This window comes from Zooshikella harenae (genome assembly GCF_018837975.1).
GTDB lineage: Bacteria > Pseudomonadota > Gammaproteobacteria > Pseudomonadales > Zooshikellaceae > Zooshikella > Zooshikella harenae.
Window position 1 is genome coordinate 1 of sequence record NZ_JAGSOY010000024.1, and the last position, 57671, is coordinate 57671.

Annotated in this window: 46 protein-coding genes (1 of these 46 running past the window's edge); 22 read left to right on the plus strand and 24 right to left on the minus strand. The window is 39.5% G+C overall.

Annotation, left to right across the window (positions count from 1 at the left end):
* Nucleotides 1–763 (plus strand): hypothetical protein (locus KCG35_RS11665; RefSeq protein ID WP_215819877.1); only part of this gene is annotated, 763 nt, incomplete at its 5' end.
* Nucleotides 764–946: 183 nt separating this feature from the next.
* On the opposite strand, the gene KCG35_RS11670 is transcribed toward KCG35_RS11665, so the two are convergent.
* From KCG35_RS11670 to KCG35_RS11715, 10 genes are all read right to left on the minus strand, one after another.
* Nucleotides 947–2203: a glycosyltransferase gene (locus KCG35_RS11670; RefSeq protein ID WP_215819878.1), complete on the minus strand. Its 1257-nt coding sequence runs from the start codon at nt 2201–2203 to the stop codon at nt 947–949.
* The gene (locus KCG35_RS11675) at nt 2200–4602 is read right to left on the minus strand and encodes a polysaccharide pyruvyl transferase family protein (RefSeq protein WP_215819879.1); all 2403 of its coding nucleotides are present in this window, start codon (nt 4600–4602) and stop codon (nt 2200–2202) included. Before KCG35_RS11675 ends, KCG35_RS11670 begins: the two co-directional genes overlap by 4 nt.
* A 36-nt stretch (nt 4603–4638) precedes the next feature.
* Nucleotides 4639–5433, minus strand: coding sequence for a phytanoyl-CoA dioxygenase family protein (locus tag KCG35_RS11680; RefSeq protein ID WP_215819880.1), 795 nt, complete (start codon nt 5431–5433; stop codon nt 4639–4641).
* Nucleotides 5434–5445: 12 nt separating this feature from the next.
* On the minus strand, nt 5446–6258 hold the full coding sequence (locus tag KCG35_RS11685; protein WP_215819881.1) for a glycosyltransferase family 2 protein: 813 nt from the start codon (nt 6256–6258) through the stop codon (nt 5446–5448).
* A gap of 4 nt (nt 6259–6262) precedes the next feature.
* Complete coding sequence (locus tag KCG35_RS11690; RefSeq protein ID WP_215819882.1) at nt 6263–7585, minus strand: flippase; 1323 nt, start codon at nt 7583–7585, stop codon at nt 6263–6265.
* A complete protein-coding gene (locus KCG35_RS11695) occupies nt 7551–8555 on the minus strand; it encodes a GDP-L-fucose synthase family protein (protein WP_230409157.1) in 1005 nt (334 codons plus the stop codon). Before KCG35_RS11695 ends, KCG35_RS11690 begins: the two co-directional genes overlap by 35 nt.
* Complete coding sequence (gene gmd / locus KCG35_RS11700) at nt 8521–9603, minus strand: GDP-mannose 4,6-dehydratase (protein WP_215819884.1); 1083 nt, start codon at nt 9601–9603, stop codon at nt 8521–8523. The genes KCG35_RS11695 and gmd overlap by 35 nt, the downstream gene beginning before the upstream one ends.
* Before the next feature lie 397 nt (nt 9604–10000).
* A complete protein-coding gene (galE, locus tag KCG35_RS11705; RefSeq protein WP_215819885.1) occupies nt 10001–11020 on the minus strand; it encodes a UDP-glucose 4-epimerase GalE in 1020 nt (339 codons plus the stop codon).
* A gap of 313 nt (nt 11021–11333) precedes the next feature.
* On the minus strand, nt 11334–12173 hold the full coding sequence (gene nadC / locus KCG35_RS11710; protein WP_215819886.1) for a carboxylating nicotinate-nucleotide diphosphorylase: 840 nt from the start codon (nt 12171–12173) through the stop codon (nt 11334–11336).
* Between the two features lie 72 nt (nt 12174–12245).
* Nucleotides 12246–12764 (minus strand): retropepsin-like aspartic protease family protein, encoded by a 519-nt coding sequence (locus KCG35_RS11715; RefSeq protein ID WP_215819887.1) that lies wholly within the window; start codon nt 12762–12764, stop codon nt 12246–12248.
* A gap of 699 nt (nt 12765–13463) precedes the next feature.
* Here KCG35_RS11715 and KCG35_RS11720 point away from each other — a divergent pair.
* The 3 genes from KCG35_RS11720 (at nt 13464) to KCG35_RS11730 (ending at nt 17486) form a co-directional block, all read left to right on the plus strand.
* A complete protein-coding gene (locus KCG35_RS11720) occupies nt 13464–15872 on the plus strand; it encodes a DUF1631 domain-containing protein (RefSeq protein WP_215819888.1) in 2409 nt (802 codons plus the stop codon).
* Between the two features lie 122 nt (nt 15873–15994).
* Entirely contained in the window at nt 15995–16555 is a 561-nt protein-coding gene (gene ampD, locus KCG35_RS11725) for a 1,6-anhydro-N-acetylmuramyl-L-alanine amidase AmpD (protein ID WP_309227362.1), read from the plus strand.
* 16 nt (nt 16556–16571) lie between these two features.
* A complete protein-coding gene (locus KCG35_RS11730) occupies nt 16572–17486 on the plus strand; it encodes a hypothetical protein (protein WP_215819890.1) in 915 nt (304 codons plus the stop codon).
* Nucleotides 17487–17536: 50 nt separating this feature from the next.
* Here the strand turns inward: KCG35_RS11730 and KCG35_RS11735 are convergent, their stop codons facing one another.
* The 3 genes from KCG35_RS11735 to KCG35_RS11745 all read right to left on the minus strand — a co-directional run bounded on the left by KCG35_RS11735 (nt 17537) and on the right by KCG35_RS11745 (nt 21715).
* Complete coding sequence (locus tag KCG35_RS11735; RefSeq protein ID WP_215819891.1) at nt 17537–19534, minus strand: HAMP domain-containing sensor histidine kinase; 1998 nt, start codon at nt 19532–19534, stop codon at nt 17537–17539.
* Nucleotides 19535–19748: 214 nt separating this feature from the next.
* The gene (locus tag KCG35_RS11740; protein WP_215819892.1) at nt 19749–20729 is read right to left on the minus strand and encodes a ketopantoate reductase family protein; all 981 of its coding nucleotides are present in this window, start codon (nt 20727–20729) and stop codon (nt 19749–19751) included.
* Entirely contained in the window at nt 20729–21715 is a 987-nt protein-coding gene (locus KCG35_RS11745) for a GGDEF domain-containing response regulator (RefSeq protein WP_215819893.1), read from the minus strand. Before KCG35_RS11745 ends, KCG35_RS11740 begins: the two co-directional genes overlap by 1 nt.
* 440 nt (nt 21716–22155) lie before the next feature.
* Between KCG35_RS11745 and KCG35_RS11750 the strand changes: the two genes are divergently transcribed.
* Nucleotides 22156–22638: a YajQ family cyclic di-GMP-binding protein gene (locus KCG35_RS11750; protein ID WP_215819894.1), complete on the plus strand. Its 483-nt coding sequence runs from the start codon at nt 22156–22158 to the stop codon at nt 22636–22638.
* A gap of 89 nt (nt 22639–22727) precedes the next feature.
* Here the strand turns inward: KCG35_RS11750 and KCG35_RS11755 are convergent, their stop codons facing one another.
* Both KCG35_RS11755 and KCG35_RS11760 read right to left on the minus strand, forming a co-directional pair.
* The gene (locus tag KCG35_RS11755) at nt 22728–24041 is read right to left on the minus strand and encodes an AmpG family muropeptide MFS transporter (RefSeq protein ID WP_215819895.1); all 1314 of its coding nucleotides are present in this window, start codon (nt 24039–24041) and stop codon (nt 22728–22730) included.
* Nucleotides 24042–24155: 114 nt separating this feature from the next.
* Entirely contained in the window at nt 24156–24521 is a 366-nt protein-coding gene (locus KCG35_RS11760; RefSeq protein WP_304956751.1) for an MGMT family protein, read from the minus strand.
* Between the two features lie 165 nt (nt 24522–24686).
* On the opposite strand from KCG35_RS11760, the gene KCG35_RS26340 reads away from it, so the two are divergent.
* Nucleotides 24687–25646 carry a DUF481 domain-containing protein gene (locus KCG35_RS26340; protein WP_215819896.1) on the plus strand — a complete coding sequence of 320 codons (960 nt, stop codon included), beginning with the start codon at nt 24687–24689 and terminating at the stop codon, nt 25644–25646.
* A 108-nt stretch (nt 25647–25754) separates the two neighbouring features.
* Here KCG35_RS26340 and KCG35_RS11770 read toward each other — a convergent pair whose 3' ends face one another.
* Nucleotides 25755–26516, minus strand: a complete 762-nt coding sequence (locus KCG35_RS11770; protein ID WP_215819897.1) for an SDR family oxidoreductase — start codon at nt 26514–26516, stop codon at nt 25755–25757.
* A 140-nt stretch (nt 26517–26656) separates the two neighbouring features.
* Here KCG35_RS11770 and KCG35_RS11775 point away from each other — a divergent pair, with 140 nt between their 5' ends.
* The 6 genes from KCG35_RS11775 (at nt 26657) to KCG35_RS11800 (ending at nt 30931) form a co-directional block, all read left to right on the plus strand.
* The gene (locus KCG35_RS11775) at nt 26657–27406 is read left to right on the plus strand and encodes a HugZ family pyridoxamine 5'-phosphate oxidase (RefSeq protein ID WP_215819898.1); all 750 of its coding nucleotides are present in this window, start codon (nt 26657–26659) and stop codon (nt 27404–27406) included.
* 124 nt (nt 27407–27530) lie between these two features.
* Nucleotides 27531–28007 carry an FxsA family protein gene (locus KCG35_RS11780; protein WP_215819899.1) on the plus strand — a complete coding sequence of 159 codons (477 nt, stop codon included), beginning with the start codon at nt 27531–27533 and terminating at the stop codon, nt 28005–28007.
* Nucleotides 28008–28248: 241 nt separating this feature from the next.
* Nucleotides 28249–28542 (plus strand): co-chaperone GroES, encoded by a 294-nt coding sequence (locus KCG35_RS11785; protein WP_215819900.1) that lies wholly within the window; start codon nt 28249–28251, stop codon nt 28540–28542.
* Nucleotides 28543–28624: 82 nt separating this feature from the next.
* Nucleotides 28625–30262: a chaperonin GroEL gene (gene groL / locus KCG35_RS11790; protein WP_215819901.1), complete on the plus strand. Its 1638-nt coding sequence runs from the start codon at nt 28625–28627 to the stop codon at nt 30260–30262.
* A 223-nt stretch (nt 30263–30485) separates the two neighbouring features.
* The gene (locus tag KCG35_RS11795) at nt 30486–30689 is read left to right on the plus strand and encodes a hypothetical protein (RefSeq protein WP_215819902.1); all 204 of its coding nucleotides are present in this window, start codon (nt 30486–30488) and stop codon (nt 30687–30689) included.
* Nucleotides 30690–30724: 35 nt separating this feature from the next.
* Nucleotides 30725–30931 (plus strand): hypothetical protein, encoded by a 207-nt coding sequence (locus KCG35_RS11800; protein ID WP_215819903.1) that lies wholly within the window; start codon nt 30725–30727, stop codon nt 30929–30931.
* An 80-nt stretch (nt 30932–31011) separates the two neighbouring features.
* Here KCG35_RS11800 and KCG35_RS11805 read toward each other — a convergent pair whose 3' ends face one another.
* The 5 genes from KCG35_RS11805 to KCG35_RS11825 all read right to left on the minus strand — a co-directional run bounded on the left by KCG35_RS11805 (nt 31012) and on the right by KCG35_RS11825 (nt 38234).
* Nucleotides 31012–32640 (minus strand): methyl-accepting chemotaxis protein, encoded by a 1629-nt coding sequence (locus KCG35_RS11805; RefSeq protein WP_215819904.1) that lies wholly within the window; start codon nt 32638–32640, stop codon nt 31012–31014.
* Nucleotides 32641–33233: 593 nt separating this feature from the next.
* Nucleotides 33234–34367: a DUF1513 domain-containing protein gene (locus tag KCG35_RS11810; protein WP_215819905.1), complete on the minus strand. Its 1134-nt coding sequence runs from the start codon at nt 34365–34367 to the stop codon at nt 33234–33236.
* A 2-nt stretch (nt 34368–34369) separates the two neighbouring features.
* Entirely contained in the window at nt 34370–35419 is a 1050-nt protein-coding gene (locus KCG35_RS11815; protein WP_215819906.1) for an imelysin family protein, read from the minus strand.
* A 54-nt stretch (nt 35420–35473) separates the two neighbouring features.
* Nucleotides 35474–36865, minus strand: a complete 1392-nt coding sequence (locus tag KCG35_RS11820) for a di-heme oxidoreductase family protein (protein WP_309227364.1) — start codon at nt 36863–36865, stop codon at nt 35474–35476.
* A gap of 94 nt (nt 36866–36959) precedes the next feature.
* Nucleotides 36960–38234: an imelysin family protein gene (locus tag KCG35_RS11825; RefSeq protein WP_215819907.1), complete on the minus strand. Its 1275-nt coding sequence runs from the start codon at nt 38232–38234 to the stop codon at nt 36960–36962.
* 258 nt (nt 38235–38492) lie between these two features.
* On the opposite strand from KCG35_RS11825, the gene KCG35_RS11830 reads away from it, so the two are divergent.
* Entirely contained in the window at nt 38493–39101 is a 609-nt protein-coding gene (locus KCG35_RS11830) for a hypothetical protein (RefSeq protein ID WP_215819908.1), read from the plus strand.
* A 37-nt stretch (nt 39102–39138) separates the two neighbouring features.
* Here the strand turns inward: KCG35_RS11830 and KCG35_RS11835 are convergent, their stop codons facing one another.
* The 3 genes from KCG35_RS11835 to KCG35_RS11845 form a co-directional block, all read right to left on the minus strand.
* Nucleotides 39139–40341: a type IV pilus assembly protein FimV gene (locus KCG35_RS11835; protein WP_230409162.1), complete on the minus strand. Its 1203-nt coding sequence runs from the start codon at nt 40339–40341 to the stop codon at nt 39139–39141.
* Between the two features lie 465 nt (nt 40342–40806).
* Nucleotides 40807–42852, minus strand: coding sequence for a putative bifunctional diguanylate cyclase/phosphodiesterase (locus tag KCG35_RS11840; RefSeq protein WP_230409158.1), 2046 nt, complete (start codon nt 42850–42852; stop codon nt 40807–40809).
* A gap of 678 nt (nt 42853–43530) precedes the next feature.
* On the minus strand, nt 43531–44382 hold the full coding sequence (locus KCG35_RS11845) for a 6-carboxytetrahydropterin synthase (protein ID WP_215819910.1): 852 nt from the start codon (nt 44380–44382) through the stop codon (nt 43531–43533).
* Nucleotides 44383–44634: 252 nt separating this feature from the next.
* Here KCG35_RS11845 and bioA point away from each other — a divergent pair, with 252 nt between their 5' ends.
* The 9 genes from bioA to pigC all read left to right on the plus strand — a co-directional run.
* Nucleotides 44635–45927 (plus strand): adenosylmethionine--8-amino-7-oxononanoate transaminase, encoded by a 1293-nt coding sequence (gene bioA / locus KCG35_RS11850; protein ID WP_215819911.1) that lies wholly within the window; start codon nt 44635–44637, stop codon nt 45925–45927.
* 3 nt (nt 45928–45930) lie between these two features.
* The gene (gene pepQ, locus KCG35_RS11855; protein ID WP_215819912.1) at nt 45931–47292 is read left to right on the plus strand and encodes a Xaa-Pro dipeptidase; all 1362 of its coding nucleotides are present in this window, start codon (nt 45931–45933) and stop codon (nt 47290–47292) included.
* A 283-nt stretch (nt 47293–47575) separates the two neighbouring features.
* Nucleotides 47576–48451, plus strand: coding sequence for a PEP-CTERM sorting domain-containing protein (locus KCG35_RS11860; protein WP_215819913.1), 876 nt, complete (start codon nt 47576–47578; stop codon nt 48449–48451).
* An 826-nt stretch (nt 48452–49277) separates the two neighbouring features.
* On the plus strand, nt 49278–49601 hold the full coding sequence (locus KCG35_RS11865; RefSeq protein WP_215819914.1) for a carbon storage regulator: 324 nt from the start codon (nt 49278–49280) through the stop codon (nt 49599–49601).
* Between the two features lie 350 nt (nt 49602–49951).
* A complete protein-coding gene (locus tag KCG35_RS11870; protein ID WP_215819915.1) occupies nt 49952–51265 on the plus strand; it encodes a hypothetical protein in 1314 nt (437 codons plus the stop codon).
* Between the two features lie 1016 nt (nt 51266–52281).
* A complete protein-coding gene (pigA, locus tag KCG35_RS11875) occupies nt 52282–53433 on the plus strand; it encodes a prodigiosin MBC biosynthesis dehydrogenase PigA (protein WP_215819916.1) in 1152 nt (383 codons plus the stop codon).
* Nucleotides 53434–53566: 133 nt separating this feature from the next.
* A complete protein-coding gene (locus KCG35_RS11880) occupies nt 53567–53986 on the plus strand; it encodes a DUF6041 domain-containing protein (RefSeq protein WP_215819917.1) in 420 nt (139 codons plus the stop codon).
* Between the two features lie 115 nt (nt 53987–54101).
* Entirely contained in the window at nt 54102–55766 is a 1665-nt protein-coding gene (locus tag KCG35_RS11885) for an NAD(P)-binding protein (protein WP_215819918.1), read from the plus strand.
* A 78-nt stretch (nt 55767–55844) separates the two neighbouring features.
* Nucleotides 55845–57671 carry the 5' portion of a prodigiosin ligase PigC gene (pigC, locus tag KCG35_RS11890; protein ID WP_215819919.1) on the plus strand. 894 nt of this gene lie beyond the right edge of the window, so only the first 1827 of its 2721 coding nucleotides appear in the window; the start codon lies at nt 55845–55847; the stop codon falls past the right edge of the window.

The following is a 57671-nucleotide window of genomic DNA, read 5'->3' on the forward strand; positions in this document are numbered from 1 at the left end:
TAAATGTGATTCTAATAGTGATCTATTTGAAAAGTTATTGGAACAAAGTTATGTACCTCAAGCCTTTCCAGGCTGTATTACAGATATAAAAGCTTATCTTGACTTTATTGAAGGACGTAAAAAATTTAACAAAGACATGATAAAAGGATATGGTAAACATGTCATTGAAGGGTACGGTATAACTATGCGTCTAAATAGCTATACCGATGAATTCCTGAAGGAGATTATTGCATATTTAAACTCAAATAACTTTTTAGATATATTGAAGGAAAAATTTGAAATCGATGAATTTTTAAATATAGAGACTGCAATTCAGAAAAACCTAAATAAATATGAAATTAGCCCTCATTGCGATACAAGTCGAAAAGCATTAACTTATATGGTTAATATATATACTGATAAAAGATGTGAGGACCTTTCAATTCATACTCACCTACTAAAGTTTAAAGAACAATACAGGTACCTCTCTTTGTTTTGGGAAACCAATAATGTTGACCCAGTTTGGGTGCCTTGGGATTGGTGTGAAACAGTAAAGTGCACATCGTCTAACAATAGCATTACTATTTTTAAGCCATCTCATGAAACACTACATGCTGTAAAACTTGATTATGACCATCTAGAATTTCAAAGAAATCAAATATACGGTAACCTCTGGTACGAAAAATCAAAAAAAACGGAAAATGTTCCTTGGCAAGATTTAGATATAGTGAACAGGAGAAATGTAGGTTTTATCAGGCGTGCGCTGAGTAAGCTAGGCCTATAGTTGTTTAATGCCCTTTTGTTTGGGGGCTTTTCTCCTGCAACCCAGTGATCATGGTGGTTTTAAGCAGGTAGCCACTGCTGATATTAGTAGTTAGTTATGTTACTTTCACTGCCATCTTTGCTTCCTCAACAAGGTGATAGAGATAATTAGCTCTTCACACAAAGACGCGTAGAACTCTAAAATTTATCCACCTAACACAGCATAATATTGCTGTAAGTATTGACGTGCGATCTTATTCAAATCAAATTTTTCTTCTACGCACTGTCTTGCGGCAAGCGATAAGGCATTTGGAGTACTGCTATTGAGCACCCAAGCCACGCCTTGTGCCAAATCCATTGTATCCATCGGTTTGGCAAGATATCCGTTTGTTTGGTGCTTAATAAGATCCCCCATGCCGCCAATGTCGAATGCAACACAAGGTGTTGCAGCAGCTAGTGCTTCAAGCACAGTATTTGCGAGATTTTCTTGACGAGATGGCGCAACAAAGACATCCGCTGCACTATACAATGCGTTTATAGAAACATCATCCCTCAAAGGAACGATATTAAACAATGGGAAATGGGCTGTATCCCCTTCACACTTATGCACTTTTTCAGCCCCAAAAATGACTAATGCTGTATTTGAAACATCAACCCATGTTTTCAAGTGACCCAAAGCTTTCTGTAACAAATCGTACCCTTTCCGATGATCTGCCGTACTGGAAACTGCACCAAATAAAATGAGTTGACTGTGCTGAGGCAAATTAAACATATCTCGTGCAACTGATTTTTGGATGGATTTATGGTATTTTAAATCCAATCCATTATGAATAACCTGGTGGAATTTCTCGGAAAACAAACGGCTTGACTGAGCACAAGACTTTAACCAATGACTGGGGGAAATCACGTGAATTGGTAGTGACTGCCAGTAACGCTGTTTGCGTTTATAAATCCACTGGTCCCAGTCCCACCCCGTTTCTTCTTTAGGCCGATTGTTCGAGCTATAACCTTCAATATAGCGATTAGAAGCCGGATCTTTTACATAATGCTCAGTACCACAAAAAGGCCACATGTCATGCAGGGTCCAAACTAATGGTGCATTAATCCTTGCTATTTCAGAAATACTGATCATTTCTCCATTGACCCAATGCAAATGTACAATATCTGTATCCATTTGGTTCAAGGTATGGTGTAAACCCGTTGGCACAATATTCAAGGAGCGATACCCTAAATTTTTACCATGTTGTAATCTTTGTAAAGGCATCACCCAGTGTCCTCTCGTCATTCGAATGCCCTTACTAAAAATGCCTTTTGGCCCGACCACCGTTGGATCAACGGTTAATTTTTCATTTACCACCATTTGGGAGTCTATTCCAATATGAAGCAACCCACGATGTATCCGGTAGGCTGCTTTGCTGGCCCCACCCATGCTGTCTGATACATTCACATGAACAACTTTCATAATAAGTCACCCAAGACTTCTACTAACTGATCAGGAAATGTAGGCTTGATAAGAACGCACCTTTTAACATCCAGATGGAATAAAGAATTGACTTGGGTAATGAGCTGTTCTGCTGTCAAAGACTCAAGAGAGGCACATGGTAACTGATGACTCTGAGCAAAGGCACTGAGCTTACCTTGGCCCAAGGTGTAATCTACAATAAAAGTAGGCTTCTGCAATACGGTGGAAAAAACAGCTGCATGAAATCGCATAGCAATCACCGCATCTGCCTGATTAAAATATTGCACATAAGCTCTAGGTGTTAATTCCTCTCTTAGGACAGAATAATCCAGATGCGCTGCGATTTTTGGATGGCTGGCTAACAAGTTCAGATAAAAAAAACGATCATCACCACCAAAGTGATTGGTACACATGGGCAGTGGTACAAGGGTTAAATTTTGATGGTTCTCAATCAGAGCCGCCAAAGCGTCAACCAAAATGTGCTCAAAACGACGCTTTATTTGCTCTGCTTCTTGAGGGGCAGCCTGTGGCATGTATTGATGATAAGGCCAATCACGTAAACCCAGTAAGAGGGTTTTGCCTACACCAAGTTTTGTTTTTGATGGATCAATGGCCATATTTTTTTTGGATTGTTCAAGCCTTACACTGTGCAACCAAGTGATAGCAGGATCCTCAGCAACCATATCCTTAGAATTTAAAACTCCTAGATGGGTAGCCAAATTTCTTGAGTAATCGTCACGATAAATTCGATGATCAGCCAGTTTCAATACACGAGCAATGGCGGTATTTTTTTGAGCATCCCCCAAGGGGCCTACTCCACAACCTAAAAGCAGAGACACCACCCCTTGCCTTTTTGCTTCTTCAAAGAGTACTTCCATTTCTGCAATTTCATTGATCGCCATAATGGGACCACCACCAAAAACCAACAAATCAAAACGAGGCATGTTTTGGATTGCGGTATCTATATCACAGATATCAGACCCTTCCAGTTCATCGAGTTGAGTTTTTGTCTCTTCTGAAATATAAGGATTTAGGGATGCAATACAAATGCTGAGCTCAGGATGGACTTTTCTTAAACTGGTGACAATCCCAGCCAGTATGGCTTTATCGCCTAAGGTTTCAGTCCCATACCAACCACAAATCAAAACTGTTGAAATACTCCTTTTTTGAGTGTTCAGTTCTTTTTTTCTGAGTCGTTTCCATTTTTTTCTAATGCGACTGCGGTGTGCTTGGAAACGCACTTTTTCAGAAATTACTTTGAGTGGGGTTGATAATAAGCGTTTTTTGATGGTGGTCTCATGTACCCCTAAATAACGTAAGAAATCTCTTACAATAATCCTGAACAAATCACTCCCCTCAGGTAAACCTACATAATCATGGCAACAGCTATTGCATTTTTGTTTAACAATGTTATGTAAATGGGCCTCATTTCCGAAGTAAGCAGTTGTAGTGTCCCCATCCAGTGCATTGCAAATCACCTGAGATTGAACGGCACAATACAATAGCTCCCCTCTAGAGGATAAGGTGACACCACGATGCTGCCAGTCACAGCCAGCTCTGCGCTTATGCCCAAACAGTATTTGCCCAATGAGAGATTGATAAAATAATTTTTGCTGTTCTGAAGTTTCATAATAACGGCACACACCCTGTAGAAACTCAGAAAAATGGATGACTTCGGCACGTGAAAAGCGGTAAGGATCATTAAACAACCAGGAAGTTTTACCTATTTGGTGAGCTTGAGAAGTATTGAGCGTGTATAAACGTTGGTGGGGAATGCCCAAACGAAACTTAATATAGACACCCTCTCGGATTGCATAGGCCAACAATTCATGCAAGTGAAGTACATTTTCACGAATCACAGTACACCCAATTCTGACCTGGTCCACTTTGGGGTGATTCACGACTTCTTTAAGTACCTGTGTTGCACTGACAAAATTGCCTGGTCGACCACGAACCCGATCATGTACTTCACCCACACCATCTAATGAAACCATCACATCAAAACAGCCACCACGTTGTTTAACGACAGCACCTATTTCATCAATACACTGAAGAACACGATCCGATTTTAAAGCATTGGTAATTAAGCTGATGGTTTGTAGTTTGGGTAGCCTATCAAACAGAACTGCAACCAAGTCTGCAGCATCTTTTCTCAGAGTAGGTTCACCTCCATTGATCCCGACAAATCGTATTTCAGAAAATAAATCTGCTCTCAAAAGTTCAGTCAGTTGTGGTGGTGTGATTTGTTGGTCCAACTTCATCTGCCAAATATGACACATCTGGCAACGAGCATCACAAATATCATTGATTGGAAACTGCATCACAATGGGCTTTTCAATTGGCCAAGGTTTTTTTTTAAATACCTTCAAAAATGTTGATACAGCATGTGCAGTATTCATAATAAAGCCTAATATCGAGTTAAAATACGCCCCAACCTACTTGATCGCTTGAGCAAACCAAGATTTCTGTGGTAAATCAACTTGCTGCTTTGAATAACGAGACTGCAGTGAGCTTGGGTTTCCACCACGCATCATCAATGGCGACCCCCTGGGTGTGTAAATAGAAGCAATCCCCTGGTAAGAAACCCGATAAGCACGTCGGTTGGTCACAACGTTCACTTCATCGCTGGAGTGACAAAGCATGGCATCAAAAATCAGTACATCTCCAGCTTTTAACTCCACATACTTTGCTGCAGACTCATCAATATAACGAGTGTCTAAACGATCATGATGGGTTTCCCCTTTTACACGGTGCCAAGGTAGATAACCTTTCTGATGTGATACTGGAATGACTTTCAGTGCATCATTCGAAACTTGAACATCATCTAATGCCATCCATACCACATATTTTTTAGGTTCGTGGGGGCGTGAAATAAAATCCTGATGCCAGGGCACTGCATTCACTTTATTTTTTGGCTTATAGACCAAGCTATTCTCGTAGAGGAAAATATCTGGTCCAAGCACACCTTCTAGCACATCAAGTACTCTGTGTTGCTTTGCCAGCGACTGGAACTCTGGGTGACGCTGGTAAAGATCGTATAGGACTCCCTGATCATACCGATGCCTTAAATAATAGGACGAAAATGGATCTTCTAAGCCCATTTCGGCATGATGATGAATTTGATCAACCAACTGAGGTATGGGGGGTAATATTGCTGGATCGATGACTTGGCACAGTACGCTATAACCTTGTTTTTTAAGTGCCAAAACAGATTGTTTTCTTGACTCCATCAGAGCGGACCCTCAGCTCGGCTGAGCTGCTAATTTATTTTTAATGGCCAAAAAAAATAACCGATACTTTGGATAAATTAACCACCAAACAAGATAAATATAATGCCACAGGCTATTGCAACAATTTTTTTCATGCACTTTCTTTTCTTCTGTGAACCGGTTCAGTAAGCTTTGTTGGTCTGTTTTGGAGCTTATGCCTGTGTCCCGCATGACTGTTAAAACTAAATAAGTTTTTTTTAGACTGGCTTTTTTAAGATAAGCACGTAAAAACCAATCATAATCCATGGCGATTTTAAAATGAGTATCAAATAAACCGATGGTATCAAACAATGTTTTTTTACACAAAGCACCTTGATGAAATATACCTGTTTTTATATTGATCCAGGCATTAAATCCCCTAGGTTTTTGTAAAGAAAGATTGGGATTAGATCCATATAAAATATTGCATGCATATACATCATAGCCTGGTTTTTTTTTCATAAAATCAGCCACGACACTCAAGCTGTTTGACGTATGAAAGTAATCATCGGCATGTAAAAAAAGAATATAGGCACCTTGCGCATGGCCAAGCCCTTTATTCATGGCGTCTGCTATGCCTTGGTCTGGCTCCGTTTGCCAGTAATCAATGATATCTTGATGTTTTTGAATCACTTCCAAAGTGCCATCACTAGAACCACCGTCAATGACAATATATTCATAATCTTGAAAGTTTTGTTCTTTAATGCTAATAAAAGTACTTTCAATAAAGTCGACCGCGTTATAACAGACTGTAATGATACTGATCAAAGGCTTAGATGTTCTGTGGATCTGCTTAAAATTCTTCATAAGATTAAGCCATAAATCCCTTAATATAGGTAGGTAATCCCTTCAGCCACAAGGCACGAGTTTTCATGAAAAACAGTGACCGCATGGCTGGATGGAAAAGATCAAATAAATAAAAGGCAATGGCCAATGAACACACCGTTGCCATGGCTGCACCCACTGCACCATATTTTGGAATTAATAAATAGTTTAATAAAAAATTGGTGATGGTACCCACTGAGGTTCGATACAAAGCGAGTTTCACTTTGCTTTCTGCAAAAATCCAAGACCCAGAACACATCCCCAAGGCCACAAATAGCAAGCCCCAAATATAAATCATGAGTACTGTACTGGCCTTAGCATATTCAACACCAAACAGTACTTGGATGATTACAGGTGCGAGGCACATGGTAGGTAAGATCACCAAAAAAGACATCAAAACCAATAACATGAACAAATTCTGTAAGCTACTCAAATATTCCACTTGAGACTTCAATTTGCTGGTCATAATGGCCGGAAAAGTCGAGTTGACCACTGCAGCGGGAATAAAGTACCAGGCGTCTGTCAATCGTACAGCCGTTGAAAAAACAGCCATGCTTTCCACACTCACCATAGCCGTCAACATGATCTGATCTAATCGCATACATAACAGTATAGCTACAGCTGATAGAGCTTCAGGCCAGCTTTCTAACAAGAGATTTTTTGCTTGGATCCTGCTGAAAGTCCAGCATATTTTAGCATCGACATTTTTGCGATAAAAAAACAAAGCAAGCAAGGCTATCAGGAAAAGCTCTAGGGCGCCCACCCAAGCAAAATAGATCACCGAAGCTCCAGAAAAAATTAAACTCACTTTAAAAAAACTGACCAGCAAAAAAGCTATGCTTTTGTATTGAACAGAATATTTGGCAGCCGTCTGAGATTGAAAGAACAACTCAATGACATCGAATGCTAAAAATAGATTGCCTAATCCTGCAATGATCATCAAACCATGAGCATCACGAGGGACTAAATCAAAGACAATAATGATCAAGAGTAAAACCAAAAAGCTAACCAGAGCAGCCCCCAGCCTCAACCCAAAAACAGTACCCAATAGTTCAGCAGAAGCTTGACGGTCTTTCACCAACTCCCTCACCAAAATACGATTCAACCCCAGTGAAATCAAGGGTACAAATAAGCCCGAAAATACAAAAGCATAATTCAACAGGCCAAAATCCTGAGGACCTAGATATCTGGCAATATAAGCAAATAAAAAAATACTGATAAAAATGCGTAACCCGCGTTCAGCAAGCAACCAAAATGTATTGTACAAATGGGGCTTAATCCGTTGAAACTTTTGACTGATACCAGGCATAGGTGATCTGAAGCCCTTCTTCCAAGCTTACACGGGGTTGCCAATTGAGCGCCTGTATACGATCAATGGCCAATTTTTTTTGGAGCGTACCATCTGGTTGGTTGCTATCAAACTGGATGCTCCCAGAGTAACCCGTGATTTCCTTAATGTGCTGAGCCAAGTCGGCAATAGTCAGGTCTTTACCAGTGCCCACATTCAAATGAGCACACATTGGCTGAGTGCCTTGATGATAGGTGTCTTGGGGTTGCCGTAAAACATGCAGACAAGCCTCGGCTAAATCGTCCACATACAAAAATTCACGTCGTGGTGACCCACTGCCCCAAACGGTGACATGAGGCAGTTGTTTCAGCTTGGCTTGATGAAATTTATGAATTAAAGCAGGAATAACATGACTGTTTTTATCTGCAAAGTGGTCTTCAGGACCATAAAGATTACAGGGCATCAGGGTACGATAATCAGTGCCATACTGCCGATTGTAAGACTCGCAAAGTTTAAGTCCTGCAATCTTAGCAATGGCATAGGGTTCATTGGTAGGCTCTAGGGGGCCAGACAATAAAGCCTTTTCTTGGATTGGTTGTTCCGTATATTTAGGATAAATACAAGAGCTGCCCAGAAAAAGCAAAGTCTTTACCCCTGTTACATAGGCTGCATGGATGACATTGCTTTGTATCATTAAATTGTTATAAATAAACTCTGCAGGATAAGTGTTGTTGGCCCAAATTCCCCCCACTTTGGCTGCAGCTAATATGACCACATCGATCTCCGATTGCTCAAAAAAGTCACGCACAGCACATTGCTGGGTTAAATCTAAGTCGGCATGACATCGAGTAATGCGGTTTGGATAATCTTGTTTGGACAAGGCACGCATGATGGCTGAACCCACCATGCCTTTATGACCCGCAATATAAATTCGTGAGTCTTTTTTTAGCATGAGATTAAAGAGACTGCTCGGCCAAACGTAGGTCAGCATGGACCATGTCTTTCACCAATTCGGAAAAGCTGATTTTTGGAGTCCAGCTCAATTTCTCTCTGGCCTTACTGGCATCCCCTTGCAGAGAGTCCACCTCAGTCAACCGATAATAACGTGGATCAACGGCCACAATGGTTTTTCCTGTACTCTGTTCAATGCCTACTTCTTCCATCCCATGTCCCTGCCAAACCATGAATATGGATAGCTCCTGACAGACGGCCTCAACAAATGCACGCACACTGTATTGTTTGCCTGTAGCCAAAACAAAGTCTTCCGGCTGGTCTTGTTGCAACATGAGCCACATGGCCTGGACATAGTCTTTGGCATGTCCCCAGTCTCGCTTGGCTTCTAGGTTACCCAAGTATAGACAGGGTATTTCTTGGGGGCTTGGTGCACTGGTATTGGCAGTAAGCGCTAACTTGATGCGAGTTAAAGCTCGGGTGATTTTACGGGTTACAAAGGTTTCTCCCCGAATGGGAGACTCATGATTAAAAGCAATTCCGTTACAGGCATAAAGACCATAAGCCTCTCGATAGTTCACTGTAATCCAATAAGCATAAAGCTTGGCAACGGCATAGGGGGAGCGCGGATAAAAGGGTGTGGTTTCTTTTTGTGGGACTTCTTGCACTAAGCCATATAGCTCGGAAGAGGATGCTTGATAAAAACGCACTTGATCCACCAACTTAAGACTACGCATGATTTCAAGTAGCCGCAAAGTACCCAAAGCATCGGAGTTGGCTGTATATTCTGGTTCCTCAAAAGAAACGGCAACATGGGACTGGGCCGCCAAATTATAAATTTCAGTGGGCTGTGCAGTTTGTACAATGTGCATTAAACTAGATGCATCCGTCATGTCTCCATGGTGTAAAATAAATTTTCTATGCTCAATATGAGGTGCCTGATACATATGATCGATGCGTTGAGTATTCAACAAAGAAGTCCGGCGTTTTACACCATGCACTCGATAACCTTTGTTCAATAATAGTTCTGCTAAATAGGCCCCGTCTTGACCTGTAATCCCGGTAATCAGCGCGACTTTCTCTTCCACTGGGTTATGGCTTCCTAATATTTATTATTAATCATCTTGCTACTCAGCTAAAGTATGGATTTTAGAGCATAGGGATGGGAAAACCTAAACACCTATTAACTAACTTTTAATTACTAGCTTATTATTGTGTTCTGGTCTACTTCAACTGGACATTTTCTTTTTGAGAATTTTGGTGCTAAATCGATTTCATATTGGTTTTATTGAGTGGCCCATTGATTGATCAGTAATGGACGTTCAAATCCTTTTATACGGCATGTTTCGGCTTTCTTTCCACTCTCGTTAAGTTCCTTACGCTAAATGGCTAATTAAATTATCAAATTTATCTGTATAAATAGGTTGCGAGTAAATATTTTAAACGCAGTGTAAAGAATTGTTAAAGTGAATAGTGCTAGTATTGTTATTGTGGTTTATATCCACCCGGATTCCCCTCCTGCCAACGCCAAGTGTCTTCTACCATATCTTGTAATCCTAACTCAGCCTTCCAATGTAATTCTTTGGCTGATAAATCTGGATTGGCGTAACAGGCTGCTATATCTCCGGGTCTTCTTGCGACAATATCGTATGGGACAGGCCTACCGCTGGCTTTTGCAAATGCATTCGCCATTTCCAGTACGCTATAACCTGTACCTACGCCTAAATTATAGGCTTTGCAGCCAGGGGTTTCCTGGATTTTCTCTAATGCTTTAACGTGACCTCTGGCCAAGTCAACCACGTGTATATAATCTCTTACCCCTGTGCCATCTTTAGTGTCATAGTCATCGCCAAAAACATGGAGTTTTTCGCGTTTACCAATAGCAACTTGAGAAATAAAAGGCATTAAGTTGTTTGGTATACCTTGTGGATCTTCTCCAATGAGTCCTGACTTATGTGCACCCACTGGGTTAAAGTAGCGTAGTATTATTAAATTCCAATGACGCTCTGCTTGGTAAAGGTCTCTTAGAATTTCTTCAATCATGAGTTTTGAGCGACCATAAGGATTTGTCGCTGAAAGTGGGAAGTCTTCAGTGATAGGGAGGCTTGCTGGATCACCATAGACTGTCGCTGAGGAACTGAAAACGAAGTTATGAACTTTATGTTGTTGCATCACCTGGATAAGATTCAGCGTGCCAGTGATGTTGTTTTCGTAGTAGGTCAGTGGTATTTGAGTTGACTCACCAACTGCTTTTAAGCCAGCAAAATGTATTACCGCATAGAAAGAATGTTCTTTAAAAACTCTTTCCATACTTTCTTTATCACGAATATCCGCTTTGATAAAAGTGAGTTCTTTATTACAAATTTTTTGAACGCGGTTAAGAGCTTCACTGCTACTGTTGCATAAATTATCAACAACAACGATGTCATAATTCGCATTGAGTAGCTCTACACAAGTGTGGCTGCCTATATAGCCAGCTCCGCCAGTAACAAGAATTTTTTTCATAAAGTTTTTGTGTTTAAACCGTAGGTTAGCAAGATCAGTAATACTGATTAACAAGTAGTGTGTAAAGTATATACCTATAGTGAAGGGTTTTTAGGGACGTCCGTCAAGTGATGAGGTTTCAGGGCATGCCTGTTACTGTAAGATTTGAGGTAGTTACTTTAATTTACATAACGTTGCTGGACGACAATTATAAGTAACCAGTAGGACAGTAAAACCTACCAATGTATTGGGTATACATTAGAACAGCGTTACTTGTCCGTTAAGGTAAGCGCTAAGAATTACACGTATAAAAATGATTTGTGTAGGGTGTGTTTCATTGAAAGCGCATAGATAGGTCAACAGCTTGGCAATTTTTGGTCAGGTCGCCGATGGATATATAGTCAACACCTGTCTCTGCAATGCTGACAATGGTTTTTTCACTGACATTTCCTGAGGCTTCAAGCTTCGCCTGCTTTTGATTGATTGATACGGCCTGTTTCAGATCATCAATTGAAAAGTTATCCAGCATGATGATATCCGCTTTAGCAGCCAAGGCTTGATGCAGCTCTTGTAGGTTTTCTACTTCAACTTCAATGTTTTTACCTAAGTTTAGAGTGCGCGCATTATTGATTGCTGCAGTAATGCTACCACAGGCTGCAATGTGGTTTTCTTTTATAAGAAATGCGTCGTACAAACCTATGCGATGGTTATAGCAGCCGCCTTGGGTAACAGCATATTTTTGTGCTAACCGTAGACCAGGGAGTGTTTTGCGAGTATCGAGTAGTTTAACGTTGGTATGGGCTACTGACTTTGCATAGTGGCTACAACGTGTTGCTGTTCCTGATAGTGTTTGTAAAAAGTTAAGTGCTGTGCGTTCTGCTGTGAGTAAGCTGCGTGCAGTGCCAGAAATAGTAAGAAGTTGCTGATTAGGGGTAACGTGGTCACCTTCACTCACTTGCCAATGGAGGTTAATGGTTGAGTCAACTTTTTGAAATGTGGCATCAACCCATGGACGTCCACAAATAACGGCATTTTCACGTGAAATAATAGTGGCTGTCGCATTTTCATCTGCAGGAATGAGGTTAGCGGTAATATCACCATTGCCAATATCTTCAGCAAGGGCAAGTGTGGTGATTTGGTCAATACTGTCTTGCAATTGTTGATTGGAGTACATAGCCAACTGAGGGTATTTAGTTAAGGGTAGAAAATATGGACAAGAGTATAGCGAGCTAAAAACATGATGTCTTTATGAAGACGTTTTTAGTATTAAGGTATTGCCTTGCTGGGTAAACTCTACATGTTTAAGGGCGCTCATGCCCAGTAGAACTTCTTCATCATCCATATGAGGGTTGATATTGGCAGGAATATCATAAAGTTCGATATCGCCAATAGTGAGTTGTTGAATAGTTGAGTAGTAAACTTTTGCCCTTCCATTTGCGGTGTGAACATAGCCTTGGCCTTGTCTGGTCATGCCAAGTTGATCTGCTATCGCTTCAGGGACTGATACGTTAGTGGCCCCTGTGTCAACCAGAAAAGTGACATCTTTTTGATTTATCTTGCCAGACAACACGTAGTGACCATATCGATTCCGTTTTAAGAAAACTTGTATTTCACCACTTGGGGCGTGGGAAACTTCAAGTTGTTGGTTTGGGTTGTTTTGTGACGACTCAAACCTCGCAAAGATAGATGTCAATACCAGTAAAGCGATTGTCCAGCCCGCAATCATCATGCCTTTGCCTAGCTTGCTATGGGGATTGGTTTGCATCAAAAAGCTCTCGTGTCACCTCAAAAACGAACTCTATAGTATTACAAAAAAAGGTAAGTATGAAATGCACTGGTCAGAGGCTCAGAAGTTACTGCTGAAGTCTCATCTTTGGCTGGTGGGGTCAATAGAAAAAGGGGCCGTGGCTGATTAGATTAAGTGAGTAATATGGGACAACAAGTAACGCAGTATATAAAGTTGAAATATATTTCAATCTATTTATAGCTTATTGCATTAAAAATGTGTGGTAATGAATGAGTAATATTGTTCAGCTTGTGAATCAGCAGTTTTCTTTTTTTGGGTTGTTTTTAGGCTAAACGAGCTCTTATCTCCCTCATTCAACCTTTCATCAAACAATGTTATAGCAAATCAAAATAAATGTTTCATTTTGATGATTTATAAGAAATAAGTAAAGACATAAAAATGACACAAAACCTATAAAAGTGTGACTGGTTCACCAATATTTTCTTTTTGTGATCTTTTTGCGACAATATTAACGCTATAATTGACTAGGCAGTGTACTTTTTTCTCCTATTAGTCCGGGAATTGATTCTATAGGGAGGGCAAGAGCCTGCTTTGTTGGGAGTTCGATACTTCAGGGAATGTGACGCTAATAACTTATACTTGCTTATGTAGTGAAACAAATCAGTAAGTAACGCATCACTTCAAAGTAGTGCTTGGTTTAGTACGGAGATGCAGAATATGAACCATGAGTCTAAAGTAGTACCGATAAGTAAGATTTCTAATCAGGGTGGTTCAACTGTATTGAATGCGAGACTTTCACCGCTTCTAAACCAGCTTGCAGAGAGCTTCAATAACCATCTACGAAGCGCATTAGGCAACTTGTTTGAAAATGTTGATGATGTGTTATTTGAACGGGCTGATCGCGCAGGGAGTAATTTAGAGCAAAACTCATTTTTCGAAGCCATGCGTGAAGTACGTTTAAAGCGTACCTCTATCATTTCAACATTTCATGATGAGTATAAGCGTAACTTCTCTCAACTCGCTAAAGCAAAAGATCAGTCTGCTACCCTGGCTTATGATAGCTTTAGTGCTGATGCACTATCCTTGGTACAAAATGATGATTTAGAAGAAGCTGTTGCTGTTGAGACAATGGTTTCTAAGGTGCTCAATCATGATGTCAGCATGAACTTGATGCATTTAACACTTCGTCTTGATAGTTTAGTCCCCCAACAAACCATAAATGATAAGAGCAATCCGCTAGGTCCTCATAGCCTTTGCACAGCTTTTGTACATGCCTGTAAATCGGTTGATGCTGAAATCAAAATTAAGCTTGTCATCTTTAAGCTTTTTGAAAAGTATGTGCTTGGTGAGCTAGATAAGTTTTACAGTGATGCGAATAATCTATTGAAAACTTCAGGTGTAATGCCTCACCTTACTGCGGCACAAGCAGCTCGACGACCGGGTCAACGACCATCATTATCAACCTCCAGAAGAACACAGGCTCAAGGGACTGAAACAGCAGGTGGGGAGGGTTCAGGCTTCGCTGCCTCAGGGGCGGATGGAGGTGCAGAGTATCAGCTTGCTCAGGAGTTCTTCAGTGAATTACGTGGCTTATTAGGTCATTATCGTCCTCAGCTTCCGCCAGCGGCTTCATCTAATCAGCCTGTAATTGACCATACGCAACTTATGTCTGCACTCTCACAGCTGCAACATCAACCTATTTTTCAGGTTGGCCGCTTGGATGACATGCAGAATACAGATCTTGCTGTTCAGGTGAGAGGGCTTGTCCAACAGCAAGCTCATAAGTCACTTGGCGAGGTTAATGAGGATGTGATTAACCTGGTATCTTTGGTATTTGAGTTCATCCTTGATGACCGAAATTTGCCTGAGAAATTTAAGGCGCTAATTGGCCGCTTACAAATCCCTATTCTAAAAGTCGCTATCATCGATAAGGCGGTATTTTGTAAAGCGGCTCACCCTGCTAGAAAATTACTGAATGAAATGGCTGCGGCCGCGTTGGGGTGTGATGAGCGTGATGATCAAGCACAGCAGGCTCTTTATAATAAAACAGACGAAATTGTACAGCGGGTACTTAACGACTTCACTGATAATGTTGAGCTTTTTAAAGAACTGCTTGAAGACTTTAACCTATTTCTTGAAAAAGAGCGTCATCGTGCAGGAATTCTTGAGCAGCGTACAAAAGATGCAGAAGAAGGTAAGGCGAGATCTGAAGTTGCCAGGGATACTGTTGATAAAACAATACAGGCTCGACTTATAAACGAAAATGTACCTGAGGTTGTGGCAAATCTACTGACGGATGCTTGGAGCAAGGTTATGTTTCTGGCTTACCTTAAAGAAGGTGAAGAGTCAGAGACTTGGCAGGATGCAATCAAGACCATGGATCAATTGCTATGGAGTATTACACCACATCAGCGTGTAGAAGAGCGTAAAGAATTATTGAGACTTGTCCCTCCTTTAATGAAAAAGATCAAGGAAGCTTTGACCAGTATTGCGTATGATCCTTTCAACATGAAAGAGCTTTTCGTGCAAATTAGAAATTTGCAAATTAAAAGCCTGAGGACTCCTCGACCAACGCAAGAAACTGAAGCAAGCCCGGTAACCTCTGACCCGTCTCAGCCTAAACAGCCTACAGTTTCAGAGGCTCCCGCAAAACAGTTACCCACTGCGCCTGAGTCCCCACCAAGGCAAGAAGCTGAAAAAGCTCAAAATAATAATGAAAAGGGGCAAGCAATGACGTCAGTAGAAAGTGGGCAGTCACTTGAGCAAGTGCAAACAGCCAATATGACAGCCATGGGAGTTAAGGTAGAAGACAATAAATTACAAGATAATCAAAAACCTTTGGTCAGTGATGCCAGCTTAGCCAAACTCGAAAGATTGAAAGTGGGTAGTTGGGTAGAGTTTGGTCAGTCAACTGAGAACCGATATCGTGCTAAGTTAGCCGCTTATATCAAACCTAACGGTAAGTATATTTTTGTTAACCGTACGGGAGTCAAAGTGGCTGAAAAGACGCATTTGGATTTGGCACTGGATATTGAAAACGGCAATATTACCTTGCTAGATGACGACCTGTTATTTGATCGAGCGCTTCAGTCGGTGATTGGTAACCTACGTAAAATGAAAGCATAACAACGTGTTGTAGTACTAGAAGTAAACACGTTGAGTATATTTTTCAGTTTTAATTGAGAGAATCTTCACTTCGCTTATGATAGCCTAACACATGATGTCTAATCATGTGTGGTGGCTTTGTTGTGTTTAAAACAATTGAAAGTGGGTTAATTGAAGGCGCAACGTTTTGTCCTAGCCCAAACTATAACAATCGTCCTGCCCCAGTCACTATTGACTTACTCGTTATTCATAATATTTCATTGCCACCAGGTCAGTATAATAACAACTATATCCGTCAGTTCTTTACTAATCAGTTGGATCCTAGTGATCATCCTTATTTTGCTGAAATTTCCAGCTTAAAAGTATCTGCTCATTTATTGATAGATCGACAAGGTGAAGTATTTCAGTTTGTTCATTTTAATAAAAGAGCATGGCATGCAGGTGAATCTGCATTCTTAGGACAACAAAACTGTAATGATTTTTCGATAGGTATTGAACTAGAGGGTACAGATCACCAACCTTATGAGGTCATCCAGTATCAGCAATTAGCTAAAATAACACAGGCGTTAATGAACTATTATCCTGCGATTTCATTGGATAGAATTGTTGGGCACAGTGATATTGCTCCAGCACGAAAAACAGACCCTGGACCTGCATTTGACTGGAAGTATTTTAAACACTTGCTGAAAAAAAACGGATTATAAAACTGGCGAGGCGACGATGCTTTTCTTGGAGATATTTATTGCCTTTGGGTGTTGTCAATTAAAACGATGGCGTGAGTCTATCCATCATGACCGTTGGTATTTTCTGTGGCTAAGCTTTTTGATGCGCTTGCTTAAGGTAAAATTGGTGCCTGATGTTCGCATTTGGTGTCTTGCCTGGAGTATTCCATTACTGTTATTAGCGGGTTTAACGTGGTTGCTGGAAGATATTTTATGGAATGGCCCTTTAGTTTTATTAAATGTTCTGGTTTTACTTTATAGTTTTGGTCGACAAGGATTTGTTAAGCGGCTTGATCGCGTGTTAGCTATTATGCGCACGGTTAACCCTGAAACGCTTTTTATTAGGACTGAGCAGATATTTCCTGAGTTTGCTCAACAAAAAATCACTGGGTTAGAAAATCAATATACCTTATTAAGACGCCAACTGTTTTATGACGCGCTTCAGCAGTTAATAACAGTCGTATTTTGGTTTGTATTGCTAGGCCCCTGGGCTGCATTGTTATATAGACTTAATGCATTGTATATTGACTATATGGAGGAACATAACCCTGCCTTGGTACGGGCTTCAATTGCTTGGGACTGCCTTTATCTGCTGGAGTGGCTACCAGCCAGGCTGCTAGCGGCCTCTTTTACACTTTCAGGCAATTTTGCAAGTGCATACCATGAGTTGAGACATATCTGGACGCATTGGACTGAAAAGCCAGGAGAGTTTGTGGCCCGGTGTGGACTCCAAGCATTGTCTTTACCGCTGAATCTGGAAGAGTTTTTACAGTTAAATGAGTGGCAGGAGCAGCAACAACTTGCCGTTGAAGAGCTTATGGCTATTCGAGAACTTCTGATGAGGACGCTTGTGGTGTGGGGGACTGGGTTGGCGATTATTGTAATAGGCTGGCATTTTAGCTTGGCAACATAATAGTCATGCATATCAAAGTAATACACACTTTGTGAAGGTAATACATTAATTTATGCTGCAATTGACGTCGCCAAAGGCAAACTAATGGTAAACCGTGTGCCTTCAGTGGGAGTAGACCTAACTTGCATTTTGCCTTTGTGATTATTTGTGATAATAAAGTAGGAAACCGATAGTCCCAAACCTGTTCCTGAGCCAACCTCTTTTGTTGTGAAAAAAGGTTCAAAAATACGAGTTCTCACCTCTGAAGTCATGCCAACGCCATTATCTTCCACAATAATGAGTGCCTGCTGCTCTTTTCTTTCTGTTTTTATGTTTATCAATCCGTCTGTGAGAGGCCTAGAACGCTGGTGTATAGCGTAGGCAGCATTTTTAATTAAGTTTAATAAAACTTGTTCAATCTCATTACTTATACAAGGTACCTTATCCAGTTGGGGATCAAAATAAGTTCTGATTTTGATGGTGTTGAGCTCAATACTTTGCTTAATTGCCAAGTCGCTATGGGCAATTTCAAGTGTTCGAGTAATAAGCGAGTTTAATTGAGTGGGTTGTAGCTGACGATTACTTCTTCGACTGAACTGTAACATATTATTGACTATTTTTGACGCACGTTGTCCGGCATCTTGTATATTGTTCAAAAAGTGAGATATACCCCTTTCTTCCAGATACTGATTTAACGACTGTATATCAATGTGTAACTTTTCTGCTAGTGCTTGGTTTTTAATTAAACTAGGGGACAGGCGTCGTTGAATATTTTGCGCACTGTGCACTATGCCTCCCAGAGGGTTATTGATTTCGTGAGCCATCCCTGCGGCGAGTCCTCCGACAGAAATCATTTTTTCATTTTGCACGATGGCTTCTTCAATAAACAGGCGTTGAGTGATGTCGTCTAACCGAATAACAGCGCCTTTTTTGGAAGAGAGATTGACCTCTGGTGAGCTGGTAAGAGGATAAACGATAATATCGAAATAATGAATTTCCTGACTTGGTTGTGTTATAGGAACTTTTTCAATAGTTTGAGCCTGGTTAACGGCTAAAGCCTTGTTAATTGTATCCTGATACTTTTCTAAAAAAGGAATTACTTGGTAAACAGATTTCTCATAGGCATCATTTGCACTAATTCCAAAGAGTAAACAGGCTTGCTTGTTCCATTGTTGAATTTGTTGGGATTGCTCGATAGCAATCAATGCTGAAGGCATTGAGTCGATGATATCACTTAAATATTTTTTTAAGTCTGTCAGTTTTTGCTCAATATGTGTGCGTACCTGTACTTCTAAGGCCAGCTTTTTATTTGTGCGCTGAGTTTCCAGGGCAAGGGTTTGTGCTTGCTGGCTGGCTTTTTCTGCTTGATCTCGGGCATTGATCAGTTGTCGATCTCGGGCTTGGATTTTGTTGAGCATTTTATTGAATGCCGTAGCCAAGATACCAAGTTCGTCATTATTAAACTTAGTTGCTCGTAAATTGTAGTTTTCATAGTCAGAAATAGTATGTGCTTGTTCAATTAAATGGAGAATTGGGTGAATAATAATATGCTTCACCCGACGTATTGCCAAAATACAAACCAGTCCGGCAGTGGCTATTATCGCTAGAATGGCAATATGAATCGCAAGTACTAATACATTGGATAATGATGGTTTGGCAGCAAGAATCAGGGTAACTGTTTGTTTTTTTTGGGGAAGGTAAACCATTAACTGACTTTTTTCAGTACTGAGTTCTGGCTGACTCTCTGTATTCTGAAAGGAAAGTAATAGCTTTTTATTTGAATCCAGTATGTTGATTGATTGTAACGAAGTGAGAGAACTGAGATTGGCAAGAAAGCTTTTACTTGCTTGAGGAGACTCTAATAGGTATGTAACTAAAACAGGATTACCAAATAATGCTTCAATTTGGTGTAAAGGTTGGGTGATGTTGTATTCTCGTGAAATCAAATAGGTGGTGATGGTTAGTGCCCCACAGGCGATAAGCACTAATGAGGTAGTCACAGAGATCAACAGCATGAGCAACTTGCCGCTGATTGAGTCATTTGCTAAGTATCGGCGAAAACTAGCCATAAATGAAAAAATACCTAGAAAAATAGACCATTAATGCCTATATAAGGACGTTGTTTACTACTAAAGTGCTTACGATGCGCCGCTTTCATCCACAGTCATATCTTACGACATAAAACGTATAAGATGCTTTTTAAGGTAGAATAGCAGCTCAATTATGCAATGCCTTTTGCTATGATGATTTGATGTTTTTTTCCTTATTAACTGAATTTATATGTTAAAAAATGCCTTTTTGTGCCAGCTGTTCCATTAATGCTGTGTGTGAGGGTAATAATAACCCAAGCTGCTTTGCTTCTGATAGGATAAAACCATTGATGTACATCAGTTCTGTTGGACGTTGGTGGGTAACGTCCATATAGGTTGAAGAGTAATTTTCAGCAGTTTGCTTTAGAACATGACAAACATGTTGAAAGAGAGGTTTTGTGAGAGCTATATGTTTGTTATCGAGTAGTTGCTCTGTTTCTTGACACAGTTTTTCAACCCACTTTAATCGATTGGGACAGGTAAGTAGCTCGCCATTTTTACATGTAAATAAAACAGTTAAGCCGTTGATACAGGCATTGACTGCAAGTTTTTGCCAAAGAAGAGGCTGAATGTCCTTAATAAATGTTACTTGCTGGCCCTGTGCTATTAGTTGTTGTTGAAAAATAGCAGAAAAATGAGGGTTAGTTTCAGAGGTTGTATGCCAGGGACCAATAGCTGTCTGGCCAAAGCCTGCATGAACCACATGTAGGAAATCTGTAGTATAAGCCCCTTGAGTGGTTGAGCCACACCAGAGTGTATGTATGGGGAACTGCTCTTTTACAGCTTGCTGGCTACCCATGCCATTTTGTAAAAGTAATATATGAGCTTGAGGGTGGAGAGTGTGCTGAACAGCGCTTAAGGCACTTAATGTATCTTGAGCTTTTGTGGTTACGATTAGCTTGAGAATAGGAGAAGAGTAATTTTGAATATTAGCAAGTCGACATTCACAAATGAAGGGAACATTCTGGGAGGCTTGTCGATAAGATAGCTTAGTGGTTATTAGGGCGGTACTCGAGCCATTGGTATATTGAAGGTAGCGTTCAGGCTTAGCTAAAATAATGCTATTCGGTGCGAGATCATACGCCCACAAGCACCCCATAGCACCACCACCTAAAATAAACCAAGGTGCTGCTTGGAAATGCTCAGGGGTGGAGGGAGCATTTGTTTTCGTCATTACGTGGAGGATTTACTGGCTATTAGCTCTGGTTTCCAATGTGTAACTGTAATCATACCGGTTTCAAATGACTTTGCTAACTGGCTACGTGCAATAACCAGAATTTGTTCTTGAGTAGGTAATTTTTGTTTGTTATCAGCTATACAAATACTGATGCCTACTTTGATAGATAAATAGCCGACAGATGTTTTAAATGCTTTAAGGTTTAGTCCCGCATGAAGCCGTCTAAAACCTTTTACATTAAATGCTTCCAGGTCATCATGTGTCGTGATGACTGCAAACTGTTCTTCTCCTGTTCGCGATAAAATATCCATTGGACGGATTAGCTGATGTAATCGGCGCGCCATACCGCGGATAATTTCTTGATAAATAGCCAGGCCATATTTTTCTTGAATGTCTTTACCATTTTGGAGTGCGACTACGAGTAAGCAGCAAGCTGCTTCACGAGACTCAACATGTCGCAGTGCATCACTCAACCGTTGCAGGCAGTAACGCAAATTACCCAGTCCGGTTAAAGGGTCAACCAGATTGCGCTTTTCCAGCACATTCATATTGTCAGTCAGCAGCTTATTTTCTTCTAATAAGCGGTTTTGCATGGAAGAGATGCGGTCAGCTGCGAAAATTCTGGGTAGTAGTTGGTCATTCATAACGGACTTATTAATGAAATCATCTACACCCCGGTCAAATGCTTCTTTTAGTGCACTGACCCCTTCCTTCGCTGTAAGCAGCATGACATACGTAAAGTGATGTAAGTTACTGTCAAGTATACGCACTTGATCTGTAAGCTCAAGCCCATCCATTTCAGGCATTAGCCAGTCAGCAATTAAAATATTGGCGGCTCGTTTTTCAAGTTGTTTTAAGGCTTCGTTAGCACTGCTGGCAAAACGAATATCTTTGAAACCGGCAGCCGTTAAGGCGCGTCCTATCATAATGCTACTGAACTTTGCATCATCGACCACAAGAATAGGGGTATTCAGATTCGCCATAATATACTTCTTATGTACCGCTTTATTGTTGTTTACTTTAGAAAATGCTTGAGTATTCGTTTTACAATAGCTTAAGAGGCAGCATAAACTGCTAAAATTCGACAGAAAAGCTGATTATTAAGATATAATAACAGGTCGTGATATCTGTCAAATTATTGTATTGGCTCTAAGTTTAGCCAATTTACTGCTAGTTGGTGGAGCTATTTTTGCTTTTATTTTGTTAGTGCTGTGTAAATACTAGATTTGTATTATGTGTGCATTATATGGTGGATAGCACTTTGTAAATGTTGTGCTGTCTGTTGCTTAATGGGTTCCTGTTGTGAATTGTTGAGCAAATTTATGGAATATCTTTGAGTCGTAGTAAAAGATTTTAGAACGACTGTTGGTTAATAGTTAGGTGTGTAGACCTTACTTTTATTTAGTGAATGGAGAAATAGTTAATGCCTTCGTTTGATATTGTATCTGAGGTAGATTTGCATGAACTTAACAATGCGGTAGATCAAGCTAATCGAGAGCTGGATAAACGGTATGACTTTAGAGGTGTTGAGGCATCATATAAGCTGCAGGATGAGACTGTATCCCTTACTGCTGATGCTGACTTTCAATTACAGCAAATGATTGACTTGCTACAAACCCGAATGGTTAAGCGTGGCATCGATATCAAGTGTCTTGAGGTTAAAGATCACTATGGTTCTGGCAAGCAAGTGAAGCAAGATATCACTGTAAAGCAGGGCCTTGATAAAGATACATGTAAGAAAATTGTTAAGCTGGTAAAAGATGCAAAGTTGAAGGTTCAAGCATCAATTCAAGGAGATAAAGTACGAGTGACAGGGAAAAAGCGGGATGATTTGCAAGAAGCGATTGCTCTTCTGAAGGACGCTGATTTAGACCTGCCACTTCAGTACAATAACTTTAGGGACTAATAGCTGAATACCCATAACGAAGGGTAGTTAAGGGACACAGTGTTGTTGTCCCTTGGTATGATAACTGTTGATATCTTGTGGTGTTTAGTTTAAGTCGATTGTGATGCACTGACTGGTTTGGCCGCTAATGTATTCTCATCATCGGGTTGAGTTGGAGGCTTTGGGGCTGAATGAGTGGCTCCATTCCACGGCGCAATGTAAAAGAGTAGTAGCATGCCTGGAATAGCCAATACTGTGCAAAAGATAAAAAAGTGTGTCCAACCTAACCACTCGGCAAAATAACCACTAAAGGTATTGAGTGTTGTACGCGGTAAAGCAGCTAATGCGGTAAATAAGGCAAACTGAGTGGCTGCATGCGCTTTACTGGTTGTTTTTGCAATAAAGGCAACAGATGCTGCAGTGCCAAGACCAACACCTAGATACTCAAAACTGATTACAAGGGCAAGCAGCCATAAGTTTTTTTCAACCTCCGCTAACCATGCAAAACCAAAAATAGAGATTATTTGCACAAATCCGAAAAGCCAAAGTGATCGGTTGATACCGATGCGGATCATAATTAACCCACCCAGTAATCCTCCAAAAATCATTGGCCAAAGACCTGCGTGCTTTGCTATCAATCCAATTTCTGTAAGACTGTAGCCTTTGTCTAAGTAAAAAACAGTTGATAGTGCTGTTGCTAAATTATCTCCCAGTTTATAGAGCACCATAAAACTTAAAACAGCTAAAGCATAACGGAGTCCGTGGCGAGTAAAAAACTCATGAAATGGTTCAACGACGGCAGAGTGGAACGTTGGGCGAGGAGGAAGCTGGTGTTTGGGTTCAGCAATACTCAACGTGAGGCCAATACCTATCAGAAGAAATAAGGCAATGATTAAAAATACTGTTGACCAAGGGAGTGTATCTGCAAGAATCAGTGCTAAAGACCCAGGAATCAAACCAGAGAGGCGGTAGGTATTAATATGTAATGAGTTACCCAGGCCAAGCTCCTCATCAGGTAATATTTCCCGTCTATAAGCATCAATCACAATATCCTGGCTGGCACTAAAGAAGGCAATAGCCGTTGAAATTATAGCTACCCATATTAGGTCTGTTGGATCAACTAATGCGTAGCCGCAAACACATAGTAATAAGGCTATTTGAGAAATTAACATCCAACCACGACGTAAACCCAGCCATGGTAATTTGACTGAGTCCATGATGGGGGACCAGATAAACTTCCAAGCATAAGGGATTTGTACAAGCGTTAATAAGCCAATTTCTTTGAGGCCTATACCCTCCGTACGAAGCCATGCAGGTAGCATGGAAATTAAAATATATAAGGGTAAGCCAGAAACTAAACCTGTAAATAGACAGATTAACATTCGGCGGTTAAGAATCGCTTGAAAAAAAGGCGTCATTTTCATTTATTAACCAAAACAACTTATGTATTGTGTTAATAATAATTTTAATACTGTTAATGGTCTTTAAAATTGTTATTAACACGATTTAAAAAAATATACAGCAATTGCCAAGCTGGCTTAAGCAGACTCTTCTGCGTGCCATTGGTAGCTGGACAATGGAATCTTATCTGCAATAAACTTAATCCCTTCCGCTAATAATAATTGTTTCTGTTTGTTATATTGTGGACTGCTTTGGGGAAATGAAATTCTCCCTTTGCTATTAATAACCCGGTGCCAAGGCAATCCAGAATGAGGGGGCAGTTGACTGAGTACACTACCCACCATACGGGAATGATTTTTTAGCCCTGCCATTCGGGCGACTTGGCCATATGTAGCCACTTTGCCCGTAGGAATCATACTGACCACTTGCCATATGCGCGCGTGTTTAGATACTTCCATACGTTGCTCTAATCGACATTTATTCACATTCACCTTGAACATCATAGATGATTCTTTACTCAGACTCTATGACAGACAAGGCTGGCACTAAAAAGTGTCACAGTAGTAATCAGTTGTAATCCTTAACTTAAGTGTAATAGTGTTAGTAAACGAATGCATTTCTTAATTAAAAGCACTCTGGTGTCGTGTTTACTGGGAATGTCTTGCTTTGTGTTTGCAGACCGTCTTGAACTCAGTAATGGCGACCAAATTTCTGGAAAAATAAAATACCTTGATCAAGAAGTATTGGTGATTAGAACCCCTTATGCGACTATTCAGCTTAACTGGTCCAAAGTAAAAAAAATTGAAACTAAAAAGCCTGTCACGATTCTTACGCAAAGTGGTGAAACCATTCATGGAAAGCTACTTGCTGATGGAAAAAATCACACGTTACAGCAAGAAAATGGACAGCTTATTGAGTTTGCTGAGCTGCAGGGTATTGATCAAATGTACCCTCAGGAGAAAAATTCCAAGCCTCTGAAGTTTTCTGGTAAAGCGCGAGCATTTGCAGAACTTAAGGATGGTAACACTGAGTCAAAAGAGCTGAAGCTTGACCTTGATATGAGCCTGGTTCACGGTATGAACCGGCATCGTTTTGAGTTTGAGTCTGAGCGTGCGGAAAAAAATGAGCGGTTAACAGAAGACAAGTTGGAAGCTAACTACAATTATGACCGCTTTTTGGATGAGCACTGGTTTGCTAACACCTACGTGTCTTACGAAGAAGATGGTTTGAAAAACCTCAATGAACGTACAACGCTAGGGTTTGGTTTAGGTTATCAGTTTTTCAATACTCCTTTACATCGATTTTCAGTTGAGGGCGGTTTGGCTCGTGTGTGGTCTCGTTATCGTGATGCGGGTGATAGCCATGTGGATGTATTTCGTTGGGCAACGGATTATGAGAAAGCAACCGTATTTCTTGATAAGTTATCCTTTTTCCACAAGCATGAGCTACTTATTCCTCGCACAGAAGGTAATAAGTTGCTATTTGAGAGTGAAACAGGCTTAGAGTACAAATTACCCTACAATATATCTGCTGTTCTTCAATATGAATTAGACTATGATAATGAACCTGATGACGGAAAACACAAGCGAGATTCTGCTGTTTCTGTCGGTCTAGGTTATTCGTGGTAATACTTATTGCCGACACCTGCCTTCTACACAAATGAAGGTGTGTCGGCAGGTGTAGCTTGCTTACTTTCTAAATACCTAACGTTTTATATCTAATCACCATTATGTGGGTCATAGTCGCATGGCCCCATCGACTTCAAGAACACGTCCTGAGAAGTAATCATTTGTGAAAATAAACTCGGCTGCCTGAGCGATATCCTGAGGGGTACCCATACGCTGAAGTGGAATCGCAGCCGTCATACGTTCCAAAGCCTCTGGCTTCATGCTTGCGGTCATATCAGTAGCGATAAAGCCTGGTGCTATAGCGCCGCAACGGATGCTATATCGAGCAAGCTCTTTGGCCCAGGTGGTTGTCAGTGCAATTACCCCTGCTTTTGCTGCGGCATAATTTGTTTGGCCAATGTTACCAGAGCGGGCAATGCTGGAAATGTTGATGATGACACCTGATGTTTGATGTTCAATCATGTGGGCTGCTACTTCCCTTCCGCATAAAAATACACCTGTTAAGTTGACATCAATAACAGATTGCCACTGTTCTAGGCTGAGCTTTTTGACGATTTCACCATTTTTGACCTTTACCAACATGCCATCCCGGAGAATACCTGCATTATTGATAAGACCATCAATAGTGCCATGTTGATGTATAATATTTTTAACAGCTTCTACAACATCGGCTTCCTTGGCGACATTAGCGGTATGAGTAGTCACCTTGATGCCTTTATCTTCACACTCATTGGCCGTTTGTGTTAGTAAGTCAGCATTTAAATCAACTAAGGCTATGTTCGCGCCCTGATTGGCTAAATGTAGAGCCATGGTTTTTCCTAAACCTTGGGCGCTACCAGTGATCATAATGGTGTGGTTTTTAAGTTCCATGGTATTACTCCCTTAATCTGATTGTTCTTATGGGGGCTTCCTTCGTTTTCGATAAATGAATTTCGTAAACAAGTTGTCATACTACGCAGGTTTTATGATGCCATCTACCCTTGTTGATAAGTGAAAGGGAGAGGAGCAGAATGACATCAAGTGATTTAGAGCCGCTCAGAAAAGCAGAAGATGCTGCTTGCTATATGCTGTTAGGCTTCTTCCAAGGTGTATTATCAACGCAGTTAGCATCAGGCTATCCATTGGGATCTGTTGTCCCCTATTGCCTTGATGAACAAGGTAGTCCGCTATTTTTGCTCAGTGATCTTGCCCAACATACTAAGAATATCAAGGCTAATCCAAAGGTTTCATTAACCCTTTACAGTCAAGGCCGTGGCGATATACAGCAACAGCCGCGCTTAAGTATTTATGGGCAAGTAAAGGCCATCTCCTTGGCTGATAAAAATGTAGAACGCTATTATCGACATTTCCCAAATGCTCACTACTATTGCAGTGAGTTAGACTTCAACTTCTACCAGTTAGAGGTGCTTAAGGGGTATTATGTGGGTGGATTTGGTAAGGTCTACTGGTTAGGGGCTGAGATGTTTCAAAAGTCGTCGAAACTTTTTTCAGAACCTGAAGAATTTGCCTTACTGATAAAAATGAATGATTCCTTTAGCCACTTAATAGCTAAATTGGTTATATCTAAACTACTTGCATCTAAATTAATAGTCACAACGCCTGATACGGAAAATGAGCGTGTGATGCTAGTAGGTATTGATACCTTAGGGTTTACCATCCGATGGTTAGATGAGCTGCATCGCGTTTCCTTTCCAACTTCTGCTAACTTGCCTAGGGATGCCCAGCAGTTAATCACAACAATGATTAACGAATATTGCTAGATTTTAAGCTTTACCCCTTGAATTTGGGCAAAGCGTCGTCATTTAACAAAACAGCACCCTATGCATTATGCCAATGCCATGGTTAATTGCTGTACACGTTAACAGTTAGTAAATGAGAGGGGTCATGCGCATTTTATTGCTTTTATTCATTGTGGTACCCGTTATTGAAATGCTGGTGCTAATCAAAGTAGGTTCCTGGATAGGGGCATTGCCAACAGTAGGACTCGTGCTGTTAACTGCGGTTATTGGCCTGAATCTCTTACGTCAGCAAGGCTTTAGCACATTAATGCGTGCCCGCTCAAAACTGCAGGCAGGGGCGTTACCTGCTCAAGAAATGCTTGAGGGCATTGTCCTTGCGGTAGGAGGAGCCTTGTTATTAACACCTGGTTTTGTGACTGATGCATTTGGTTTTTGCTGTCTGCTTCCTCTTACTCGGCGTGCGATGATTGCTGCACTACTTAGGTCTGGTAAGTTTATGGCATATACATCAACTTCGCATACCTCGCAGAGCTATTATCAGCAATCAGCTAAGCGTCCTCTAAATGGGGATGTGATTGATGGTGAGTTTCGTCGAGAAGATTCTAGTGAAGAAAAAAAATAAATTTTTTGGTGGGAACCATTGAAATTAATTTTTGTGATCCCCATTAATGGACACACGAATTTTAGAACTCAAGCAATGCTTACGAATTAAGCACTTTAACAAAAGGCTTTAAGCTTGTTTTGAGTGAGTAACAGGCGCCCTGCAGAGGGATGGTGAATAGCTAGCTAATTGAATAGCGTTCACGCTTGGATAACCTTGTTGAGCGTAACTCAGCGAATAGGTAAAAACTGGAGAGATATTGATGAAAATCCGTCCGTTACACGAAAGAGTTGTTGTTCGTCGCCAAGAAGAAGAAAAGACAACTGCTGGCGGTATCGTGCTGCCTGGTAGTGCAGCAGAAAAGCCAAACCAAGGTGAGATTGTTGCTGTTGGTTCTGGTCGGATATTGGATAACGGCGAAGTACGTCCTTTGAGCGTAAAAGTAGGCGATAAAGTAGTTTTTGGAAAATACGCTGATAGCAACACCATTAAAGTTGATGGCGAAGAACTCATCATCATGAGTGAAAACGACATCTATGGTGTATTGGAAGGCTAAGTACAGTACTACACCATTCGCAGTTTTATTAAACGCTTATATTAATGGTTAATCGCATTTAACGTTCTAAGGAATTCTAGATATGGCAAAAGAAGTTTTGTTTAGCGATAACGCCCGTACACGTATGATCAAGGGTGTAAACGTTCTGGCTGACGCAGTTAAAGCTACGTTGGGTCCAAAAGGTCGTAACGTTGTATTGGAAAAGTCTTTTGGTGCACCAACCATCACTAAAGATGGTGTTTCTGTAGCAAAAGAAATCGAACTAAAAGATAGGTTCGAAAACATGGGCGCACAAATGGTTAAAGAAGTTGCGTCTCAAGCAAATGACAAAGCAGGTGACGGTACCACTACTGCAACTGTATTGGCTCAGTCAATTGTTATCGAAGGTTTGAAGTCTGTTGCTGCTGGTATGAACCCAATGGATCTGAAACGCGGCATTGACAAAGCAGTACTTGAAGTTGTTGACAACCTGCAAGGCATGGCCATTCCTTGTGAAGACTCCAAGTCTATTGCTCAAGTAGGTACTATTTCTGCAAACGCTGACGCTCATGTTGGTGAAATCATTGCTAAAGCAATGGAAAAAGTAGGTAAAGAAGGCGTTATCACTGTAGAAGAAGGTAGCGGCTTTGAGAATGAGCTGGAAGTAGTTGAAGGTATGCAATTTGACCGTGGCTACCTGTCACCTTACTTCATCAACAACCAAGAAAATATGAGCGCTGAGCTTGAAAATCCATACATCCTATTGGTTGACAAGAAAATTGCTAACATTCGCGAATTGTTGCCAGTATTGGAAGCAGTAGCTAAATCAAGCAAGCCTCTGTTGATTATCGCTGAAGATGTTGAAGGTGAAGCATTAGCTACTTTGGTTGTTAACAACATGCGCGGTATTGTTAAAGTCTGCGCGGTTAAAGCTCCTGGCTTCGGTGACCGTCGTAAAGCTATGTTGCAAGACATCGCTATCCTGACGGGTGGTACTGTGATTTCTGAAGAAGTAGGTCTTTCTTTGGAAAAAGCAACATTGGACGAGCTGGGCCAAGCTAAGCGTATCCAAATTACTAAAGAAGATACAACTGTTGTAGATGGTGCAGGTTCTGCTGCAGATATTAAAGCACGTGTAGAGCAAGTTCGTGCAGAAATCGAGCAGTCTACTTCTGACTACGATAAAGAAAAACTTCAAGAGCGTGTTGCTAAACTGGCTGGTGGTGTTGCTGTAATTAAAGTCGGTGCTGGCTCTGAAGTAGAAATGAAAGAGAAGAAAGCACGTGTAGAAGACGCGCTGCATGCAACTCGTGCTGCGGTAGAAGAAGGTGTTGTACCTGGTGGTGGTGTTGCCCTTATTCGTGCACTGCAAAAAGTGACTGTTCAAGGTGATAACGAAGACCAAAACGCAGGTATATCTTTGGCTCTGCGTGCACTTGAAGCACCTCTGCGTCAAATCGCTGCTAACGCAGGTGATGAAGCATCTGTTGTTGTTGAAAACATCAAGAAAGGTGACGGTAACTACGGTTACAATGCTGCAACGGGTGAGTACGGTGACATGATCGAGCTGGGTATCCTGGACCCTGCTAAAGTAACTCGTTCTGCATTGCAAGCTGCTGCATCTGTTGCTGGTCTGATGATTACTACAGAAGCAATGATTGCTGAAATCCCTGAAGAGAAGCCAGCTGCTCCTGATATGGGCGGTATGGGCGGAATGGGTGGCATGGGCGGCATGATGTAATTGCCTGCTTAATTAGCACCTATAAAAAACCCTCGCGCAATGCGAGGGTTTTTTTTATGCCTAAAGATAAATCTGTTTATGTCTTCAGGTGACTACACTTAGAGCTTGTAGTTTTTCAGAGGGTAGTACCTAATAAGATGATGATGGTAAGACTTGTTATTGACAATAAATCCTATAAAGCAATCATGAATGGTTTAATTAAATTATTGGGAAAATAGTTATCATGAATACCGCTACTATTCTTTGGGGGCTATTATTTGGGTCTATTGGACTAGGCTATTTTATATATGGTAAAAAACAGTCAAATATTGTTATCCGTTTAGCGGGTATAGCATTGATGATTTATCCATATTTTGTTGATAATACAATTGCTTTAATTTTGATCGGCGCTGGCTTAATGTTGTTGCCAAGGTTTATTCAGTTGTAGTTAGGATATTGTTTTACGGTATTTGCTTTTGTTAGTTGAATCCACGTCTTAAAGCGTGGGTATTAGCAATTGCATTGTTTTCCATTTTTGTATTATTACTCGCATTTGATGCTGAATTGAAAGATAATTTGAATGTATCATTTGATATGCAAGTAGATCATATTGGGCATGCTTTAGGCGCTGTAGGAGCGATTATTTACTGTCGAGTGAGACCAAGAACGTTAACCAAGGTAAACCTTTGAAAGCTATAATATTGAATTGATTTTCGTATGTACGAACCTACAAATAGAGGTTGTACGTTTCTATTGTCTAGAATTAGATTCTATTTAGCTAACTGTATCACTAAGTCTTCGAGTTTCTTGGCTAGGTCTTCTAAACTATGACTGTTTTCTGCGGTTTTATCTGCATTTTTACTGTTAGTTGAGGCAATGTCAGTAATATCATGGAGGTTCTGGCTGATATCTTCAGCAACAGAGGTTTGTTCTTCAGCGGCTGTTGCTATTTGATGGGTCATATCGCGAATTTCTTCTACTGCATGGGTGATAGATTGTAGTGACTCACCTGCTTTTGTAACTTTGTCTACGCCTTCTGCGGTTTGATTACGACCACGCTCTATGGCGGAGACGGCATCATGAGCACCATTTTGAACATTGGCAATAATGTCTTGTATTTCAGCAGTAGATTGCTGGGTACGTTGGGCAAGCGTACGAACTTCATCAGCAACAACGGCAAATCCGCGTCCCTGGTCCCCAGCTCGAGCTGCTTCAATAGCGGCATTAAGTGCAAGCAAGTTAGTTTGTTCTGCAATACCACGAATAACGTCCAGTACTGTGCCTATACTTTTTGATTCTTCTTCCAGGTGCTGAATAACATCTGATGTATTACTGACTTCTTTTGACATACTATTTATGGTGTCAATCGTGTTATTCATTATGCTCATAGTGTTTTGTGCAGAGTTATCTGCATTCGTTGCCGCTTCAGCGGCATTCGCGGCATGTTGGGCGACTTCGTGTGCTGTTGCACTCATCTGATTCATAGCAGTAGCAACTTGGTCGGTACGTAAATGCTGCTCATTAATTCCTCGAGAAATATCCTGAGAAATATGACTTAGTGAGCGAGATGATTGCTGTAAACTTTGTAAAACAGTCTTTAAACTATCTGTGGTATTTTTTAATGAAGATTGGAGTTTGGCGACTGAAGTAGAAACAAGGCCAAGCTCATCACTACGCGGTTTCAGTTCACTGTTAAACTCAAGGTGTCCCGATTCTAACGCAAAAATGTGGCTAGATAAGGCTCGAAGAGGCTTAATTAAAAGTGTTTTTAACCAAAGGAACGCAACACTTAGGCTAATAATTAATACAATAACTGTTGTAATAAATAAACTGTTAGATAATGTTGAACTGCTTGAAGCAAGTAAAGCACTTTTAGATTTCGAATGATCACTTAATTTTTTTTGAAGCTCTTCTAGCTGTGTTGAAGGCTTTCTATCGATTCCTCTCACTTGCTTATCTGCCGCTTTATAATCATTATCTCCTTGGGTAAATGTATTATAAGCTTGCTGGTACTGGCTGAATAGTTGTTGATGTGTTTGGATAAAAGACTCAAGTTCATTAGCTGTTGATTCTTCGGTGATATGTGGTAATAACTCTTTAGCTATTTGTTGAATATCTCGTTGCTGCTTTTCAAATGTTCCCCAATACTTTTGTCTATCATTACTATCATATCCACGTAGAAGGACGTTTTTCCATTCTTGAACTTGTCGCTTAAATAACAAGTTTAAATGATCGACTTGTTGACTATGGTAGAAATCTTCATTAATTAGGGTATTGTAGTCGGTTAGTGCATTGTTGGTCTGCCAAAGGCTGAATGCGTTTAATGCTAGAAGTATAGTGCCTACTAAAAAAGGTATAAGATAAATCTTTGCTAGTAGACTTTTATTGAGCCACCCCATGAATTACCTCAATTAATCATACAAGGACCAACACACAACGATACTAAGAGTGTAGCAGTGATGTATCGAGTGGGCTAAATAAACTGCAAACAATTAACTGTCGTTAGTCATCTCAGGGGAGATATAATTCAAGTGAGGTTACTTTACTTCCTTCTCCAATATTTTTAGTGCCCATTATCGTTTTTGCTTTGAGTCTATAATCTAACAATCAAATTAACGGACTCAATAAAAACTATAAAAACTATAAAACCTATAGCTGAATTATTTAGACTTTTTGAATATAATGACTGTTATCTTTTTGAATAGCTTAGATTTTTTAGTGGTTTTACTGCTTAGGACGTATTGGTGTCATAGCCATTAAGGATTATTTGCTCCATACCCATCACAAGGCCATCCTTGGCCTGCAATGGGTGCCGCTATCCACAATGGCTCCATCAACATTGTGCAAACTTCACAGACCCGCCGGCAAGCAATTATATTGTTGGTACTGAATTGTTGTGGAGTGGGTAGATCGACGGTTTGATTTGCATAGAACCATCTGCCGCACTTAGTATGGGAGGTAAATATTCAACGTAACACTTTCCGAGGTTAAACTAAACACTGGTCGTATTGAGGTGATTATCCCAGGCAATTTTATTGTATTTTGTAGTGTGTACTTTTTTGATGCCCGTTTTGCAATCAAAAAGATGTACTTCTCCTGTTCCTGTTGTTATGGCACAGAGATGATCATTTAGCGCAACAGCACCTGCAGCATCCGTTAAGGGTAATGTTTTTCTTAATTGTTTAGTTTTTAAATCCCAAAACGTAACTTTATTAGCTCGAGGTGCTGTGACAACGGCTGTATTGCTTTGCGTCATGACACAGACACTGGCTATATACTGATTGAGTTGAAGCCAACCGATTTCATCAGTGTGCATAGGTTGTAATTCACTATTGCCTTGCTGATAAAGCACCAGGGGAACAATATCATTTTGATCACCCTGATACTGTAAGCCGACAATAATTAATCCATCATCACCAACATCCAGGTGTCGAATGCTTAATTGCTTAGGATTAAACGACCATTGTTGTTGTATATCACCACTGGATAAATCAATAAGGCTTAAGTTCGGCTCCATGGCATCAATATTTAGCTTGCGTCGGTCGTAGTCAGGATGAGTTTTTATACCCCCATTGGCGACGATTAACTGATTGCGCTGTGGATGTAGGTGTAGTTCATGAGGTCCCATTCCACCACTAATAAGAGTATCAACACGTTTGAAATTATGCGTTTGATATACACCTATTTGACCTCGGCTGGTTGGCCAGTGTTGTTCCGTGGTAAAAAAATATTCACCATCATGACTGAATACACCATGACCGTAAAAGTGGTGTTTTGGCAGGGCTGTTATTTGTTTAAGTAACTGGTGGCTTTGATAATCAAATACGTAAAGTCGTTGACCAGGGCGGCGGTCAACACAGACCGCTACAGGTTTTTGGGGGTGTGGTGTAATACTGTGCGCACGGTGGGGGAGGGGCAACGAAAAAATCTGTTGCTGCCACGGCGAAAAAATACAAATATGATATTTACCTTTATTGTCTTTTGCTGCGCTGAGGAGCTGTGGAGTTTTGGTTGCTTTTTTGAGTAGCAATTCAGAAGCATAAAGCGTTGGTGTGCAAAATGCTGTTAAACCTAAAAGACTTTTCTGTAAAAAAGCACGGCGTTTTACTGAGCGTGTAAATGACATAATCAATCCCCATCATTTGCATTAAAGCCAATTGACACGTCAAGTGTTTTAGGTAAGTACACCGTTATTTGTTTTTTTAACTGCCGAAACTGCTGTGTTGTCTTTTGTAATAGCTCTTTTGCTGAATTTTTTTCATGTTGTTTAATTGTTTGTAGCATGGAAAATAACGAAGCTGGTAGCTGTTTAAATTGAGTAATATTTTGTTGAAAAGAGGTGCTAATGGATTTTGCAAAGGCTTTTTTTGCTTTTGTATCTTGTAAATAAGGCTCAATAAGTTGCTGATACCATGTGTCGGCAGCGACTAAGCTTTGCTGGATATTTACAGTTGAGTGCTGACTACGCCAGGATTCAGCGAAGTAAGGATTTTGTTTTAATACCGCTAAAGACCATTTTTTGTAGGTTTTTTCTAGGTAGGATGCTAATGCATTACTCACCAAGGTTAGATAATCGTGCTGATTTTTAACATCTAATGGCTGTGTATTCCAGTGCTTTTGAAGATAATGGCTATTTTGGACAAGAACCGAGGAGATTGCCACGAGTAGCTGACAACGTTGCTTATTGTTAACAATAGAAGACGTCTTTGAATCAAAAAGTAAATATTCTGCTGCTGAAAGTCCTTGTACGATAACACTTGCATTGGTCAATTGTTGGTCTGTGATTGTGTCAGAATGTTGTTGTAAAAACTGCTCAACTTTGCGTTTAACTAAATTCTTTTTATCTGGCCAAAATTGAAAGCGCCAAGCAATATTCTCATCAACGACCAGGCCAAAGTTAATCAAGTCAGCTTTAACCCAGGCATTCATTGCATTACGCCAAGCTTGTTGGGTAGCGGTTAAATTTGCAGGTTGCTGATTAGGGGATGTTGTTTTACAAAGTTGCTGGCTGGATTGATGGAGTCTTTCAACCTGAGTTGTTAAGTTGGTATACGTTGTATCAACATGCTTAATTAAATTATCTAAACTGGCAAAAACTGGGGAGGTAACTAAGATACAACAAACTAAAAGACATCTTTTATATAGATGACGAAAATGGTTGATTGGTGTTTTTTTCATAGCATGAAACTCGTGGTGAAATACCATTTTGAATAGTGGTTTTGAGTGTGTGGGTTACAGTGAATTTAGAAAAGCCAATAGTGCAGCACGCTCTTTTTTATCCATTTTTAACACATGCTGTTTCGACTGTTCAGCTTCGCCACTATGCCAAAGAATCGCTTCCATCAGGTTTCTGGCTCGTCCATCATGTAAAAAATAGGTGTGATTATTAACCGTTTTTGTAAGCCCTATACCCCAAAGAGGAGGGGTTCGCCACTCTTTTCCTGAAGCTTTGAATTCAGGGCGGTGATCTGCAAGCCCTTCGCCCATATCATGCAAAAGCAAGTCAGTGTAGGGCAAAATAATTTGTTCTGATAGTGCTTTTCTTTCAGGGCGGTGTGCTGTTTTTAATTGAGGAATATGGCAACTATTACAGCCACTGGTATTGAATAGAGTCTGTCCTTTTTTGACTAAAGGATCATCAATGTTCCTTCGAGCAGGCACTGCCAAATGCTGGGTATAAAACTCAACAAAGTTAAGTATTTTTTCACTAACCTCAGGTGTTCCTCCAGATGGAGCCTTTTTACATGCTTTTTGCTGTTCAGTACAGTCATCATGAGGAAACATAAGAGAGGTAACGCCTAAATCTCCATTAAAAGCAGCTGCATTTTGCTGCATTAAGGAAGGTTGTCCTGCTTTCCAGCCAAAGCGTCCTAATTGTATTTTTTGTAAGCGGTGATCCCATACGTAATTAGCTCGTCCGGAAATGCCATCCTGATCTTTGTCGTCTGGGTCAGCATGGGCAAGAATAGTTTGCTCATCAATACTTTCCAGTAAGCCTAAACCAATCATAGGCGGAGCAATGCGAGCTGACATCATCGTTTCAGGGTGAAGTTTGCCATAACCAAGCTCTGTTATAGTCAGTGTTGGCTTACGCAAACTAACGTGATAACCATCTTCGAATGATACGACCTGTTCCGTATAGGTAATATTGATTTTGCCTTCGTTGGGGATGAGAGCATTAGCAAAGTCTTGTAGCTGTCCACCATACGTTGGTTCAGGTATAACGCCTTGCTTTTTTAGTTTTGCTTCTTGCTGTTCTGTGACTGCTGGAATACTTAGTCGGACGAGCATAGAAACAGCATTATGGTCATTCGGTTCTGGAGGATGACCTCGACCATCTTTAATATGGCAATTCTGGCAACCATTTGTATTAAATAGAGGCCCCAGTCCATCACGAGCAGTGGTTGATGATGGTGCTTGCACCCAAGGGTTACGAAAAAAACTGTTGCCCACACTAAAATCGAGTTTTTGGGTAATGGGTAAGTTGGCTGCAGGAAGAGAGTAAGCGTTATGTGTTGTATTTTTTACTGTGGTCTCTCCGCCGGAGGGCTCGTCACTGGTTAATGGCGCAGCGTTGAGGATAAAAGATGGAATCAGTAGGCTAAGGACTATAACAGGTTTCACGATGACTTAACTGCATTGATGTTTTAATAACTAGCCCCTTTAACGGGGCTAGGGTGTATATAAGCTACTTTTTTAATTAAAAATGTTTTTTGAATTAAAAAGCATGATCAGCATTATCTGGGTTTAAGTTATTGATGCCAATCACTTTTGCGGCTTTTTCAATCCCTTCTGTTTGTGCAACCAGAGACTGTATTGCATTGCCTATAATAGTATGGCCTTCTTTATTATTTGCAGCGATCATTTGGTCAAATGCCATACCCTTTTCGGCTTTATCAATCAGCGTTTGCATCGAAGATTGAGTTGTATTAAATAGCTTTTCAATTTGTTGTGCCGTTTTAGGTTGCTTAGCTTTTACCAGATCCGCCACACTTGGGCCTGTTACTGTTGAGCCATCAATACGTTGGTATTTACCAAAGAAAATATTATAGATGCCTTGTGCATTATAATAATGGGAATTGTGGGTGTTATCGCTAAAGCAGTCATGTTCATCTTCAGTAGAATTAGCTTCTAATGCGACTTTCATACGTTCCCCAGCAAGTTCCCCCAAAGCCAGGCTACCCATACCATAAAACATTTTACGGAGACCTTGTTTGGGTGAATCGCTGAGTAGTTCATGACGGTAGTTGTCGGATTTTTTCGGAGCCCACTGAGTGACCATATCCGTTAAATCATTAACCAGAAGCTCAGAGGCTGCTTTTAGATAGGCGACACGACGGTCACAATGCTGGTTAGTACACTGTTTGCCAGGCATAAAGTCAGTTGCTTTGCGCTCGCCAGCACCAGCCTGTGTACCATGTAGATCTTGTCCCCACAGTAAAAATTCAATGGCGTGGTAGCCTGTTGCCACATTAGCTTCAGAGCCACCGAGTTCATTCAGTGACGCTAATAATTCTGGTGTAATATTTGTTGCATTAATTGTTTTACTACCAACTTTGATTTGCTTATTAGCAATAATGTTGGCACTTGCTCCACTGTTGCCAAGTTCATACTCATAGCGCTCGCTGTCTACATAGTCTATTAAACCTTCATCAAGAGGCCATGCATTCACTTGGCCTTCCCAGTCATCCACGATTTTGTTACCAAAGCGAAATACTTCAGTTTGCTGGTAAGGAATTCGTGCTTGTAGCCAAGCTTGTTTTGCTTGCTTAAGGGTTTCTTCATTCGGCTTTTTCGTTAGCTGATTTATTGCTTTTTGCAGTGTTTGAGCTGTTTGTAACGCATCACTGTAATTGGCATAAGCAATATCAGCATAGTGACCCACAATGGCTTTCAGAGATGGTGCTTGATTTTTTTCAGCGTTGGCTTGCACTGATAGTGGCAAGGCCACTATCGAAGTAAGTAAACAGGTAAGCGCTGTCTGACGTAGCATGTGGGGTAAACTCCTTCGGTAATACATCATTGTTTGGATCAGAAGCTAATAATAACTATTAACATATTATAATGATAATGCTTATCGTTTAAAGGGTGATCAGCAAGTAATGATGTTTTTCCTTAAGCTGTTTTGAATAAAGGTGGTATTTGTCGCTTTATCACATCCATTTAGTGAGTTTTGTCGCAAAATTCATTCTATAGTAAAGATTAATGAGGTAATGTGTGAAGTAGTTTGTATAACTGATTGATTATTCATATGAAGACAGTAATAGCATTTCTCATAAGTAGTTTGATGGTATCTGGTTGTGATATGGTACTGGATACAACAGAAACAGCACAGTTTAGCCAGAATGGGATATCGTTTCGTTATCCTGCTTCATGGGATGTGGATTATAAAAATACTGATGGACAGCACCAGTGGATATCATTGGAAGGTGTATTTACATTAGGTGTTGATATCAATATAGAGTCCCGTGTTCAGGAAAAAACACGTACGCTTTATGGTGGTGATGCGATTAATATCATGGCTTATGCACAGGGCTATTCTGATACCTTCAAGCAACTTGAAATACCAGGTGCGACAATAGAATCAAAAGGCTTTGAAGTGTTAGACACGATTGAAGATAGTGCGCTTGGCAATGTGCAGTGTGTTCGTGAGTTTTATCAGGTTAAGGGCTATACCCAGGAAGCGTTTCTTCGTGACTACTGTGGAATGCAGACCCCTTCGCACTCAATTTACTTTGTCATGCAGCGCAATCAGCGGGAGCAGACACGACTTGAGCCAGGTTTAAAACTGGTGATGGGTAGCTTTGATATGCGCTCTGATTTGTCAGAAAATGCCGCTACCCAAACAGTAAGCTTATAAACTTAATCCTCTCAACCAAACGTCCTGAGTCGTGTGATTAGGGGACTTGGGTGAGTGATTGTTGAGGTACTGTTTCTGGTGCCTCAAGTTCTTCCAGTTTAGCTTGAAGCCTTGCCATCTGCTCATCTTTAAGAACTAGCAGACGTTTTAATGTTTTAATTTGTTCCTGTAAATCACCCAGTCGCGATTTCAACTCGTCATTTTCGCGTTTAGCTTTGTCCAGTTGTTCTTGGGTGACGGTGAGTGTCGTATTGTAGGATGCGTCTGACGTATGAGTTTGTACCTCAGTATTTCCACTTGCGGTTGGGTCAGCATGGGTAACAATGGTTAGCCTGTCTGTCGCATTTTTACTTTTGGAAAAGACTGGAGAGTCTTGATGAGTTGCATCTAAAGGGGGGGCAGTTAACGAGTTTGGATCATTTGTCTGAGCCGCGAGTAGCTCTGTTGATTCTTGTGGGGTAATAACAGCGATTTGCGCTTTGCTTGGTACTCTTAACACTTTACCCCGTTTTAATAGATTGATGTTGTTATTGATAAAGGCGTGAGGGTTGAGTGCTTGTAAAGCAATCATCATTTGTTGGATGCTGATTGATTTGCTTGGACGAACGTCTCTTGCGATTTCCCACAAGGTGTCGTTTGCTTTAATCGTGTAGCTTTCTGTTTGCTGTAATGAAGGACTATTACTGGCTGGGGGTGCATTGCCGGTTTGGGGGTCTGATGAGCTATCGGCTATTTGATACTGGGTGGCGTTAAAATCCAGTGTGGGTGTCGTTGATGTCGGCGCGGGGGGATCAAGTAGCAAAGTATATTGGCGGAGGAGTCGTCCTGTCGGCCATTCAGTTTCAATAACAAAATTTAAAAAAGGCTCTCGTATGGGTTGATTACTGGTGACTTCAATATAGGCTGTGCCATTAGGGCGAGTAACGGTCTTGAATTGTAAGTGCTGTAAAATATTTACAGGCTCAACCCCAGCCTGGTAGAAAGCAGATTGGTTCGCCAGGCGCGCATGTATTGCACTGACAGATGTTGTACGATCGTTAGGAATAAGCACTTCAATATGTGACTTTAAAGGCTCATTCATCACTGAAAAAAGGCTTGCATCCCCCAACTGTAAAGCATGTATTGGCGCTGTGAATACAGTTGAAACTGAGGATAGTATCCCGGAAAATAAAACGGCTTTTTTGTTTGTCATGGTATTTTTTAGCAAGCTGTAAAATGTCTGGTAGTCTGCTTTTGGCATCACAATAAAAATGCTGTACTACAAAAGAAGACTATGCTCTTCCGTGCCAAAGACTTAATCTATCTTGATCCATAGCGTTTTCGGACTGCTTTTTAAGGGGATTGTTTAATCACCCTTGATACTGCTTACAACACTTTCTAAGGCGTTATAGGTATATAAGACGCTCGTTGTAAAGTGTTAAATTCTTACAGTGGCTATCTTGCCATTTATGATGTATACAACAGGAACCGTTCACCTGTAAAGCTTGAATATGATTTTAGCAGATAAAATCCTGTATTTACTTCGTGAAAGTCAGATATTGCCGTGTATTGCATTGTATCCATTGCAACTAAATTTATAGCTATAAAAGATATTTATTATTACTGTGAGTATAGTGGTTATTAAGAGTATAGCGGCTATCGTCAGTAGAGATTAAGCATTATTAGCTGGCCGTGGATGGTTCTAGCCCATTATTGTTTTCATTTTTCAGGCGGCTTTGTGGTTTTTTTTTACGTATTGTTGAAACTGTTCGGATGAAACGGGTTTGCTGTAGAAATACCCCTGGCCCTCTTCACAGCCTTGACTGATAATATAATCCTCGTGCTCCTGGGTTTCTACGCCTTCTGCAATAACTTTCAGTCCTAAGCTTTTACCTAGCTGAATGATTGCTCTTACGATGGCAGAATTATCTTCATCTTGAATGACATCTTGCATGAACCCTTTGTCAATTTTTATTTTATCGAAGGGTAGTTTTTTCAAATAACTTAGAGAGGAATAACCTGTACCAAAATCATCAATGGCGATCATTACGCCAGAACGTTTAATACTTTCAAGTCGTGCTGCAGCGAGAGATACATCATCCATGATACTCGTCTCAGTGACCTCTAGCTCCATACAGTAAGGTGGTATTGAATATTTTTGTAATGTTTCGGTAATGACTTCTTCAATATTTTCCTGGCGCAATTGTATCGCTGATAAATTCACCGCCATACGGAATTCTTCAAAGCCCATATTATGCCAAAACTGAAGCTGTTGAGCAGCTTGTTGAAGTACCCACTCTCCAATAGGGATAATGGATAAATTCTTTTCAGCTAATGGAATGAATAATTCTGGAGAAATAAAACCTTTATCTGGATGTATCCAGCGTAAAAGTGCTTCTGCGCCAATGACGCGGTTTGTGGAATAATCAATTTGAGGTTGGTAGACTAAGTGTAACTCTTTATTTTCTAACGCTTTAAGCAGGTCTTTTTCTAGTTGTTTGCGGATACGCATTTCAGTATCCACACTGGCAATATAGAATTGGAAGCGGTTTTGACTGCGGGATTTTGCCAGTGTCATTGTTTGCTCTGCTTTTTGTAGCAGTTTTTCAGGATTACTTCCATCCTCAGGAAATAATGTGATACCTATGGTAGCCCGAATACCAATAGGTTCATTGTTGATAACAAAAGGTTCTTCTACATCATTTAAGACATTTTGAGCTAGCTCTGCGGCCTCGTAAGGTTGTTCAATATTATCCTGAATAATGGCAAACTGGTCTCCTCCCAAGCGGCCAACGGCGCGTACGCTGCTACGCTGGTTACGTAAACGGTCCGCTAGTGCCATCAAAATATGGTCACCAACTTTATAGGTAAACTGCTCATTTACGCCTTTAAAATCATCAATCCCACAGCATAAAATGGCTACGAGACAATTTTTGCCTCCCGCTTCTTGTAATATTCGCTGTAGTTGTTTTTGTAGCATAACCCGATTAGGTAAACCTGTCAGAAAGTCATATTGGGCAAGACGAAGTACGTGAGCCTCTGCTTTTTGGCGCTTAGTATTATTGCGGTCTATTGACTCAAGTAGCTGATTGGCTGTTCGGATCCAAATCCCCATCTCATTTTTTTCGTTACCCTTCAGCATGGGAATCTTTTTTTGACCAGGATGATCTGGATTAATATGGGATAAATTATCAATTATTCGGGTAAGGGGTTTGGTCAATAGAATGGTGTAGATTAAATAGAGCACTGTAGCCATAGCGATGGCACGTAAAATGCCAGAGGCAAAAATGATAATACTACGATTTACAAACTCTGAACCACTGAGCGCCGTGTCGATAGTGATCATCAGATCACCATAGTATTCGCTGTAAGGCAGTCGTCCGAATAGGTTTACTTTGTATGTTCGTTCGGTATTAAAGATTTTATCAGTAAACCATCGATAGGGGGTGCTGGTGAGAGGCCGACGTTTCTCTGCAAGCATGGGTTCATCTGGGTGCCCAATAGCTGCATAACGGATAGATTGATTTTCGAATAAGCCTTCAACAACCTGCGATGCCATTTCTTTATCCAAGCTATACACGGCCTGAATCGCTGGGTCGCGAACCATAGCCAGCATCGCATAGGCTTGGTTATCAATGGTCTCGTCGGAGCTGTATGCATCAAAAACGATTTGCGCGACACTCAAGACTACACCCACGAGGAATGCAGAAAATAACACCACGCGCAGTAACTTAACAGATAACCGATCTCTTTTAGGTATTGTTAAAGCCAATCACAGTCCCTCTTTTACAACGTGACGTTCTTGGGGTCTGTACCACTTCCAGTATGCGAAATGTTTTATCATTCGTCAAAACGCTTAAATATTCAGATTTGTAATAATAAGCCACTAAATTAATTAGTGTACTTATTCAGTAAGGTAACAAATTGAATAAGTATACCCTTTGTTATGAGTATATTTTGTTTTATTAACACTATCTAAAGGTGGAACACCCAATATGGATTTTTCCAAAAAAGGGTATAGTGCCCTTTAAATACTTCATGAGTAACTTATTAATCAGATTAGCTAAATACTGGATATAAGAAAGTCAAAAATATTATTTTATTCGTGGTATGAGTAGTCTCCTAATATGGTTGCTCTGTGCTCCATTATCATGGTGAAAAAGAAATGGTTACTATTTTTAATTAGTATTTTAATTTAAGTATTCATTCACGCTACGACTATCATAAATCAGCTTATAAACAATTGTTTTAGTGTGTATCATTGCAGCGTTGGGAGCAGCCCTCGGTGGACACTTCGCTATGTTGTTGAGGGCATTTCAGAATGCATGTTTTCCTTATACTCTGCGGTCCTTCGAGCAGTGTTTTCTTGTGCTCACAAAAAAATCACCACTTTTAGGGGGGCGCTTTTGCTTAATTGTGTTTTGAAATAAATAATGTGTGTTCAAAAAAATTATACTGTAGCAATTGCCCCTTTTTTATAGCCTTCATAGGCTTGTACAGTAACATCTTGATTTGGGATATCTTTTTTTATTTCTTGTGCTAAGTGTTGGGCAATTAGCTCTACTGTTGTGTCTGTTTGGAAAAAATAACAGCGTTTTTTATTAATGGTCAACTCAAAATAGCCTTGCGGTGCTTGGTAACCACATTTTATATAGGTAAAGCCATTCTGCTCAAATTGTTCCAAAATATCTGTTTCAGTCACAAGGTAAATATCCCGCCATTGCTTGGCCCATTGTTGTGCTAATTGGGGGGCGGGCTTACCATCTAGCTTAATTTTTAGCGGTGATCGGTGTCCATGTGCAATGCGCTGGCAGTCGCCATGATGCTTTTTCAAACCATGACTGTAATGGTAATAGGACTCTTGAATCGCTTGGGGGTATAGGTTTACAGACACAGAATCGACATTGTCAGGTACAACACTTTTTAGGTGATTTTCAACTACCGCTTTTAATGTTAATGGCGTAATGCTATCAACAGGAATAGGGACAATGGCAGCTTTAGGGGCTAGACAGTGAATAATGCCATCCTGGGATGTCGAGAGGGTTACTTCACGCGTTTTATCATGATCAACCAGTTGGATAGCATCACAATGGGAAGGTACAACAAGTGTATGATCAATGGTACTGTCAATGGCTTGCTTAATGTCTTTTTTTACATTGCCAAAATCAAACACCATACCTTGTTCGTTAAGTGAGCCATCAAGTACTACATCGACTAACCAACTTTCGCCGACGAGACCACGCTCAGGGCATAAATAGGAAAAGTCAATAACGGTTAGCTGTTCAACAAATAAAGATGCCATAAAACTTAAGTCTAGTGATTAAACAAGTGATTTTACCTTATTCTAGGGGGACGAAAACACCCTTACTTTGTATTGATGGTGTCTTTATTAAAAATAGGCCATTACATCATTGGCTGGCTAAATCTGTTTGTAACGCTGTGAGGTGGTTGAGATATAGTGTGTCAGCCGTTAGCATCTTTTTTAGATGTGCCTTAAACCATCATTTAACATGTTTGAGTAATACCCATAGCAGATAACTAAAGGAGTAAGACTTTGACTAAGCCGCAGGTGAGCGAGGATGATCTTGGTTTTGATGCTGCCCATATTTGGCACCCCTATACATCTATGCAAAACCGTTATCAGATGTTTCCAGTGGTTTCCGCCTCAGGGGTTCAGTTAACGTTGAATGATGGACGACAGCTGGTGGATGGTATGGCATCTTGGTGGTCTGTCATTCACGGTTATAATCATCCAATATTGAATGCGGCTATTCAGCAACAGTTAGGGTTAATGGCGCATGTGATGTTTGGTGGGTTAACCCACAAACCGGCGATCGATTTGGCTCGAAAGTTAGTCGCTATTACTCCAGAGCCTCTGCAACAGGTTTTTTTCTCTGACTCTGGGTCAGTGGCCGTTGAGGTTGCTATAAAAATGGCATTGCAATATCAGCAAGCTAAAGGAAATACTCAGAAGAAACGGCTACTAACAGTAAAGCGGGGCTATCATGGAGATACTTTTTCGGCTATGTCTGTTTGTGATCCTGAGCAGGGCATGCATATGTTATTTCAGGGGGTACTGACTGAACAACTCTTTGCTCCAGCACCTCAAAGCCCTTTTAGTGGTGCATGGCAACCTGATGAGTTGGCCGCCGTAAAGCAGTTATTTAAACAGCATCATTCCGAGATAGCCGCTTTTATTATTGAGCCTATTGTGCAAGGTGCTGGAGGCATGCGTTTTTATGCAGCAGAATATTTGGCTGAAATTAGCAAGCTTTGTAATCAATATCAGGTTTTGCTCATAGCAGATGAAATAGCCACAGGTTTCGGCCGAACCGGTAAACTTTTTGCCTGTGAGCATGCAGGCGTTGCACCTGACATATTGTGTGTAGGTAAAGCGTTGACTGGTGGCTACATGTCGTTTGCTGCAACCTTATGTACAGAAGAAGTTAGTCAAGTAATTTCCAAGGAAGGGGTGCTGATGCATGGTCCCACATTTATGGCTAACCCACTTGCGTGCAGTGTTGCTAATGCCAGCATTGATTTGCTGCTTGAGCAAGATTGGCAAGGTACTATTGCACAGATAGAACAAGGTCTTACACAGGGACTAGCATACTGTAGCTCACTACCACAGGTGGCGGATGTTAGGGTTTTGGGTGCGATAGGGGTAGTTGAGTTAAAACAACCTGTTGATATGCACCAGGTACAGCCTATGTTTGTTGAGCAGGGCATCTGGGTTCGCCCTTTTGGCAAATTGGTTTATGTTATGCCACCTTATATTATTTCAAAAGAACAGCTTACCTTACTTTGCCAAGGCATTTGTAATGTGATTACTCAGTTGGGGGAATGATAGATGGATATTCAAGGACAACATGAATGGCAATCTTTATACAAAGAGCATGTAGCTGTGTTAATGGAAAGGTTGCAGCAAAGTTTAATTGAAAATAAATTTGATGGTGTGTTGATTTATTCTGGTACGTCACCAGTCGCATTTCGAGATGACAACCCTTATCCTTTTAAAGCAAATCCTCATTTTAAGCATTGGTTGCCATTGCCAGAACATCCTGGTTGTATGCTCTGGATAACACCAGGCATTAAACCAAAACTATTTTATTTACAGCCAAAAGATTTTTGGCATGCAACTCCGCCAGAACCTGAAGGTTTTTGGCTCACTGAATGGGACATAAATATTGTTCATTCTGTGTCTGAGATTCGACAGAAGTTAGCCATTGATTGGAATAAAATGGCTTTTATTGGTGAAGTAACAGAAGAATTATTTGACTGGCCTGTTCAACATATTAACCCTAAACCTTTGCTTGCTCATTTAGAATATAATAGAGCTTATAAAACGGCATATGAACAGCAGTGTTTAAGAATGGCTAATAGACGAGCCGTTATGGGACATAATGCGGCTTATCAAGCTTGGCGCTCAGGAAAAACTGAGTTAGAAACACATGGTGCTTATTTAATGGCATGTCAGTTAAGAGAAAGTCAGTTGCCTTATGATAGTATTGTGGCTTTCAATGATCATAGTGCCATTTTGCATTATGACCATTATTTAACAAGTGCAACAGCTGAAATGAAAAGCTTTTTACTTGATGCGGGCGCTGTTTACAATGGTTATATTGCGGATATTACGCGAACCTATTGTGCAGGTGAATCTCAAGTGTTCAGTGAGCTTATCCAAGCACTTGATCTTGCACAACAAAAATTAATTTCAGAAATCAAACCAGGAATTTCATTTGTAGACTTACATGAAAGGATGCATGAAGCAGTAGCGGTATTGTTAAACCAATTTGAAATTGTTAATTTGCCTGTAGAGCAAATTATTAATAATGAAATTACACATGTATTTTTCCCTCATGGACTTGGGCATTTGATTGGTGTGCAAACGCATGATATTGGTGGGTGGCAGAAAAATATCAATGGTGAAATGTTTGAATCTCATTCAAAACATCCATTTTTACGTTTATTGCGGCCATTAAATATTGGTGTAGCTGCCACAATAGAGCCAGGTATTTATTTTATTCCAATGCTACTAAAAACATTACGTGAAAGTGAATATAGCAAGTGGGTTAACTGGCCGCTAATTGATAAATTATGTGGTTTTGGTGGTATTCGTATAGAGGATACTATAATTATTAATCATCAAAGCACTGAAAATATTACACGAGAAGCTTTTGCTCTAGCCTCCGAAATAGATTTTTCTTTATAGCTAATTTATTAAAATGCAAAAACGCTAAAAAAGCGTTTTTGCGGCTTTCTTTTTTGAATTATTATATGCGAACAAAAGAAATATATCTTTCATGGAATTGTATTATATGATTTGAGTGATATTTTGTCGTTTGTTTTTACATTTTTAAATTTAACTATTCTGTAGTAAACATAAAATAATATTTTTTTATCTTGAAAGACAAAGACTTAGTTTTTTTTACCCTTTTTGGCACAGTAATTGTTATTACGCAGGGGTAGCATGAGTTTCAATAAAGGGTAAAAAAATGACTAAGCTAAAACCACTGATTTATGCCTGTGCGCTGACTGCACTAAGCTGCGGTATGACGTATGCTGATGATATTTATCTTGATGTAGGTACAAGTTTTAATGCAACAGATGCGGACTCATTAACTGATGATTTTGAAAAACTATTGTTTAGTGTGATTGCCACATCTACTTATACAATTGATGACAATATTTTTGGTGGTGATGATACTGCGCTTGATACTGGTGACAAGGTGGTTGATACCGGTCACTCAAATATTGGTTCTTTAGAGACAAGTGCTGCAGCGGCTTTAGTGGGTCCTGCGTTAGAAGGATTTAATAACGACTGGGGATTAACAATTGATTATACAATCAGTGGTTATACCGTTGTAGGTCCAGGTGGTATTCCAGATGAGTTAGCAGCGGTCTTTACAGATGGTACAGCAAATATCTTTTTTGATGACTTTATGGGGACAGAAACGAAAGTATTGGAATTAGCCCTAACATCAAGCATGATTGAACCCACAAATGTATTGTTGACTGGTATTGTTGATTACAGCTGGTGTGATCCAGCATGTGGATCGTTTGTTGAAGATTTCTTTAACTTCTCAGATCTTATTGCAGGAGAGCATGCTTTTTATGACATCTGGGCGCTCGATCTTACGCCTCCAATTAGTATTATGTGGCGTTTAGATACCAATATTGATGAGGCAGCTGTTGTTTCGCCTGAGCCTATTTTTGAAGGTTCTACTACGTGGACACGTGAAACAGAGCTATCCCCCACGATTCAATTTGTACCTGAGCCCGGCACATATGGGACAATGTTGTTAGGTTTAGGGTTATTATTCTTCTCTCAGCGTCGCCGAATGACCTATGCATTAACAGGTGAGCATTAATAGATGTCTGTTCACATGCTATGTATATATACTCATAGTAATGAGTATATTAAGTGAGAAATATTAAGCACAAAGGAATGTGCTTAATCTCTTAGTTATTTCCTTCTTCCAAAAATATCTTATTTATCCTTCCTCTAACTTTGTGTGGCCTAATAGCTACAAATGACAGCTAAGCGTGTACTTTTACATACAAAATGTAAATTTATATACATTCTTGATGTTCTTTGTATAACTATGCAGTTAAGCACAGCAAGTAAAATACTTATCAATAAAATAGGGATAGTTTGTATTATATATTGCTTTGTGTTAGTTCACATGAACTTTGTGCGTCTATATTAAATAAACTCATTTATGTTGAGAGTATAATTGCTGCTTGTATTTATAAGCCATTAATATATTGAGAGAAATTTTAAAAATAAAGGTTTAAGTCGTGTATACCTGGTTTTATGGCACTTAATGCATTGACTTTAGTATAAAATGAATGTGGGTAGTTGTTTTTATATTGGAGGTATTTACCTATTTTATCCTTGACTAATTTCATGTAATAAACCAGAAGATTAAAAATATGCTACCTATTAAGTGTTTTAATTGAGAATTAGTTACGTTGTTTTTTGGGGCTCTATATGTCAACGAATTTTTGAACATTTAAACTGTACCCTAGTTGTTTATAACAGACTAAGCGTACAATAAATAAACAGTTTAATGGAATGCATAAATAGAACAAGCAAGTACTAGAGAGCATTCATTTAGGTTTTAAGCTAATTCGTCGTTGCTAACAATCTAATACTCTATTACCAACGATGTATATTTCATAAAGGGACTTTTTATGCTGAGTTTAACGTTAAGTAGTGATCAAGCTATATGTATTGGAAATGATATAGTGATAGTATTTGAGTCTGTTTGCGAAAGTAGACAGCGAGTCAAAATTAAAACGTTTGCTCCCAAAGAGGTGTCGATCAAACGGTTAGAAATTTATGAGGATCGTGATCGTATTGAAAATGAATTAAAAGAATACTTCACAAAAATTAGACGAAGAAGAACAGGCCGCATTACAAAGAAACCTTATCGTTATATTCGTGCTGAAGCTAATAAAACTAAAATTCATTTTAAAAAAAGGAGACGTTTAGCGGATGATGATGACAAGAGATGAGGGTTGTTTTGAGGTATGTGTCACACAAATATTTTGAGTTGTTTTGTGGCTTAATAGTTTTCTTGCATTACCTATAAATACATGGTAGTTGAATACTCTTGAGATAAAATTGAGAGATAAGTCATATGTCACCTTCAAGGCGCATCTAAATATATTTAATTTAGAAAGAGCTTCTCATATTGGTGGTTAAACACAGGCAACAACCCCCTTGTGCCCTAGGGGGATAAAATTGATTTGCGAAGAGTATACTGATTACTAGGTAAAAAGAATAAGTGTAAATGTATATAAGTCTAAAAAAAGTACTGTGCTATATCACTTTATGTATAATATTGCATGAAAGTATAGTGTGCGTGTCAGCAGAAACTAATACTCTAGTTTCTCAATCTGAATCTGCTGAAATTAGCACTCAGTTGGTAGCAATTAGTGATACTTCTTTTGGTTCTGCTCATCAGTTGTTGTATACATTTCTTATTACAAACACTTCATCTAATGAAATAGATCTCCGAAATGGTGTGATTCAGTTTATTACACCCTTTCATTTAGAAAGTGTAGAAGGTGATTTTGGGGCACTAAGTTGGCCAACGAATAAAATCTTCTTTTCAGAACGTCATCCAAAGGGCTATCGAAACTCGCTTACCCTTGCTTATAGTGCTGAGCCATCTCGACTTGGCGATGAACATACTATTTTAAAGCCTGGCTCTAGCATTCAGTTGAGTTTTGATGCACCGCTAGGGATTGAGCTAGAGGAAGTGCGAGCTTCTCTTAAACTTTTGCTAGATCCATCTCCCCAAATGAAAGTTGGACAGTTGTTGATAAAAACACCACTTCCCAAAGAAGCGTTATTTGTCAATCAGTCTCCGAGTATTGAAGTTTTTGGTGAAGAAGGCTTTCACCAGCAGGTTATCCTTGGCTGGGGACAAACTCATATTATCGATCAGTTGCCATATGGTAATTATTCTATTCATACCAATTCATTAGAACATTTCCCTGGGAGGGCTGACCAACACGTGGCTCTAACACGTTCTTCGCCTTCTGCTTCTTTATTGATTGACTATGAACATTATGTGGATACTACACGCTTTACAGTAACAATGCCGCAAAAACCAGTGTCAGCCAATATTCAAAAAAAAATCTACCTACAAGATTTAACGAGAGGTGGACTTCCTCAAACTAAGAGCATCGGTTGGGGGAAAGACCATGTATTGAATAATCTTATCATGGGCCATCGTTATCGGTTATGGGCTGATGGGTTTACTTATAATGGCACGCAATACTTGCCAAATATAACACATAAGAGACCTTACGAATTTACTGCAGATACTAATGTAGTAGATCAATTCTCGTTGCAGTATGTAGCAAAATCCGAATTAAGTAAAACTATGGTGCCAGTCCTGGTTGAGGTGAGAGGGTTACCCTTAGGTGCTCGTCCAATATTAAGCCTGAAAGATAAATTAACAAGACGGGTATATCAGTATCCAATTAGTCATGCAGAAACAACAGTATTCAATGTAATACCGGGAAAATACGTAGTTCAAGCAAGTGTTTACTCCGTAAATAAAAATAAATTTCTACCAGCTATATCCCTTAATGAAGTGGATGTGAATGAAGACAGCGTTAATAAAATTTCAGTGATTTATAGAAAAGTAAAGTGGCTTGATAGGTAGGGATTGTATGGTGTTAATCATACCTAAAATGATGCCATAATATTGTAATTTTAATTTAATTTAGATGTCATGCACGTCTTGTTTAGTATAACCTGTTTGGCTAGACTATGAATTTTGTATTAGATGTATATGATGTAAGATAACTTCGATCATAGAATGTAAAAATAAAGAGAGAAATGCTAAGCCGGTGGGATTGAAACTGGCGAGAATAGTTTAGTTGTGAATAAATAAGCATTGTGCTTACGATACGATGCGTATATAAATACTGAACTTTGATCGATGTTTATGACTCTATACTCAAAGCAAAAAAATAAAAATGTCAGGAATTATTCAAAAGGTGACTGATCGTTCCTGCTGCAAGCATTGGTTGTTTATTATTGTAATATTTATGTAATATAAATTTCTTAATAAAATTTAATTGACAAAAGAAGCTAATAGCAGTTTATTTTTGCTTTGAGAAAGTGTTATGTTATTAGGGCATGTTAGACTCGTAATTTTAGCCAAGTCTGCTCTGGGCTAGTTTGATTCGAGCAGCATTATCGGCTATTTCATAATATGTCAGTACAGGCAGCAGAGAAAGTATAATATCAGGCATATTGAGTGCCTAAGTTGTATTAGGTATTTGCGGTTAAGCAGTAGAGTAAAAGTTAGTCAAACAATTAATTGTTCATACATAAATATGAATAGCGTTGCTGTATATTAGTGTAGACAATAGGTATACGAAGTGGAGATTTGCTGTTAGGTATTTATTAAATTAAGGGATTGTAGAAAAGCCATTAACTACACTGGTACGAGCAATATAACCACTTTTAATGGTGGTAAAGCGAAGAATCAAACTTTGCTAATTTGTTTGAAGAATTTAGAAAGCTTCGCTGGCTCTCGAGGCGAAGTGATTGCATACTAAAAAAAGGCATAGATAAATCCTCAAGGAAGTATCTTATAAGAGGATAGTAGAATAATGCTTTACATAAGATTGTACTAAGTAGTATTAAAATAATACTAAGGAATGTTCGTATATGGATTTTACGCTAACATTAGAACAAAAAACACGCTGTCAGCATATTGAAAGCTTCGCTAAAGAAGTCTTATCTAAATCACAAAATGCCCATCTTGTTTCTCAAAAATTTAATCGCGACGGTTGGTTGCAAGCCTCTGAATTTGGGCTGGCTGGCTTACCCATTCCTGAACAGTGGGGAGGATCAGCATTGGGGGCCTTAGACACAATGCTGGCTATTGAGTCATTAGGGCGTGGTTGCTCAGATATGGGACTTGTCTTTTCTCTTTGTGCGCATATGTTCGCATGTGCTATTCCAATTTGGCGACATGGTACAGATGAGCAAAAAAATAAGTATCTAGCTAAGATTGCATCAGGACAACTGATCGTTGCTAATGCAATTACAGAGCCTTCTTCAGGTTCTGATGCATATAGCATGAAATCTTTTGCAAGAAAAGAAAAAGATTATTATATCCTAAATGGCTCAAAATGTTTTATTACTAATGCTCCCATTGCGGACCTCATGCTAGTCTATGCAAAAACTAAACAAGGTCAAGGTTATTTTAATAGCAGTGCTTTTTTAATTCCAAAAGATATGCCTGGTATAGAGATCACTACTGAGTCAGCAAAAACAGGGTTAGTAACGAGTCCATGGGGAAGTGTTCATTTTAATGAATGTTTAATTCCAAGCCACTCTCGAATAGGTGAGGAAGGTGCAGGCTCACCCATTTTTCATGACTCTATGATATGGGAGAGAGGTTGTTTATTTGCAGCCTATGTCGGGGCAATGGAAAGAGTACTTCAACAATGTATTGAATATAGCATAGAAAGAAAACAGTATGATCAATCAATAGGTCGAAATCAGTCAATCTCAAATAGGCTTGTGGACTTTAAGCTACGCTTGGAAACTTCACGCTTATTGTTGTATAAAGCAGGGTGGCTATATGACAATAATAAGCCTTATGAAGAAGCCATTGCTCAAAGCAAATTATGGATATCAGAGTCAGCTGTTCAATGTGGATTGGATGCGATCCAAATATTTGGTGGGCTGGGTGTATGTTCTGAGCTTGGAATTGATCGTCTGTTACTTGATGCGCTGCCATCAAGGATCTTCTCTGGTACTTCAGAAATCCAAAGAGAATTTATATCTAGGAGTATGGGATTACGTTCGTAAAACTAAATTTTTGTATAAAATAAAATAAAATAAAATAAAATAAAATATGGTATTTCTGTATATGCTCATGTTAGATGAAAAGAAATCATACTGAATAGTTTCTGTATGAACTATATATAAAGGATTATGCATAATGAAGTATTTTAAATACTTGTTTGGGACTCTCTATCTTTTGGCGGGTATTGCTAAAATATTTCCTCAAGTTGAAGATGTAGGTGTTGTGTTAAAAAATGCAGCTATTGCAAATCAAGACACTATTTTATCTGAGGTTAGTCATTTTTTATATGCCCATGAATTAATGATGACAATTATTGCAGGTGTAAGCTTATCTTTAGCTGGTATTACTTTGCTCATTAATCGATATTTGATTGCATCGGCTATCGGTCAAATTCTGATGCTAATCTGTTTTGTAATGATTTTGCATAAGGCTTATTGGCAAGTAATTGTTATGGATTCTGTATTTTTTATATTTGCGGTGTTTGTATTAAAAGAACAGTTTGCGCTAAAAAAACAAAAAGGGATTGCGCTAAAAAAAATATATCAAGCTGGATAGCTGATGCTTTAAATTTAAAAGAATAATTATGAAAAGATGATTGGCTCTATATAGAGCATGTTACATACTGTTGTTATTAAAATTATGAAAGTACAGTATATAAGGCAGATTAGTAATGAGCTTGAACAGTGTAAAAAAACTACCATCAGAAAAGTATGAAGTTACACAGCCTGACTATTATTCGATTGATTGTGAGCCTATAAAAAATCAAAAACATTATGATACTGTCATCGTTGGGGGAGGGCTTTCAGGATTGAGTGCCGCTTGGCAGTTAAAGTCGTATTCTGTGCTATTGCTTGATGAAAGGAATAAGCTGGGTGGTAATGCTCGCTTGGAACACCGAGAAGGTTTACGTTATGCGAGTGCTGGAAGTTGTTTTCAGAACCCAATTGAAGGAGGAGAGGTTGCAAATTTATTGCATGAATTAGGCTTATGGAAACAGTGGCAAGCAGCAGATCAAGAATCACTTGTATTATTTGATACTAAACGACTATTGAAAGGAATGGGAGAAGTTTGCATGGCTTTAGTAAATCAGCCGACAGCATTACTAAATCCTGCAATGTATAAGTTGTCATTTGATCTGATAAAAGGCGCTATTATGAATAAGCCTTTTATTGTTTCACCTAAAAAGTTAGGTGATCCTGTATTTGCAAAATTATTTAAGTATCTTGAACAATTTAAACCAGTTTCTGGTAAGTATCCTGCTGTACCATGGAGTGAAGAGTGTGATTGGTCAAGACAGGAAATGGAGCTTTTTGATAGCATCTCACTGCATGACTTATTTTTTGACCCAACAATAAGAGAAAGATTACCTGCTAGCCTGCAACCAAATGATGAGCTTGGTGAATTAGTTAAAGATGCTATTGAAACAACATTACGAGTTGAGTGTTTATCTATTAAAGATGTTTCTGCTTATGTCGGTTTACATTTCTTATTAGGGTATTTATTTGGAACATTAGTAACATTTCCAGGAGGGAATGGTTTTTTAAGTGAAAATCTCAAGACCCAACTTGCAAAACAGCCATCTTGTAATTGCCAGCCTAATGCAAAAGTCATTGCTATTGAAGAGGTTGGAAGCGGCTATGAAGTTGTTTATATGCAAGATGATGCATTGTTTAAAGTGACAGCGTCAACAGTTATTTGGGCCGCACCAAAGTATGTTGCACAACAAGTTCTTAATAATATTCCAAATAATCAACGTCAAGCTATTTCAGAAATAGAGCATAGAGATTATTGTATAGCTAATGTTTTTCTTAAAAAAGCAGTTTTGAAAAGTCATTTTGGTGGTTATGTGATTGAAGGTGCAAACATTAATAAAAAACCTTACAGTTGGTGTCGAAGTGGTGTTTGTTTAGTGGCTAATTGGAAAGATAAATCCTTTGATAAAGATATTGGTGTATTAACTTTATTAAAGCCTGTTTTTGGTGGGAAAGATCAAGGAAAATTAAAAGAAGCCAGTTTTGAAAAATTACAACAATCAACTTATCAAGAAGCTATTTTAATGCTTAATGCTGTTGGTGTGACTCCAGATTTGATTGAAGATATTAAAATATGGCGTTGGAATAAAGGACTTGTTGTTCCGAAAGTAGGGCAACTTAAAAATGATGTTTTTGTAAAAGCATCTATGTCTATAAATGGACTGTTTTTTGCTAATCAGGATACTAATGGCTTAGGTAATCTTGAGAGTGCTGTTGGTGCAGGCTTTAAAGCTGCGGAACAAGCCAAAAAGTGGTTGGAAACTCAACAGCCAGGAAATATTGCTAGTGCTGCATCTGCATAAAATAACAATTATTAAATGCTATACAATGAGCAAGGAATAAATGCCTTTATGGCACTATAAAAAGGGAGTTGGAGTACCATGAGCAGCCAGAAGTATGTGATCGCTTTAACGGGTAAGAAAGATTTTTCAAAAAGTGAGATTGGCGGAAAGGCTGTTTCTCTAAACAAGTTAGTCAAAAATGATTTTTTAGTACCAGAGGCGTACTGCATTACGACAGATGCCTACGAGTATTTTTTAAATTGCACTGGAATTTATAATTTATTAGAAAAACAAGCTATAAATACTATAAAGGTTGAAGAAATAGTTAAAGAGATTGATAAAGCAAAAATACCTTCAGATTTGGTTGATGAAATACTGAAGGTTTATAAGAATATGGGGCAAGGACAAGTTGCTATTCGTTCATCAGCTGTTAATGAAGATGGTTTATTTCAATCCTATGCGGGGCAGTATGAGACATATTTGTATGTTAATAGTGAAGCAAAGGTGCTTGAATGTGTTCGCCGTTGTTGGAAATCTTTATGGGCGATGAGAGCCACTCTTTATCACGCAAAACATGATATAAATATTGATGATTGTAAAATTGCTGTAGTTATTCAAAAGATGGTCGATGCTGATGCTGCTGGTGTGGCTTTCTCTCAAGACCCAGTAAGTGGCGATGAGAGTTACATTATTATTGATGCATGTTGGGGCGTTGGTGAAGGCGTTGTTTCTGGACAAGTTATTACAGATAGTTATCGCATTAGTAAAAGTGATTATGCGCTTATTGGATCAGAAATACGTGAAAAAAAATTAAAATGTGCAAGAAAGGATAATGGAGAAACTCATATTGTCAGTGTTGATAATGAATATATAAAAAAACAAGTTTTATCTGCTCAGCAGTATAAAAAACTAGCAAAACAGGTAGTGGAAATTAGTCAGTATTATAATCAGGCAATGGATATAGAGTGGGGGGTAGAAAATAATGAGTTATATATTTTACAGGCAAGGCCTATAACCTCTAAATTGTCTGACGCAATAACTTATTTTGCTGATGAAAATGAAACTGATCCCTATATCCGTGATAATGCATTATTTTCGAGAATGGATACTGGCGAAATTGTGACAGGACTTATGAGTCCATTAGGTCTGTCATTTTGTAAATTCTATCAACATAACATTCATGGTCCTGCGATTAAAACAATGGGACTTTTGGATATTGGAAATTCACAACATTACATGGGATATATTCAAGGACAAGTTTATTTGAATATTTCAGCTTCTGCTATGCTTCTCAGTCAATGTCCTCCCACTAGAGATTTAATGAAGTTCACGAAACGATATGCCACTGATGACATAGATTTTACAGGTTATTGTAATCCATATGGTGAGCCAGTGACAGGGTGGACGTTAGTTAAAAGTAGCTTATATTGGTTTAGTTATCAGATTTACAATTTATTTACTGCAGAACGCATTGTTAATAAAATGATAAAAATGCGTCAGGATGAGATTGATCGTTTTTACTCGTTAGACTTAAAGTCTATGTCTCTTTCCGAGTTAAATGATGAACTTGCTAGAATCGATAAGTATTTTTTAAAAGCATGTAAAGCCTACATGCCATTCTTTTTACAATCATTTGCACTTTATGACTTACTGGCTGAGTTATGTGAAAAATGGTTAGAAGGTAAAGGTGAGGGACTACAAAATAGAATTAAAGCGTCTATGAATAGTCTTAGAACCATTGAAGTAACGAGGGGTATTTATCAACTCACAGAGAAAGTGAACACAAATCCGGATTTACGTACTGTCTTTATAAATTCAGATGCTGATTGTTTACAAGCTAATTTAGAGAGTAGCAGTGTTGGCAGTCATTTTATTAATAGTGAATTTGCAGGTTTCCTAAATAAATATGGAACAAGAGGTCGACAA

Bases quoted from the DNA above. Each gene is read 5' to 3' on its own strand.
- KCG35_RS11860 (WP_215819913.1), top strand. From the start codon at position 47,576: ATGACTAAGCTAAAACCACTGATTTATGCCTGTGCGCTGACTGCACTA.
- KCG35_RS11755 (WP_215819895.1), bottom strand. From the start codon at position 24,041: ATGAAAATGACGCCTTTTTTTCAAGCGATTCTTAACCGCCGAATGTTA.
- KCG35_RS11825 (WP_215819907.1), bottom strand. From the start codon at position 38,234: ATGCTACGTCAGACAGCGCTTACCTGTTTACTTACTTCGATAGTGGCC.
- KCG35_RS11780 (WP_215819899.1), top strand. From the start codon at position 27,531: ATGCGCATTTTATTGCTTTTATTCATTGTGGTACCCGTTATTGAAATG.
- nadC (WP_215819886.1), bottom strand. From the start codon at position 12,173: ATGTACTCCAATCAACAATTGCAAGACAGTATTGACCAAATCACCACA.
- KCG35_RS11735 (WP_215819891.1), bottom strand. From the start codon at position 19,534: ATGGCTAGTTTTCGCCGATACTTAGCAAATGACTCAATCAGCGGCAAG.
- KCG35_RS11795 (WP_215819902.1), top strand. From the start codon at position 30,486: ATGAATACCGCTACTATTCTTTGGGGGCTATTATTTGGGTCTATTGGA.
- KCG35_RS11760 (WP_304956751.1), bottom strand. From the start codon at position 24,521: ATGATGTTCAAGGTGAATGTGAATAAATGTCGATTAGAGCAACGTATG.
- KCG35_RS11810 (WP_215819905.1), bottom strand. From the start codon at position 34,367: ATGTCATTTACACGCTCAGTAAAACGCCGTGCTTTTTTACAGAAAAGT.
- KCG35_RS11715 (WP_215819887.1), bottom strand. From the start codon at position 12,764: ATGCAAACCAATCCCCATAGCAAGCTAGGCAAAGGCATGATGATTGCG.
- KCG35_RS11685 (WP_215819881.1), bottom strand. From the start codon at position 6,258: ATGAAGAATTTTAAGCAGATCCACAGAACATCTAAGCCTTTGATCAGT.
- pepQ (WP_215819912.1), top strand. From the start codon at position 45,931: ATGGATATTCAAGGACAACATGAATGGCAATCTTTATACAAAGAGCAT.
- KCG35_RS11885 (WP_215819918.1), top strand. From the start codon at position 54,102: ATGAGCTTGAACAGTGTAAAAAAACTACCATCAGAAAAGTATGAAGTT.
- KCG35_RS11740 (WP_215819892.1), bottom strand. From the start codon at position 20,729: ATGACGAAAACAAATGCTCCCTCCACCCCTGAGCATTTCCAAGCAGCA.
- KCG35_RS11830 (WP_215819908.1), top strand. From the start codon at position 38,493: ATGAAGACAGTAATAGCATTTCTCATAAGTAGTTTGATGGTATCTGGT.
- KCG35_RS11785 (WP_215819900.1), top strand. From the start codon at position 28,249: ATGAAAATCCGTCCGTTACACGAAAGAGTTGTTGTTCGTCGCCAAGAA.
- groL (WP_215819901.1), top strand. From the start codon at position 28,625: ATGGCAAAAGAAGTTTTGTTTAGCGATAACGCCCGTACACGTATGATC.
- KCG35_RS11880 (WP_215819917.1), top strand. From the start codon at position 53,567: ATGAAGTATTTTAAATACTTGTTTGGGACTCTCTATCTTTTGGCGGGT.
- KCG35_RS11670 (WP_215819878.1), bottom strand. From the start codon at position 2,203: ATGAAAGTTGTTCATGTGAATGTATCAGACAGCATGGGTGGGGCCAGC.
- KCG35_RS11835 (WP_230409162.1), bottom strand. From the start codon at position 40,341: ATGCCAAAAGCAGACTACCAGACATTTTACAGCTTGCTAAAAAATACC.
- KCG35_RS11770 (WP_215819897.1), bottom strand. From the start codon at position 26,516: ATGGAACTTAAAAACCACACCATTATGATCACTGGTAGCGCCCAAGGT.
- KCG35_RS11845 (WP_215819910.1), bottom strand. From the start codon at position 44,382: ATGGCATCTTTATTTGTTGAACAGCTAACCGTTATTGACTTTTCCTAT.
- KCG35_RS11805 (WP_215819904.1), bottom strand. From the start codon at position 32,640: ATGGGGTGGCTCAATAAAAGTCTACTAGCAAAGATTTATCTTATACCT.
- KCG35_RS11695 (WP_230409157.1), bottom strand. From the start codon at position 8,555: ATGCTGACCTACGTTTGGCCGAGCAGTCTCTTTAATCTCATGCTAAAA.
- KCG35_RS11675 (WP_215819879.1), bottom strand. From the start codon at position 4,602: ATGAATACTGCACATGCTGTATCAACATTTTTGAAGGTATTTAAAAAA.
- KCG35_RS11720 (WP_215819888.1), top strand. From the start codon at position 13,464: ATGAACCATGAGTCTAAAGTAGTACCGATAAGTAAGATTTCTAATCAG.
- galE (WP_215819885.1), bottom strand. From the start codon at position 11,020: ATGAAAAAAATTCTTGTTACTGGCGGAGCTGGCTATATAGGCAGCCAC.
- KCG35_RS11690 (WP_215819882.1), bottom strand. From the start codon at position 7,585: ATGCCTGGTATCAGTCAAAAGTTTCAACGGATTAAGCCCCATTTGTAC.
- KCG35_RS11745 (WP_215819893.1), bottom strand. From the start codon at position 21,715: ATGGCGAATCTGAATACCCCTATTCTTGTGGTCGATGATGCAAAGTTC.
- KCG35_RS11865 (WP_215819914.1), top strand. From the start codon at position 49,278: ATGCTGAGTTTAACGTTAAGTAGTGATCAAGCTATATGTATTGGAAAT.
- KCG35_RS11775 (WP_215819898.1), top strand. From the start codon at position 26,657: ATGACATCAAGTGATTTAGAGCCGCTCAGAAAAGCAGAAGATGCTGCT.
- pigA (WP_215819916.1), top strand. From the start codon at position 52,282: ATGGATTTTACGCTAACATTAGAACAAAAAACACGCTGTCAGCATATT.
- KCG35_RS11815 (WP_215819906.1), bottom strand. From the start codon at position 35,419: ATGAAAAAAACACCAATCAACCATTTTCGTCATCTATATAAAAGATGT.
- KCG35_RS11680 (WP_215819880.1), bottom strand. From the start codon at position 5,433: ATGGAGTCAAGAAAACAATCTGTTTTGGCACTTAAAAAACAAGGTTAT.
- KCG35_RS11730 (WP_215819890.1), top strand. From the start codon at position 16,572: ATGCTTTTCTTGGAGATATTTATTGCCTTTGGGTGTTGTCAATTAAAA.
- KCG35_RS11750 (WP_215819894.1), top strand. From the start codon at position 22,156: ATGCCTTCGTTTGATATTGTATCTGAGGTAGATTTGCATGAACTTAAC.